The 57,248-nt window shown below is 68.7% G+C and carries 46 protein-coding genes (1 of these 46 running past the window's edge); 25 read left to right on the forward strand and 21 right to left on the reverse strand.

All coding sequences use genetic code 11. The annotated features are described in order from the left end of the window. Positions 1-189: 189 nt before the first annotated feature. Positions 190-1,206: a TIGR00266 family protein gene (locus AC5P5R_RS19270; RefSeq protein WP_005407480.1), complete on the reverse strand. Its 1,017-nt coding sequence runs from the start codon at positions 1,204-1,206 to the stop codon at positions 190-192. 157 nt (positions 1,207-1,363) lie between these two features. On the opposite strand from AC5P5R_RS19270, the gene AC5P5R_RS19275 reads away from it, so the two are divergent. Beyond that, positions 1,364-3,634 (forward strand): TonB-dependent receptor, encoded by a 2,271-nt coding sequence (locus tag AC5P5R_RS19275; protein ID WP_012478680.1) that lies wholly within the window; start codon positions 1,364-1,366, stop codon positions 3,632-3,634. 111 nt (positions 3,635-3,745) lie between these two features. Here the strand turns inward: AC5P5R_RS19275 and AC5P5R_RS19280 are convergent, their stop codons facing one another. Further along, a complete protein-coding gene (locus AC5P5R_RS19280; protein WP_005411807.1) occupies positions 3,746-4,585 on the reverse strand; it encodes an acid phosphatase in 840 nt (279 codons plus the stop codon). A gap of 263 nt (positions 4,586-4,848) precedes the next feature. Between AC5P5R_RS19280 and AC5P5R_RS19285 the strand changes: the two genes are divergently transcribed. Together AC5P5R_RS19285 and AC5P5R_RS19290 are read left to right on the forward strand one after the other, a co-directional pair. Further along, complete coding sequence (locus AC5P5R_RS19285) at positions 4,849-5,727, forward strand: lipase family protein (RefSeq protein ID WP_049459879.1); 879 nt, start codon at positions 4,849-4,851, stop codon at positions 5,725-5,727. A gap of 11 nt (positions 5,728-5,738) precedes the next feature. Continuing rightward, on the forward strand, positions 5,739-6,941 hold the full coding sequence (locus tag AC5P5R_RS19290) for a DUF4785 domain-containing protein (RefSeq protein ID WP_012478681.1): 1,203 nt from the start codon (positions 5,739-5,741) through the stop codon (positions 6,939-6,941). A 183-nt stretch (positions 6,942-7,124) separates the two neighbouring features. Here AC5P5R_RS19290 and AC5P5R_RS19295 read toward each other — a convergent pair whose 3' ends face one another. Next, complete coding sequence (locus tag AC5P5R_RS19295; RefSeq protein ID WP_012478682.1) at positions 7,125-7,946, reverse strand: ABC transporter ATP-binding protein; 822 nt, start codon at positions 7,944-7,946, stop codon at positions 7,125-7,127. Positions 7,947-8,097: 151 nt separating this feature from the next. On the opposite strand from AC5P5R_RS19295, the gene AC5P5R_RS19300 reads away from it, so the two are divergent. From AC5P5R_RS19300 to AC5P5R_RS19315, 4 genes are all read left to right on the forward strand, one after another. Then, positions 8,098-9,300, forward strand: a complete 1,203-nt coding sequence (locus AC5P5R_RS19300; RefSeq protein WP_044569304.1) for a DesA family fatty acid desaturase — start codon at positions 8,098-8,100, stop codon at positions 9,298-9,300. Further along, a complete protein-coding gene (locus AC5P5R_RS19305) occupies positions 9,297-9,629 on the forward strand; it encodes an EF-hand domain-containing protein (RefSeq protein WP_099485085.1) in 333 nt (110 codons plus the stop codon). Before AC5P5R_RS19300 ends, AC5P5R_RS19305 begins: the two co-directional genes overlap by 4 nt. A 19-nt stretch (positions 9,630-9,648) precedes the next feature. Next, positions 9,649-10,461 carry a bifunctional DNA-formamidopyrimidine glycosylase/DNA-(apurinic or apyrimidinic site) lyase gene (gene mutM, locus AC5P5R_RS19310; RefSeq protein ID WP_062606866.1) on the forward strand — a complete coding sequence of 271 codons (813 nt, stop codon included), beginning with the start codon at positions 9,649-9,651 and terminating at the stop codon, positions 10,459-10,461. Between the two features lie 106 nt (positions 10,462-10,567). Continuing rightward, positions 10,568-12,172, forward strand: a complete 1,605-nt coding sequence (locus AC5P5R_RS19315; protein WP_012478684.1) for an OpgD/OpgG family glucan biosynthesis protein — start codon at positions 10,568-10,570, stop codon at positions 12,170-12,172. 550 nt (positions 12,173-12,722) lie between these two features. Here the strand turns inward: AC5P5R_RS19315 and AC5P5R_RS19320 are convergent. From AC5P5R_RS19320 to AC5P5R_RS19330, 3 genes are read right to left on the reverse strand one after another with little or no spacing between them, the layout of a single operon-like run. Next, complete coding sequence (locus tag AC5P5R_RS19320; RefSeq protein WP_005407490.1) at positions 12,723-13,343, reverse strand: thymidine kinase; 621 nt, start codon at positions 13,341-13,343, stop codon at positions 12,723-12,725. 9 nt (positions 13,344-13,352) lie between these two features. Beyond that, positions 13,353-13,646 carry a hypothetical protein gene (locus tag AC5P5R_RS19325; protein WP_100438158.1) on the reverse strand — a complete coding sequence of 98 codons (294 nt, stop codon included), beginning with the start codon at positions 13,644-13,646 and terminating at the stop codon, positions 13,353-13,355. Positions 13,647-13,684: 38 nt separating this feature from the next. Beyond that, a complete protein-coding gene (locus AC5P5R_RS19330) occupies positions 13,685-14,413 on the reverse strand; it encodes an SEL1-like repeat protein (RefSeq protein ID WP_049395479.1) in 729 nt (242 codons plus the stop codon). A gap of 99 nt (positions 14,414-14,512) precedes the next feature. On the opposite strand from AC5P5R_RS19330, the gene AC5P5R_RS19335 reads away from it, so the two are divergent. Together AC5P5R_RS19335 and AC5P5R_RS19340 are read left to right on the forward strand one after the other, a co-directional pair. Beyond that, positions 14,513-16,489 (forward strand): UvrD-helicase domain-containing protein, encoded by a 1,977-nt coding sequence (locus AC5P5R_RS19335; RefSeq protein WP_100438157.1) that lies wholly within the window; start codon positions 14,513-14,515, stop codon positions 16,487-16,489. Between the two features lie 260 nt (positions 16,490-16,749). Continuing rightward, a complete protein-coding gene (locus AC5P5R_RS19340) occupies positions 16,750-17,274 on the forward strand; it encodes a GNAT family N-acetyltransferase (protein WP_005407495.1) in 525 nt (174 codons plus the stop codon). Positions 17,275-17,352: 78 nt separating this feature from the next. Here AC5P5R_RS19340 and AC5P5R_RS19345 read toward each other — a convergent pair whose 3' ends face one another. Continuing rightward, the gene (locus AC5P5R_RS19345) at positions 17,353-18,006 is read right to left on the reverse strand and encodes a YceH family protein (RefSeq protein ID WP_100438156.1); all 654 of its coding nucleotides are present in this window, start codon (positions 18,004-18,006) and stop codon (positions 17,353-17,355) included. Between the two features lie 101 nt (positions 18,007-18,107). Between AC5P5R_RS19345 and AC5P5R_RS19350 the strand changes: the two genes are divergently transcribed. The 4 genes from AC5P5R_RS19350 to plsB all read left to right on the forward strand — a co-directional run bounded on the left by AC5P5R_RS19350 (position 18,108) and on the right by plsB (position 23,767). Then, entirely contained in the window at positions 18,108-19,031 is a 924-nt protein-coding gene (locus tag AC5P5R_RS19350; RefSeq protein WP_005407497.1) for a 5'-nucleotidase, lipoprotein e(P4) family, read from the forward strand. Next, positions 19,028-19,753, forward strand: coding sequence for an orotidine-5'-phosphate decarboxylase (pyrF, locus tag AC5P5R_RS19355; RefSeq protein ID WP_100438155.1), 726 nt, complete (start codon positions 19,028-19,030; stop codon positions 19,751-19,753). The genes AC5P5R_RS19350 and pyrF overlap by 4 nt, the downstream gene beginning before the upstream one ends. 424 nt (positions 19,754-20,177) lie before the next feature. Next, positions 20,178-21,131, forward strand: a complete 954-nt coding sequence (locus tag AC5P5R_RS19360) for a hypothetical protein (RefSeq protein WP_100438154.1) — start codon at positions 20,178-20,180, stop codon at positions 21,129-21,131. Continuing rightward, positions 21,131-23,767: a glycerol-3-phosphate 1-O-acyltransferase PlsB gene (plsB, locus tag AC5P5R_RS19365; RefSeq protein WP_005407500.1), complete on the forward strand. Its 2,637-nt coding sequence runs from the start codon at positions 21,131-21,133 to the stop codon at positions 23,765-23,767. The genes AC5P5R_RS19360 and plsB overlap by 1 nt, the downstream gene beginning before the upstream one ends. An 88-nt stretch (positions 23,768-23,855) precedes the next feature. Here plsB and AC5P5R_RS19370 read toward each other — a convergent pair whose 3' ends face one another. Next, on the reverse strand, positions 23,856-24,059 hold the full coding sequence (locus tag AC5P5R_RS19370; protein ID WP_005411823.1) for a YdcH family protein: 204 nt from the start codon (positions 24,057-24,059) through the stop codon (positions 23,856-23,858). A gap of 90 nt (positions 24,060-24,149) precedes the next feature. Between AC5P5R_RS19370 and ttcA the strand changes: the two genes are divergently transcribed. Genes ttcA through AC5P5R_RS19385 form a run of 3 tightly spaced genes read left to right on the forward strand, consistent with a single transcriptional unit; the run spans position 24,150 to position 26,851 of the window. Next, complete coding sequence (ttcA, locus tag AC5P5R_RS19375) at positions 24,150-25,070, forward strand: tRNA 2-thiocytidine(32) synthetase TtcA (RefSeq protein WP_024958654.1); 921 nt, start codon at positions 24,150-24,152, stop codon at positions 25,068-25,070. Positions 25,071-25,106: 36 nt separating this feature from the next. Beyond that, positions 25,107-26,012 carry a recombination-associated protein RdgC gene (locus AC5P5R_RS19380; RefSeq protein WP_005411825.1) on the forward strand — a complete coding sequence of 302 codons (906 nt, stop codon included), beginning with the start codon at positions 25,107-25,109 and terminating at the stop codon, positions 26,010-26,012. Positions 26,013-26,071: 59 nt separating this feature from the next. Further along, positions 26,072-26,851, forward strand: a complete 780-nt coding sequence (locus AC5P5R_RS19385; protein ID WP_032128692.1) for a M48 family metallopeptidase — start codon at positions 26,072-26,074, stop codon at positions 26,849-26,851. A 411-nt stretch (positions 26,852-27,262) separates the two neighbouring features. Here AC5P5R_RS19385 and AC5P5R_RS19390 read toward each other — a convergent pair whose 3' ends face one another. After that, positions 27,263-28,129, reverse strand: coding sequence for a methylglyoxal synthase (locus tag AC5P5R_RS19390; protein WP_049449746.1), 867 nt, complete (start codon positions 28,127-28,129; stop codon positions 27,263-27,265). A gap of 167 nt (positions 28,130-28,296) precedes the next feature. Between AC5P5R_RS19390 and AC5P5R_RS19395 the strand changes: the two genes are divergently transcribed. Further along, positions 28,297-30,705 (forward strand): ATP-binding protein, encoded by a 2,409-nt coding sequence (locus AC5P5R_RS19395; RefSeq protein ID WP_164281704.1) that lies wholly within the window; start codon positions 28,297-28,299, stop codon positions 30,703-30,705. On the opposite strand, the gene AC5P5R_RS19400 is transcribed toward AC5P5R_RS19395, so the two are convergent. From AC5P5R_RS19400 to AC5P5R_RS19410, 3 genes are all read right to left on the reverse strand, one after another. After that, positions 30,691-32,136, reverse strand: coding sequence for an FAD-dependent oxidoreductase (locus AC5P5R_RS19400; RefSeq protein ID WP_012478696.1), 1,446 nt, complete (start codon positions 32,134-32,136; stop codon positions 30,691-30,693). The two genes, AC5P5R_RS19395 and AC5P5R_RS19400, sit on opposite strands and share 15 nt — an antisense overlap. Positions 32,137-32,220: 84 nt before the next feature. Then, positions 32,221-36,675: a glutamate synthase large subunit gene (gene gltB / locus AC5P5R_RS19405; protein WP_100438153.1), complete on the reverse strand. Its 4,455-nt coding sequence runs from the start codon at positions 36,673-36,675 to the stop codon at positions 32,221-32,223. Positions 36,676-36,849: 174 nt separating this feature from the next. Continuing rightward, positions 36,850-37,239, reverse strand: a complete 390-nt coding sequence (locus tag AC5P5R_RS19410; RefSeq protein ID WP_005407509.1) for an I78 family peptidase inhibitor — start codon at positions 37,237-37,239, stop codon at positions 36,850-36,852. Between the two features lie 111 nt (positions 37,240-37,350). On the opposite strand from AC5P5R_RS19410, the gene AC5P5R_RS19415 reads away from it, so the two are divergent. Continuing rightward, a complete protein-coding gene (locus AC5P5R_RS19415; protein ID WP_005407510.1) occupies positions 37,351-38,406 on the forward strand; it encodes a DNA topoisomerase IB in 1,056 nt (351 codons plus the stop codon). Here the strand turns inward: AC5P5R_RS19415 and AC5P5R_RS19420 are convergent. Next, entirely contained in the window at positions 38,384-38,692 is a 309-nt protein-coding gene (locus AC5P5R_RS19420; RefSeq protein ID WP_005407511.1) for a putative periplasmic lipoprotein, read from the reverse strand. The two genes, AC5P5R_RS19415 and AC5P5R_RS19420, sit on opposite strands and share 23 nt — an antisense overlap. 214 nt (positions 38,693-38,906) lie before the next feature. On the opposite strand from AC5P5R_RS19420, the gene AC5P5R_RS19425 reads away from it, so the two are divergent. The 3 genes from AC5P5R_RS19425 (at position 38,907) to AC5P5R_RS19435 (ending at position 42,368) form a co-directional block, all read left to right on the forward strand. After that, positions 38,907-40,013: an SDR family oxidoreductase gene (locus AC5P5R_RS19425; RefSeq protein ID WP_100438152.1), complete on the forward strand. Its 1,107-nt coding sequence runs from the start codon at positions 38,907-38,909 to the stop codon at positions 40,011-40,013. A gap of 123 nt (positions 40,014-40,136) precedes the next feature. Then, a complete protein-coding gene (locus AC5P5R_RS19430) occupies positions 40,137-41,552 on the forward strand; it encodes an XVIPCD domain-containing protein (RefSeq protein WP_100438151.1) in 1,416 nt (471 codons plus the stop codon). 174 nt (positions 41,553-41,726) lie between these two features. After that, entirely contained in the window at positions 41,727-42,368 is a 642-nt protein-coding gene (locus tag AC5P5R_RS19435; RefSeq protein WP_224119323.1) for a hypothetical protein, read from the forward strand. On the opposite strand, the gene AC5P5R_RS19440 is transcribed toward AC5P5R_RS19435, so the two are convergent. Further along, on the reverse strand, positions 42,303-43,424 hold the full coding sequence (locus AC5P5R_RS19440; protein WP_100438215.1) for a serine hydrolase domain-containing protein: 1,122 nt from the start codon (positions 43,422-43,424) through the stop codon (positions 42,303-42,305). The two genes, AC5P5R_RS19435 and AC5P5R_RS19440, sit on opposite strands and share 66 nt — an antisense overlap. Positions 43,425-43,615: 191 nt before the next feature. On the opposite strand from AC5P5R_RS19440, the gene AC5P5R_RS19445 reads away from it, so the two are divergent. Next, on the forward strand, positions 43,616-44,002 hold the full coding sequence (locus AC5P5R_RS19445; RefSeq protein ID WP_005407516.1) for a BlaI/MecI/CopY family transcriptional regulator: 387 nt from the start codon (positions 43,616-43,618) through the stop codon (positions 44,000-44,002). A 3-nt stretch (positions 44,003-44,005) separates the two neighbouring features. Then, positions 44,006-45,994, forward strand: coding sequence for a M56 family metallopeptidase (locus AC5P5R_RS19450; protein ID WP_111722848.1), 1,989 nt, complete (start codon positions 44,006-44,008; stop codon positions 45,992-45,994). Positions 45,995-46,061: 67 nt separating this feature from the next. Here the strand turns inward: AC5P5R_RS19450 and AC5P5R_RS19455 are convergent, their stop codons facing one another. The 3 genes from AC5P5R_RS19455 to AC5P5R_RS19465 all read right to left on the reverse strand — a co-directional run bounded on the left by AC5P5R_RS19455 (position 46,062) and on the right by AC5P5R_RS19465 (position 49,951). Beyond that, the gene (locus AC5P5R_RS19455; protein ID WP_062606883.1) at positions 46,062-46,376 is read right to left on the reverse strand and encodes an I78 family peptidase inhibitor; all 315 of its coding nucleotides are present in this window, start codon (positions 46,374-46,376) and stop codon (positions 46,062-46,064) included. Positions 46,377-46,442: 66 nt separating this feature from the next. Continuing rightward, positions 46,443-47,465 (reverse strand): ribonuclease H-like domain-containing protein, encoded by a 1,023-nt coding sequence (locus AC5P5R_RS19460; RefSeq protein WP_049460837.1) that lies wholly within the window; start codon positions 47,463-47,465, stop codon positions 46,443-46,445. Continuing rightward, positions 47,462-49,951: a DEAD/DEAH box helicase gene (locus AC5P5R_RS19465; protein WP_049449752.1), complete on the reverse strand. Its 2,490-nt coding sequence runs from the start codon at positions 49,949-49,951 to the stop codon at positions 47,462-47,464. Before AC5P5R_RS19465 ends, AC5P5R_RS19460 begins: the two co-directional genes overlap by 4 nt. Before the next feature lie 211 nt (positions 49,952-50,162). Here AC5P5R_RS19465 and AC5P5R_RS19470 point away from each other — a divergent pair, with 211 nt between their 5' ends. Both AC5P5R_RS19470 and AC5P5R_RS19475 read left to right on the forward strand, forming a co-directional pair. Next, positions 50,163-50,681: a hypothetical protein gene (locus AC5P5R_RS19470; RefSeq protein ID WP_088431894.1), complete on the forward strand. Its 519-nt coding sequence runs from the start codon at positions 50,163-50,165 to the stop codon at positions 50,679-50,681. Between the two features lie 40 nt (positions 50,682-50,721). Continuing rightward, on the forward strand, positions 50,722-51,396 hold the full coding sequence (locus AC5P5R_RS19475) for a hypothetical protein (protein ID WP_100438148.1): 675 nt from the start codon (positions 50,722-50,724) through the stop codon (positions 51,394-51,396). A gap of 60 nt (positions 51,397-51,456) precedes the next feature. Here the strand turns inward: AC5P5R_RS19475 and AC5P5R_RS19480 are convergent, their stop codons facing one another. The 4 genes in view from AC5P5R_RS19480 to AC5P5R_RS19495 are tightly spaced (each overlapping or abutting the next) and all read right to left on the reverse strand, a layout consistent with a single transcriptional unit that may run on beyond the window. After that, positions 51,457-53,265 carry a hypothetical protein gene (locus tag AC5P5R_RS19480; RefSeq protein WP_100438147.1) on the reverse strand — a complete coding sequence of 603 codons (1,809 nt, stop codon included), beginning with the start codon at positions 53,263-53,265 and terminating at the stop codon, positions 51,457-51,459. Then, complete coding sequence (locus tag AC5P5R_RS19485; RefSeq protein ID WP_100438146.1) at positions 53,262-55,430, reverse strand: hypothetical protein; 2,169 nt, start codon at positions 55,428-55,430, stop codon at positions 53,262-53,264. The genes AC5P5R_RS19480 and AC5P5R_RS19485 overlap by 4 nt, the downstream gene beginning before the upstream one ends. Then, positions 55,427-56,548, reverse strand: a complete 1,122-nt coding sequence (locus AC5P5R_RS19490; RefSeq protein WP_060380524.1) for a BatA domain-containing protein — start codon at positions 56,546-56,548, stop codon at positions 55,427-55,429. The genes AC5P5R_RS19485 and AC5P5R_RS19490 overlap by 4 nt, the downstream gene beginning before the upstream one ends. After that, positions 56,545-57,248: the 3' portion of a DUF58 domain-containing protein gene (locus AC5P5R_RS19495; RefSeq protein WP_100438145.1), read on the reverse strand. 193 nt of this gene lie beyond the right edge of the window; 704 of the gene's 897 nt are visible here — the last part of the coding sequence; the start codon falls outside the window, past its right edge; its stop codon occupies positions 56,545-56,547. Before AC5P5R_RS19495 ends, AC5P5R_RS19490 begins: the two co-directional genes overlap by 4 nt.

Below are 57,248 nucleotides of genomic sequence, written 5' to 3' on the forward strand. Positions count from 1 at the left end.
CATGGGGCTGCCGGCCAGCGGCCGGCACTACCGGGATGCGTGCCAAGGTCCATGGGGTTGCCGGCCAGCGGCCGGCACTACCGGGATGCGCGCCAAGGTCCATGGGGCTGCCGGCCAGCGGCCGGCACTACCGGGATGCGCGCCAAGGTCGATGGGGTTGCCGGCCAGCGCCGACACGACCGGAGGCGGTCAGAAGCGGTTGTCGCCGTCCAGCATCCGGCCCAGGCCGCCCAGTACCGAACCCTCGCCGCGGTTCTGGCCACCGCCCTGCGGCGCGGCCATCCACATGCGGCCGGCCAGGCGCGAGAACGGCAGCGACTGCAGCCAGACCTTGCCTGGGCCGGTCAGCGTGGCCAGGAACACGCCCTCGCCGCCGAACAGCATGCTCTTGATGCCCGCAACACGGCGCACGTCCATGTCCACGGTCGGGTGGTAGGCCACCACGCAGCCGGTATCCACGTCCAGGCGCTCGCCGGCAGCCAGCTCGCGTTCCACCACGCAGCCGCCGGCGTGGATGAACACCCAGCCGTCGCCTTCCAGCTTCTGCATGATGAAACCCTCACCACCGAACAGGCCGGTCATGATCTTGCGCTGGAACTGCACGCCGATCTGCACGCCGCGCGCACCGGCCAGGAAGCTGTCCTTCTGGCAGATCAGGCGGCCGCCGTGCTGGTCCAGTTTCATCGCCAGCACCGTGCCCGGGTAGGGCGCGGCGAAGGCGACCTTGCCCTTGCCGTGCCCGCTCTGCGTGTAGACGGTGGCGAACAGGCTCTCGCCGGTCAGCACGCGCTTGCCGGCGGCCATCACCTTGCCCATGAAGCCGCCGCCCTGGTCGCCGTTGGCGGCGCCGAACACCGTGTCCATCTGTACCGTGGCGTCCTTGAACATCAATGCACCGGCCTCGGCGATCGCGCTCTCGCCGGGGTCGAGCTCGATCTCCACGAACTGCATTTCATGGCCGACGATGCGGAACTCGATGTCGTCGGCGCGGCCGCTGGCGCCGACGGGGACCGGCGGTGGGGTGTTGGGCATGCCCGGGGCCACCGCCTGCAGCTCGGCCACCTCGGCGATCGGTGTCCACCCGCTCATGCCCTGGCACCAGGCCAGCGCGCGCGGATTGGCCTGCGCGTAGCGGCGCGCGGCCTCGTCATCAAGCGGGCCGATGCGCTCGGCCTGGGCGGAGGCATGGAAGTACCACTGGGTCATGGCGGCGGGTCCGTCGCGTTGGAAACCCCGAGTCTAGCGAGCGCCCGGGGCGCCGGCGACGGGGCCATGAACGGCGGGCATTTGCGGCGTAGGTGCTGTATTGCAACAATTATCTGGTAGCGCCGTTTTACCACCCCTCCAAACACAGCCTACCGCCATGTCCCCGACCCGTACTTCCCGTGGCCGCCTTCCGGTCGCGCGCCCCCTCGTTGCCGCTCTTTCCGCCCTGCTGCCGCTGGTAGCAGCCGCTCAGGAAACCCCCGCCGCCAAGGATCCGGTTGCCCTCGATGCCCTGCAGGTGACCGCGCAGCGCCGCGTCGAGAACGCCAAGGACGTACCGGTCGCACTGAGCGCGATCCAGGGCGAGAAGCTGGATGTGCTCGGCTCGGCCGGCGATGACATCCGCTTCCTGGCCGCGCGCGTGCCCAGCCTCAACATCGAGTCGTCCTACGGCCGTGCCTTCCCGCGCTTCTACATCCGCGGCCTGGGCAACACCGATTTCGACCTCAATGCTTCGCAGCCGGTGTCGCTGGTGTATGACGACGTGGTGCAGGAAAGCCCGCTGCTGAAGGGCTTCCCGCTGTTCGACCTGGCCAACGTGGAAGTGCTGCGTGGCCCGCAGGGCACGCTGTTCGGCCGCAACACCCCGGCCGGCGTGGTCAAGTTCGATTCGGCGCGACCGTCGCAGGATGCCGACGGCTACGTGCGCGTGGGCTACGGCAGCTACAACAGCTGGAACGTGCAGGGCGCCTACGGCGGCCCGCTGACCGACCGCTGGTCGGCACGTGTCTCGGCGATCTACCAGCGCCGCGATGACTGGGTCGACAACACCCGCGCCGGTGCCCCCAACAGTGGTTTCGAAGGCTATGACGAAGCCGCCGGCCGCGTGCAGTTCCTGTACGAAGGCGACGACTTCGAAGCGCTGTTCAACCTGCACAAGCGCAAGCTCAACGGCACCGCCCGCCTGTTCCGCGCCAACATCATCCAGAAGGGTGGCAATTCGCTGGTCGAGAACTTCGACCGCGACAAGGTGGCCAACGACGGCGTCAACTTCTCCGACCTGGAAACCTGGGGCGGCAGCGCGCGCCTGCAGTGGAACCTCGGCTCGGTGACGCTGCACTCGATCACCGGCTACGAAACCGCCGAATCGCTCAACCGTGGCGACATCGACGGTGGCTACGGCGCGGCCTTCCTCGGTGCCGGCAACTATGGGCCGGGCCTGATTCCATTCTCGTCGGAGTCGGCCGACGGCCTGCCGCACCACCGCCAGTGGACGCAGGAAGTGCGGATCGAGTCCAACGAGTGGGGCCGCTTCGACTGGCAGGCCGGCGTCTTCTACTTCGATGAAGACGTGACCATCAACAACTTCAACTACGACTCGCTGACCCCGGGCAATCCACAGACCGGCCACGTGGTGCAGAACCAGCGCAACAAGGCGTGGGCGGTGTTCGCTTCGGGCGACTTCGATGTCACCGATCGCTTCAAGCTGCGCGCCGGCGTGCGCTACACCCAGGACAAGAAGGACTTCAGCGCCAGCGTGCTGCAGGCCGTTCCGTTCGGCACCCCGGTCAGCGGCCCGTACCTGGCCAACACCGACGTCAACGACGTCAGCTGGGATGTCAGCGGCGTCTACAAGCTGACCGACGACATCAACGCCTACGCCCGCGTGGCCAAGGGTTTCCGCGCACCGTCGATCCAGGGCCGCCTGGCCTTCGCGCCGGGCCTGTCGCAGGCCGACTCGGAGAAGGTCCTCTCGTATGAAGCCGGCATCAAGGCCGACCTGTTCGAGCGCCGCGCGCGCCTGGGCCTGAGCGTGTTCCGCTACAACGTCGATGGCCAGCAGCTGATCGCGGTGGGTGGCAGCAACAACACCGCCACCCTGCTCAACGCCGACAAGACCATCGGCCAGGGCGTGGAACTGGACCTGGAAGCCTACCTGGCCGACAACGTCCTGCTGACCTTCGGCAGCAGCTACAACGACACCGAGATCAAGGACAAGGATCTGGCGGTGGCGATCTGCGGCGGTGGCTGCACCATCAACGACCCGACCACGGTGATCAACGGCCAGACCTATGCGCTGGTGAACGGCAACCCGCTGCCGCAGGCGCCGAAGTGGATCCACAACGCGACCCTGCGCGTGGGCTTCCCGCTCAGCGATGGCAGCGAGCTGTACGCCTACACCGATTGGGCCTACCGCAGTGCGGTGAACTTCTTCATCTACGAGTCGCCGGAATTCCGCGGCCGTAGTTCGCTGGAAGGCGGCCTGCGCCTGGGCTACAACTGGGATTACGGCCAGTACGACGTGGCCGTGTTCGGCCGCAACCTGACCAACCAGACCCGCGTGGTCGGCGCGATCGACTTCAACAACCTGACCGGCTTCCTCAACGAGCCGCGTACCTGGGGCGTGGAGTTCACCGCGAAGTTCTGATGCGGTGGCTGCGTTGATGCAATGAAAAAGGGCCGGCGCAATGCCGGCCCTTTTTCCTTACGCCCATTGTAGTGCCGGCCGCTGGCCGGCAACGAGTGATCCGGCGCGCGCTTACAGCGCGCTCTGCGGGCGCACCTTCAGCACCGCGTTCTCGGTAGTGCAATCGCGGCTGGAGTGCAGGCCGGCCTTGCGTGCGGCCGCGATTTCCTTGCGTGCGGCCAGCAGGTCCTTGTTGAATGCAGCGTTGTCGTGCAGGCGGGCCACCGCGGCGGCGCCCATGAAGCGGCCTTCGAGGATGTCGCTCTGCCAGTGCACGTTGCAGACCAGGCGGCTCTCGCCGTAGTTGCGGCCACGGGCCTGGATGGCATCGGCGCGGTCCGGCGCGATCTCGGACAGGATCAGTGCCCAGGCCCAACCGATCGAGGTGTGGCCGGACGGGTAGGAACCGTTCTTGCGCAGGCCTTCCTCGTCCTTCGGCGAGCAGGTCGGTTCACCATTGACCATGAACGGGCGCGGGCGCTGGTAGTGGTTCTTGGCCGCCTTGGTCGCCGCACTGGCGTCGATCCGGCTGCGCTCCAGCAGGCGATACAGCGCCGGGGTCTTCACCGCATCGACGTCGATGTCGGCGGCGCAGGAGAAGTGGTTGGCGCCTTCGGGGAAACCGAGTTCCGCATCGACACCGGCCTGGGCGAAGCGCGGGCTGCCACGCAGCGCGCGGGCTTCACGGCTGACCTGCTCGTCCAGGGCGAGCGCGGCCGAACCGGCCACCGGTGGTGCCGGTACCAGGTCGAGGCTGGCCGGAACCGCGCTCTTGTCCAGATAGCCCACCGCCTTGGTGGTGATGTTGGCTTCGACGGCGGTCGGCTTGGTGGCGGTGGCGGCACAACCGGCCAGGGCCGCGACGACGGCAAGGCCGAGCAGCGGGCGGGCAGGGTGGGAAATCAGCGACATGGACAGGCTCCGGGAGAGAAAACAACGCGCCATGATCGCAGCCCCCATACGACACTGCAGTGGCCATCGGTCATACGGCCAGACCCGGCATGGTCATTGTCGCGATATGAAAAGCGTCATCGTTTGACGTCAGTCTCCTGATTCCGGGCGCAGCGCACGGACTTTCACGCCGCTGCACCGCGAGCATCGGCACAACGGCAAGCGCCAGGGCCGTCCAGTTCCAGCCGGGTCGGGGGGGATCCGAAGACAGAGGGAGAGAAGCGATGCGCAGCACCGCAACAGGAAGTACCGTCCTGGCCCTGCTCCTCGGGCTTGCAACAGCGCCGGCGCAGGCCGCCGACGTGGTCGGCGTGGCCTTCGTGCATGGCACCGGCGCGCAGACCAACGCCACCCAGGACTACTGGCAGCCGGCGATCATCGACACCGTGCGCCAGGGCCTGCCGAACAGCAGCAACTACGTGGTCATCAACTGTGACTTCACCCAGTACATGTGGAAGCCCGAAGCTGCCGGTTGCCTGGCCAACCAGCTGACCAGCTTCATCGACAGCCGTGGCATCACCCAGCTGGTGGTGATCACCCATTCCAACGGCGGCAATGTGGTGCGCTGGATCCTGTCCAACCCGACCTACGACAGCCGCTATCCGAAGATCATCCGCACGGTGCGCAAGGTCACCGCGCTGGCACCTTCCTCGGCGGGTACGCCGTTGGCCGATGCGGTACTCAACGGCAACACCTTTGAAACCTCGCTGGGCTGGCTGCTGGGCTACAAGAACGACGCGGTGCGCCAGCAGCAGGTGGCGAGCATGGCCACCTACAACGCGCAGAACCTGTATGGCACGGCCGGTCGCCCAGCGCTGCCCAAGCCGTTCCGCGCGATGGTCGGTAGCGACGTGGAATCGGCGGTGTGGGACAGCAACAGTTACTGCGGCGGCTATGCCGCCAACGTCGGCCTGGAGTTCACCCAGAACTGGCTGTCGTCCTGCTCCGATGGCTTCCTGGAGTGCAGCAGCCAGAAGGCCGCCGGCACCACCTGGTTCACCGACAAGGCGCGTACCCAGGGCGCAGAACCGCTCAGCCACAACCAGAGCCGCCGCGAGTGCTTCGGCCTCGGCACCCTGCTGCGCAACGACCTGACCCAGTGAGGGAGACGACCATGACGATTCAATCCACCCTGCTGGCCGGCGCCGTGCTGGCAGCACTGTCCCTTTCCGCAGCGCAGGCCGCGCAGCCGCTGCAGGCCGCCCGCGCAGGCGACCAGGTGCCCGCGGCGCTGGTTGCCGCGCCGTTGCCGGCCGATGACAGCGAACGCGCACCGCTGTCCTTCGCCTGGGCCTTGGACCCGGCGCAATCGTTGCAGGCGGCGACTCCGTATGCCTCGGTCAGCCGCAGCTACTGGCAGCAGGTCGATGGCACGCAACTGCAGCGCGGCCTCGATCTACCGCTGACGGCCGCCGATGCGGTGATCCAGCTGAGCCCGGCAGAAGGCGCGCGTGCAGTGCCGGCCAACTCGCTGCAGGTGCGCGACCCGGCAGGCCGCAGCAGCGTGGCCCGCAGTGTCGACGCGCGCGCGCTGCAGGAGGCCGGTATGCCGGTGAGTGATGGCAGCAGCATGCTGCGTACCGGCGCGACCAGTGCGGCCGGTGCGTACACGCTGCAGAGCGCGCAGGCACAGGGCCGCTACGTGGTGCAGGTACTGGAGCCGAACAGTCCGCTGCGGCTGGAGGTGCAGGCCAACCAAGGGCAGGTGCTGGCCGGTGGCAACCTGCAGCTGCAGGCGCGCCTGCTGGAAGACGGCGCTACTCCCGCAACGCTGGCCTCACGCCGCAGCAGCCTGGGCGGTGAAGCGTTGCTGGTTGCGCCGGACGGCCGCAGCTGGCCGCAGCGCCTGCTGCGCACCACCGATGGTGCCCTGCGTGCGCAGGTGCGGATTCCGGCTGATGTCGGCAACGCGCAGGGGTTGTGGGAGCTGCAGGTGTTCGCCCAGGCCGATGGTGTGTTGCGCGATGGCAAGGTCGCCTTCGCGGTGGCGCGTCCGACCGCGCGCTTCAGTGGCCAGGCGGCGCCGGACCCGGCCAGTCGACAGGTCGCACTGCCATTGCAGGTAGCCGCCGCTGGCCGCTACGAGGCGCGTGGCACGCTGTATGCCACCGGCCGCGATGGCCAGCTGAAGCCGGTCGCGCAGGCGCATGCGGCCGCGTGGTTCGATGGTCCGGGGCGTGGCCAGCTGGTGCTGCCGTTCGACCAGGCCGCATTGCCGGCCGGTTTCGGTGCGCCGTATGAGCTGCGCGACCTGCAGCTGCAGGATCAGAGCCGGATGGCACCGATCGAGTCACGCGCGCTGGCGTTGAGGTTCTGAGCAAGGCGGTGGCGGGCCGGAACATCCGGCCCGCTGCACCGGCATGGCGACGGAATGGCATCGCGACGGGAATGGCGTGACGGCGGGAATGACATCACGACGGGAATGACACCACGACGGGGTAGAGTCGGTCTCCCAGGCCTGTCGGTTTCCAGGCTCCTTGTTTCCCCCGAGGGCTCCGCCTCACCCCGCGTACGCGGTCAGCCGGCCTTCCTGCTCGCACACGGTGATCGGGCCACCGAACACCGCCGACAGCGGCGCGCTGCGCAGCAGTTCGGCGCGGGTGCCATCAGCCAGCACACGGCCGTCGCGCAGCAGCACCACGCGTTCGATCTCGGGAATGATCTCTTCGATGTGGTGGGTCACCAGCACCAGGGTGATGCCCTGCTGCGCCAGCACCCGCATGGTCGCCACCAGCTGCTCGCGGGCGACCAGGTCCAGCCCGGTGGAGGGTTCGTCCAGCAGCAGTGCCTGCGGCCGATTGACCAGCGCGCGGGCGATCAGCACGCGGCGGGTCTCGCCGGCCGACAGCTCGGCATAGGCGCGTTCGCGCAGGGACAGGGCGCCGGTCATCGCCAGTGTCTCGCCGACGCGCGTGCGCATGTCGGCGGTCACTTCGCGGAAGGCCGGCACCACGTAGCTGGCGAAGAAGCCGGACAGCACCGCCTGTTCCACGGTCAGCCCGGGCATGTCGGCCAGATTGCTGCTGAGGTCGCCGGTGACGATGCCCAGCTGCGAACGCAGCCGGTCCACCTGCCAGCGGTTCTGGCCCAGCACCTTCACCGCCACCGAGCCGTCTCCCTGTGCAAGGGGATACAGTTCGCGGGTGATCAGCTTGATGAAGGTCGACTTGCCGCAGCCGTTGGGGCCGAGCAGGGCGGTGTGCTGGCCCTGCGCGATGCGCAGGCTGAGCCCGTGCAGCACCTTCACCTGGCCGCGCACCACGGTGGCGCGGTCCAGTTCGATCAAGGGGGGCAGCTCCGCAACGGACGGGGCGGCAGTCATGGTGCTGGCGCGTGGATCAAGGCTCGACAACTCAGGTCCCCAACTGTGAACGGTGCCACGGATGACGGTGGCAATCACCGCCGCAGGGATGCAGTTTGCAACGCAAGCGCCCATGATGTCTGCCATCCCCGCGTCGATACGGAGAGCCGCCATGCCCGATGCCCTGATGTCCCTGTTGACCGGTGGTGTGCTCGGCCTCGGCTGGTGGGCCATGCTGGGCGTGCTGCTGGTCTTCACCCAGATCACCATCTTCTCGGTGACCCTGTACCTGCACCGCAGCCAGGCCCATCGCGGCGTCGATTTCCACCCGGCGCTGGCCCACGTGTTCCGTTTCTGGCTCTGGCTGACCACCTCGATGATCACCCGCGAATGGGTGGCCATCCACCGCAAGCACCACGCCAAGGTGGAGACCGAGGACGACCCGCACAGCCCGGTCACCCGCGGCATCGGCACGGTGTTCTGGCATGGCGTGGAGCTGTACCGGGAGGCACGCGGCATGCGCGCGGACATCGAGCAGTACGGGCGCGGCACCCCGGATGATGCGATCGAGCGCCACCTGTATACCCCGCACGCCACGCTGGGCCCGGTGCTGCTGCTGGCGATCAACAGCGTGCTGTTCGGCCTGCCCGGCGTGGCCCTGTGGGCGATCCAGATGGCATGGATCCCGTTCTGGGCGGCCGGCGTGGTCAATGGCCTGGGCCACTGGTGGGGCTACCGCAACTACGAATCGGCCGATACCTCCACGAACCTGACGCCGTGGGGGTTCTGGATCGGTGGTGAGGAGCTGCACAACAACCATCATGCCTTCCCCAGCTCGGCGCGCTTCGCGATGCGGCGCTGGGAGTTCGACATCGGCTGGAGTGCGATCCGCCTGCTGCAGGCGCTGCGCCTGGCCAAGGTGCTTCGCGTTGCACCGGCCATGGACGTACGCCCGAACATCGCCGTGCCCGATGCCGAGACCCTGAAGGCGCTGCTCTCGCACCGCTTCCAGGCGATGACCGACTACCAGCGCAACGTGTTCATGCCGGCCCTGCGCGAGGAAGCCGCCCACGCTGGGGCCAAGCTGCGGCGCCTGCTGCCGCGCCGGCTGCGCCGTGGCCTGGTCAACGATGGCCGCTGGCTGAAGCCGGACAGTCGTGCCCAGCTCAGCGAATGGGTGGCACAGCGCCCGCGCATCCGCACCCTGGTCGAGTACCGCGCGCGGTTGGCGGCGCTGCTCGAGGCCCGCGGCCACGATGCCGCCGAGCGCCTGCACCAGCTGCAGGCCTGGTGCCGCGAGGCCGAGGAAAGCGGAATCGCGGCGCTGCAGGCCTACGCTGCGCGATTGAAGGGCTACAGCCTGGTGGGCGCGTGAGGGCAGGGTACGGCGTTCTGCTGGCGGTGCTGCTGCCGGGTGCGGCGCTGGCCCAGGTCACCGATACCACCAGCTACCTGCAGCGGATGGACAGCGATGGCGACGGCAAGGTCAGCGAGGCCGAGTACGTGCAGTGGATGCTGTATGCCTTCGACCGCATGGACCGCAATGGTGATGGCGTGCTGAGCGCCGAGGAGCTGCCCGGTGGCAAGGGCAGGGCGATCCGCCGCGAGCAGCAGCGGCAGGTGATCGTGCAGCGCTTCCACAAGCAGGATGCCAACGGCGATGGCGTCCTGGATGCCCGTGAACTGGGGGCGCCGCCACGCTGAGCGGGCGTAGAATCGGTTCATGCCTGAACTGCCCGAAGTCGAAACCACCCGCCGCGGCCTGGCGCCGCACCTGCAGGGCCGCCGCGTGCATGGCGTGATCCTGCGCCGCGCCGACCTGCGCTGGCCGATTCCGCCGGAAGTGGCCGAGCTGCTGCCGGGGCAGCGCATCGAGGACATCCGCCGTCGCGCCAAGTACCTGCTGCTGGACACCGCCATCGGCAGCGCCGTGCTGCACCTGGGCATGTCCGGCAGCCTGCGTGTGCTGCCCGGCGATACCCCGCTGCGCGCGCACGACCATGTGGATATCAGCCTGGACAACGGCCGCCTGTTGCGCTTCAACGACCCGCGCCGTTTCGGCAGCCTGCTCTGGCAGCCGGCCGGCGAAGTCCACCCGCTGCTGCAGGGGCTGGGCCCGGAGCCGCTGGACGATGCCTTCGACGGGGACTACCTGTTCTCCCGCAGCCGTGGCCGCAGCGCGCCGGTGAAGACCTTCCTGATGGACCAGGCGGTGGTGGTGGGCGTGGGCAACATCTACGCCGCCGAGAGCCTGTTCAAGGCCGGCATCAGTCCGCTGCGCGAGGCCGGGAAAATCTCGCGCGAGCGCTACCAGCGGCTGGCCGATGCGGTGAAGGAGATCCTCGGCTACGCCATCACCCGTGGTGGCACCACCCTGCGTGACTTCATCAGCCCCGATGGCGCGCCGGGTTACTTCGAGCAGGAACTGCTGGTGTACGGCCGTGACGGGCTGCCCTGCCCGAACTGTGGCCGCGCGCTGAAGCACGCCACCATCGGCCAGCGCGCCAGCGTCTGGTGCAGCCACTGCCAGCGCTGAGGCGGGCGGCCAGCGGCAGCTGAACGGGCAGGGCACGTCTCCGCTGCCCGTTAACGTTTGTCTGCCTATGATGGCCGACCTTCCCCTCTGTGCCTGACGCGCCTGCATGCAACGACGCGACTTCATCCGCAATGCCTCCCTCGCCCTGGCTGCATTCGGCCTGCCGTCCCTGCCCGCGTGCGCGGCCAGCAGGAGCGGCCAGATGGGCCTGCGCCGCCTCGGCCAACCGCAGCCGTTCGACTTCGCCACCCTGAAGGGCCAGGCGCGCGCGCTGGCACAGGCGCCCTACAAGAGCCACAAGCGGGTGCTGCCGGGCCGCCTGGAAGGGCTGGACTGGGACCAGTACCAGTCGATCGGTTACCGCCAGGACCATGCGCTGTGGGCCGACCAGCCGGGCAAGTTCCAGGCCAAGTTCTTCCACCTGGGCCTGTACTTCCATTCGCCGGTGCGCATGTTCGACGTGGTCGACGGCAAGGCGCAGGAGCTGGCCTATGACGGCGCGGCCTTCAACTACGGCAAGAGCGGCATCAAGGACGGCGAGCTGCCGGCCGATCTCGGCTTCGCCGGTTTCCGCCTGAACACCCGCAAGGACACCGATCGCGATTTCGCCGCCTTCCTCGGCGCCAGCTACTTCCGCGCGGTCGGCAAGGAAGGCCAGTACGGCCAGTCCGCGCGTGGCCTGGCAATCGATACCGGCATGGGCAAGCCGGAGGAATTCCCGGACTTCATCGCCTATTACCTGGAGCAACCCTCGGCTGATTCGGACACGATCGTGGTCTACGGCCTGCTGGATTCGCCCAGCGTGGCCGGCGCCTATCGCTTCGCGATCACCAATGGCGACGTGCTGCTGATGGACATCGACAGCGCGCTGTACCCGCGCAAGGCGATCGAGCGGTTGGGCATCGCCCCGTGCACCAGCATGTACCAGGTGGGTGAGAACGACCGCCGCATGGCCTGGGACTGGCGCCCGGAGATCCACGACACCGACGGCCTGTCGCTGTGGACCGGTGCCGGCGAGTGGATCTGGCGGCCGCTGCTGAACCCGCGCAACCTGCGCTTCAACATGTTCGTCGACCGCAACCCGCGTGGTTTCGGCCTGCTGCAGCGCGACCGCAACTTCGACCACTACCAGGACGACGGCGTGTTCTACGAGAAGCGCCCGTGCCTGTGGGTGGAGCCGAAGGGCGAATGGGGCGAGGGCTCGGTGCAGCTGGTGGAGATCCCCACCGTGGACGAGACCTTCGACAACATCGTGGCGTTCTGGAACCCGAAGGAAAAACCACAGCCGGGCCAGGAACTGCTGGTCGGCTACCGCCTGTACTGGGGTGCCGAACCGCCGGCACGGCCGCCGCTGGCGCACTGCGTGGCCAGCCGCACCGGCCTGGGTGGCGTGGTCGGCAAGAAGCGCGAGTACTTCAGCTGGCGCTTCGCGGTGGACTTCGAAGGTGGCGAACTGGCCAGGCTGATCGACAAGGGCGAGGTCGAGGCGGTGGTGGAAGCCAGCCGCGGCCGGGTCGAGATCGTGTCGGCGCGTCCGCTGCGCGAGATCAACGGCTACCGCGCGATGTTCGACCTGGTGCCGCCGGAGGGCAGTACCGAGCAGATCGACATCCGCCTGTTCCTGCGCAGTGGCGGCAAGACCCTGACCGAGACCTGGCTGTACCAGTACACCCCGCCGCCGGCGGGTGCGCCGGAGCGCACGCTGTACTGAGTGGTTTGGGATTGCAGGGCTTGCAGCCCTGCACCTGCAGAGGCCAGAGCCGAAGCAACGGCAGAAGCTGGTTTCCTGTGGGGAGGCGGGGTGGGTCCGGTGGCGGGAGACGCCGTAAACCCGTCCATGGGGGCTTGGCCGCGGCATCCATGCCGCGGACACTCCCGCCACCGGACCCACCCCGCCTTCGACAGACCTCCGCGATCTGTCGGAGCACGGGGTCGGAACCCGTTGCTGCGCAACGGGCTCTGATCCCAGATGAATTTCGATAGATGAATTTCGATATCTGACAGATGTGCCGACCAACGGTCGGCACCCACCAACAGCCGCGGGGATCTGTCAGAGGTGGGGCGGTGTGGGTGGGCAGGACCGTTGGCGCCATGGATGGCGCCATCGAGCCCCCAGGGACGGGTTTACGGCGTGTCCTGCCCACCCACACCGGCCCGCCATCCCACGGAATGCCGCTTTGGCTTTGGCTTTGGCTTTCGCTTTCGCCGTTGCCGTTGCGTTGAGCAGGTGCAGGGCTGCAAGCCCTGCACAAGACCCCCCCTTACAGCGGCAGGGGTGCCTGCGCCGGATCGATCCGCCCTTCCCCGCGGGTGATCTTCTTGAACTCGGCACGGCTGACCGACACGTAGCGGTCGTTGCCACCGATCTCCACCTGCGGGCCATCCTTCACCGCATGGCCATGTTCGTCTACGCGCACGGTCATCGTCGCCTTCTTCCCGCTGTGGCAGATGGTCTTGATCTCCTGCATCTCGTCGGCCCAGGCCAGCAGGTACTGGCTGCCCTCGAACAGCTCGCCGCGGAAATCGGTGCGCAGGCCGTAGCACAGCACCGGAATGCGCAGCTGGTCGACCACCTCGCTGAGCTGCCAGACCTGGGCGCGCGTGAGGAACTGCGCTTCATCCACCAGCACGCAGCCCATCGGGCCGTTGGCGGCCAGGTCCTGTTCGACCCAGTGCTGCAGGTCGGTGTCACGATCGAAGGCCATGCCGTCCGCACGCAGGCCGATACGCGAGGCCACCACGCCGGCGCCGGCACGATCATCCAGGCGCGGGGTCAGGATCGCCACCCGCATGCCGCGTTCGCGGTAGTTGTGCGCGCTCTGCAGCAGGGTCGTGGTCTTGCCGGCGTTCATCGCCGAATAGTAGAAATAGAGCTTGGCCATCGGCCAATTCTAGTCGTCCACCGCCTTGTCGTCGCGGACCGTGTCCGGCCGTCCTATCTCGACGCTGGGGGTCAGCGCGGGGCGCCAGTAGTTGTCCAGCGCCCTGGCGGGCTGTCTGTCCCGTTCGGCCCGCTGGGCCATGCTGCGCCAGAACAGGTCCGGATGGGCATCGAAGAAGCCTCCGGTCAGGACGGTTGGCGGGATCTGCCGCGGGCCCTCCACCGGGCATTCCCTGGCGGTCACGGCAGCGGCCATCGACAGGCCCAGCAGCAGGCAGAAGCGTGGAGCTTGCTTCGCTTTCATATGATCGCCCTCCTGGCAATGACCATGGAATACGAACGTCAGCGCCCCGCGCCTTCCACGGGGCTGAGTGGGCCGACCTCGACGCTGCGGCCGCGGAACTCCTGTTCCCAGATGCGGTCCTGCATGCACCAGTACGCTGCAGGGTCCCAGTAGGCATCGCGATAGTAGTCATCGCCACGGGTGGGCCAGCCGGCTTCCGGGCCGTCGGACAGTTCCACCTGCAGCATCGAGCTGACCCAGCCGGTACGGCTGCCGGTCATGCCGCTGCGGTCCACGCGCATGGCAGCCTCCATGCGCGGCTTGGCCGTGGCATCGCCGTAGGCCGCATACAGCGCCGGCCCTTCGGCGAGCACCCGTTGCCGCTGCGCGGCATCCAGGCGGTTCCAGTAGCGCTCGCGCTCCAGCAGCAGGTCGCGGTAGCCGCGTTCGGCGGCCAGGTCCATCCAGATGTAGGCCAGCACCGGATCAGGGGCGGTACCCGTGCCTTCCTGGTACATGCGCGCGACCAGCGACTGCGACAGCTTGTCGGCGTGCGCGGCCGCCCGCTTGAAATGCACCAGCGCATGATCGGGCCGGCCCTGGCGCCACGACTGCAGGCCCAGCTCGCGCCAGTGCAGGTCAGGATGAGCCTGCAGGAAGCCCGGGGTCATCAGCGCCGACCGCAACGACGCGCCAGCATCGGGCGCGCAGTCCGCACTGCGGGCAGCCAACGGCGCCAGCAGCAACAGCAGGGTGCCCAGCAGGGCGGCAGAGGCGGTCGGGCGCATGCACCTGGCTCCAGTGCTCCGGTGGCGAATCAATAGCTTAGGAACGGCGTGCATGCAAGTCAGGTCCGCCCGCTGCGGCCCCGCTACAATCCCATTCCCATGCACGGTCTCAATCCCCCCCAAGCCGCCGCCGTCCTGCACATCGAAGGTCCGTTGCTGGTGCTCGCCGGCGCGGGCAGCGGGAAGACGCGCGTGATCGTGGAAAAGATCGCCCACCTGATCGGCAGCGGCCGCTACCCGGCACGCCGCATCGCAGCGATCACCTTCACCAACAAGTCGGCCAAGGAAATGCGCGAGCGTGTGGCCAAGCGCCTGCGCGAGCAGGACGCCGACGAGGTGACCATCTGCACCTTCCATGCGCTGGGCCTGAAGTTCCTGCAGATCGAACACGCGGCCGTGGGCCTGAAGCGTGGCTTCTCGATCTTCGATGCCGATGATGCCGCTGCGCAGATCAAGGACCTGATGTACGGGGCCAAGCCCGACGACATCGAGGACATGAAGAACCTGGTGTCGCGCGCCAAGAACGCCGGCCTGTCGCCCGAGCAGGCGATGGCCGCCGCGCGCAGCAACCGCGAGAAGGAAGCGGCCAGCGTCTACGAGCGCTACCAGCTGCGCCTGACGGCGTTCAACGCGGTCGACTTCGATGACCTGATCCGTTTGCCGGTGCAGATCCTGGAGGAAAATCCGGAGATCGCGCTGGCCTGGCGCGAGCGCATCGGCTACCTGCTGGTGGACGAATGCCAGGATACCAACGACGCGCAGTACCGCCTGCTCAAGCAGCTGGCCGGTGACAAGGGCAACTTCACCTGCGTGGGTGACGATGACCAGTCGATCTACGCCTGGCGCGGTGCCAACCCGGAAAACCTGCAGCAGATGGGGCGCGACTACCCTGCGCTGGAAATCATCAAGCTGGAGCAGAACTACCGCTGCTCCAACCGCGTGCTGCGCGCCGCCAATGCGCTGATCGCCAACAACCCGCATGAGCACCTGAAGAAGCTGTGGAGCGACCAGGCCGACGGTGAACGCATCCGCGTATGGGAATGCCGCAACAGCGAGCACGAAGCGGAAAAGGTCGCGGCCGAGATCGCCTTCGTGGCCCAGTCGCGCAACGTGCCATGGAGTGATTTCTGCATCCTGTTCCGCGGCAACTTCCAGTCACGGCCGCTGGAAAAGGCGATGCAGCTGCTGCGCATCCCTTACCACCTGACCGGCGGCACCGTGTTCCTGGAGCGCCAGGAAGTGAAGGACACGCTGGCCTGGTTGCGGCTGCTGGTCAATCCAGACGACGACACCGCGTTCATGCGTGCGGTGCAGTCGCCCAAGCGCGACGTCGGTGCCGGCACGCTGGCCAGGCTGGCCGAGCTGGCGCAGGAAAAGGACATGCCGATGGCGCAGGCTGCCGAGGCGATCGGCGCCCTGCAGCAGCTGCCGCCTCGCGCCGCCAACAGCCTGGCCCGCTTCACCGACATCCTGCGCGACCTCCGCGCGCAGATGCGCCAGGTCACCTCGGGCGACATGATCCGCAAGGTCGCCAAGGAATCGGGCCTGCTCAGCGAACTGCGCCAGCAGGCCAAGGAAGAGGCCAGCTACCAGCGCCGCGCCAACAACATCGAGGAACTGGCGCAGTGGTTCGAGGGCGGCCCGCGCGGCGCCACTGCCGCTGACCTGGCCGGCCAGCTGGCGCTGCTGTCACGCAGCGACAAGGACGAGGGTGGCAACCAGGTGCGCATGATGACCATGCACGCCTCCAAGGGCCTGGAATTCCCGTACGTGTTCATCGTTGGCTGCGAGGATGGCGTGCTGCCCCACCAGGTCAGCCTGGACGAGGGCAACCTGCAGGAAGAGCGGCGGCTGCTGTACGTGGGCATCACCCGCGCCAAGATCCAGCTGTGGATGAGTTACAGCAAGCTGACGCGCAAGTTCGGTGAGCATGTGCGGCTGAAGCCGAGCCGGTTCTTCGATGAGATCCCGGCCGAGGAGATCCAGCGTGATGGCGCTGATCCGGTGGCCGATGCGGCGCGCAAGAAGGAACGGGCGAGTGCGGGGTTGGCGGCGATCGAGGCGTTGTTCGACTGATCGGCGAACGGCGCAGCCCCTCGTGGTTGGCGCCGTTCGCAATGCACTCGTGGGGGGCCGGGCGGGTGGGCCGGTCGGGACACGCCGTAAACCCATCCATGGGGGCTCGGCCGCGGCATCCATGCCGCGGACGGTCCCGCCCAGCCCACCCGCCCGGCCTCTGACAGTTCCCGTGCGCGCCAGCCACGGAAAAGAAAAAGAAAATCAAAAGCAGCAGCTGGGGTTGAGGCAGAATCGGGGTTTCGGCTGGAGGTCCACCTGTGCAACCGATCGAGAGTGAACGCCTGCGCCTGCGTGCTATCGAGCCTGATCGCGATGCGGCTCCGATGCTGGCGCTGTTGAATGATCCGGGCTTCGTGCGCTTCATTGGCGACCGCAATGTGCGCAGTGAGGAGCAGGCGCGGGACTACATCGCGCTGCGTGTGCTGCACAGCTATGCGTTGAATGGCTTTGGCATGTATGCCATCGAGCGGTTGTCCGACGGTGCCTGGCTGGGCAATGCCGGGCTGGTACGGCGTGATGGGCTGCCGGGTCCGGACATCGGCTATGCGGTGCTGTCGGAATTCGCCGGGCAGGGCTATGCCGGTGAGGCGGCGCGGGCAGTGTTCGCGCATGCGCGCGCTGGGCTGGGCCTGCAGGATCTGTATGGCATCACCGATCTGGACAACGTGGTGTCCGGGAAGATCCTGCTGGGGTTGGGCATGCAGGAGCGGGGGGTGATCCAGCTGCCGGGCGTGGACAGCCCGAGCCGGTTGTATGCCACGCCGGGTGCGGCGCAGGTCTGACCCCTGATGTTGGTAGGTGCCGACCGTTGGTCGGCACGATTCAGATGCAGTGCCGACCAACGGTCGGCACCCACCCCCTCAGCCGCGCAGTTCGGCCAGCTGCGCCTGCAGTTCGGCCACGGCCGCTTCCAGCTGGGCCACGCGCTCGGCCAGGCCCGGGTCGGCTGCATCGCTGTTGCCACCGCCGCTGCTGGCGTACCTGGCCGCCAGCGCCGCACCGTCCACTTCACCGCACAGCAGGTGCATGTAGCGGTCTTCGCGCTGCCCACTGGCGCGCGGCAGCACCACCAGCAGCGCGCGCTGCTGCAGGCGTTCGATGGCGTGGCGGGCTTCATCGGCGTCGGCGAAGCGGTGCAGGCGCTCGCTGCGCGTGATCAGTTCGCCCAGCGTCTGCGGCCCACGCAGCAGCAGCAGCGCCAGCAGCACGGTCTGCTGCCGGGTCAGGTCCAGCGCGGCCTGCAGGCGGTGCTCGTAGCGGTCCGCGCGCGAGGAGAAGTGCTGGCGGGCCAGGCCCAACGCCTCCAGCTGGCGCAGCGCGTGCTGCACGCTGCCGGCGTCGACGTTCATCACCGGCTCGCGGGCAGTCTTCTGGTTGGCAGCCGACTGGGCGGCATTGACCGTCAGTGGATAGGTGTCCGGCGTGGTCGCCTCCTTTTCCACCAGGCAGCCCAGCAGGCGGGCCTGCACGGCGTCGAGCAGGGGGACGTCGGGGGTCTGGACGGAATCGGTCATGGCGGCCTCCGGAAGGGCAACGGGTCAACCGCCAAGCATAGCCGTCCCGGGGCCGCCTTTGCCGGTAAAATGCGCCGGTATATCTGATTGCCGGTGAATCCATGCGTCGTCCCGTTTCCCTGTCCCTGACCCTGCTCGCCACTGCGGCGCTGGGCCTGTCCGCCTGCAAGCGCGTGGATGCGCCTGCTGCCGAAGCCGCTGCCCCGGAGGCCCCGGCCGCCGCTGCCAAGGCTGATGGCGCGCTTGATGCGACCGCCAACGACAATCTCAACGCCGTGCTGTGGATGCAGCGCGCGCAGGAGTACAAGGCAATCACCGAGCAGACCTACCGCGCCGCCGCCGACCACCTGGACGCCGCGCTGAAGGAAGCGCACTGGGATGCGCTGGTGCCGGAGGAACGCGGCAACGAGGCCAAGGGCCTGAAGCCGGCCGTGGTGCTGGACGTGGATGAGACCGTGCTGGACAACTCCCCCTACCAGGCGCGCCTGGTGCGCGACGGCAAGGAATACGACGAGCTGAGCTGGGACCAGTGGGTGGCCGAAAAGAAGGCCAAGGCCATTCCGGGCGTGGTCGATTTCGCCAAGGCCGCCAACGCCAAGGGCGTGACCCTGCTGTACATCTCCAACCGCGCCGTGCACCTGAAGGACGCGACCCTGGCCAACCTGCGCGAGCAGGGGCTGCCGGTGGCCGATGACAGCGTGTTCCTGGGCCTGGGCACCGTGGTCGAAGGCTGCGAGCAGGCCGGCAGCGAGAAGAACTGCCGCCGCCGCCTGGCCGGGCAGAAGTACCGCGTGCTGATGCAGTTCGGCGACCAGCTGGGCGACTTCGTGGAAGTGACCGCCAACACCAACGACGGCCGTGACGCCCTGCTGCAGCAGTACCACGACTGGTTCGGCGAGCGCTGGTGGATGCTGCCGAACCCGACCTACGGCGGTTTCGAGCCGGCGCAGTTCAACAATGACTACAGCCAGTCGCGCCAGGCCCGCCACGACGCCAAGCGCGCTGCCCTGGACTACGCGCCGTGAGCCGCGCGCCGCTGCCGCTGCGCGATGACGAGCGCCTGATCTTCGCGCTGGACGTGCCTGACCGCGCGCAGGCGCTGGAGTGGGTCGACCGCCTCGGCGACAGCGTGGCGTTCTACAAGATCGGCATGGAACTGCTGGCGTCGGGCGAGTACTTCCAGGTGCTGGACGAGCTGGCCCGCCGCGACAAGCGCGTGTTCGTCGACCTGAAGTTCTTCGATATCCCGGCCACTGCCGCGGCGGTGATCAAGCGCCTGTCGCAGTGGCCGGTCAGCTACGCCACCATCCACGGCTGGCACCCGGCGATGATGGAAGCCTGCGCCGCCGCCAACAGCAGCGACATGCGCCTGCTGGCGGTGACCGTGCTGACCTCGATGGGCCGCCCGGACCTGGCGCAGATGGGCATCGACCGTGAACCGGTGGACGTAGTGGTCGAACGCGCGCTGGCCGCGCAGGCGGCCGGTATCGATGGCGTGATCGCCTCGGGCCAGGAAGCCGACCCGATCCGCGCCGCTACCGGCGCCGGGTTCTCGATCGTCTGCCCGGGCATCCGCCCCGGTGGCCCGGTCGGCGATGACCAGAAGCGCACCGTTGGCGTGGCCCAGGCCTTTGCCGATGGCGCCGATGCCATCGTGGTTGGTCGCCCGATCCGCCTGGCCACCGATCCGCAGGCCGCGGCCCGGGCCATCCAGCAGGAAATCGCGTCGGCGCTGGCTGCGCGCTGAGATTCCGTTGCGCAGGCTGCAGGCCCGAACGCCATCCCGGCCCGCGCGGGATGGCGTTTCTGCATCCGTCCACCGAGCGGTTGTGCCCGAATCGCCACAAAACCTGCCGTAGATTTCATGGCCTCCATGCCAGGCATCAGGACAATCAATAAAATCAATAGTTTAGGCCGAACTACGTGAAGTGTTGCCTTAACTTGAGCGGCAGCGTAGGATCGCCGCCATCCGGTCCTCGGACCGGACATGTGCCACAACACTGTCCACCGGCCCTGCGCCGGTTTGAAGAGCCTGTGATCCCCGTGATCCCGGCTCTTTTTTTATTCCCATCAGTGACTTGCACAAGCAACAGCGGAAACCGTGACGTCCCGGCTTGCCGCTGTCACGTCACAGGCCGCAAGATGCGGACCGGTCCGGGGAGTCCGAGTGCATGAGCGTGGCAGTGCGAGCAAGGTCTGCGCGTGGATGGGGGCTGGCAGCCATGCTGCTGCTGGCCGTGGCGGCGTGTCGTGAATCGGCCCAGGACCCGGCCAAGCCGGCGGCCGAGCCGGTCGCGGCGGTGCAGGCCATGGCGCTGCGCCTGGCCGAGGACGATCTGGTCGGCTATGCAAAGCTGTCGGTACCGCCCAGCCAGTACCAGCGCCTGCAACAGGCCTGGACCGAAGGCCACAGCCAGTGGCCGCTGACCGAACTGCCGCTGGGTGACCAGCTGCTGCCGATGCTGGCCGCACTGCGCAAGCCCAATGCCAGCGCCGAACTGCAGCGCAGCTTCGATCGCCAGCTGGCCGGACAGGCCGGCGCGGTTCGCCAGGCCGCGCAATCGATGGGCAACTTCGGTGTGCAGTACCTGCGCCACCAGAAGGGCTATACGCCTGGCCAACAGGCGCATTACATCGCCCTGGTCGAAACCCTGGCCAGCTGGGCGCAGGGTGCCCCGATCAGTGACCGGGCCCGCGCACGCAGCACCATCGCCGCGCTGGTCGGCGCCGCCAACAAGGTCGGTTTCGAGGACGAAGCCGGCCTGCAGGCCGCGGGCATGGAAGGCAGCCTGGCGCAGCTGGCGCCGTTCATCCACACCCTCAAGGCGGTGCTGGGCAGCTACGGGCTGGGCGTGGACGACGCGTTGCGCAGCGTGCGCGGCGAACTGCTGTCAGTGGAGGGTGACAACGCCCTGGTACGCCTGCACTACGACCTCGCCGGTCGCGAGATGAGCCTGCAGCTGCCGCTGAGCCGCCGCGAAGGCCATTGGTACCTGACCCGCACCCTGGCCGATACCGACGCCCTGCTGCGCAAGGCCGATGCGGCCCGCGCCGCTGCGTCGCCGTCACCGGCTGAAGCCCCCGCCGAGGGTGGGGAAGCGGCAACGCCGCCGCCTAAGCCATAATGGCGCCGATGTCGAAACAGAACCCGCTGCCGTTCCCCGGCGAAGAATCCCAGTCGACGCCCGCCGATACGGTGCCGGCGTCCCCCTCGACCGGTACCGGCCCGAACCCGGTACCGCCGCCCGCGCACGCGCGTCCGGCCGGCCGACGCCCGCTGTGGGCACGGTTGCTGGGCCGCCTGGTCGAGCCGTGGCTGTCGCTGAAGATCGAGCCGGAAGACCCGGGCCAGTACAACGATGGCCGCCCGGTCATGTACGTGCTGGAAGACTACGGCCTGTCCAACGCGCTGATCCTGGACAAGGCCTGCCGCCAGGCCGGCCTGCCGTCGCCGCTGGTGCCGCTGGCCGGTGACCCGACCGGCCGCAAGCGCGCCTACCTGGCGCTGTCGCGGCGCAGCTCCAGCAATTCGCTGATCCCCGAGCAGCGCGGTGCCAAGACCCATTCCGATTCGCTGGCCAAGGTCCTGCAGGCACATCGCGTGCGCGATGACCTGGACGTGCACCTGGTGCCGGTGTCGATCTTCGTCGGCCGCGCGCCGGACAAGCAGAGCGGCTGGTTCGCGGTGCTGTTCTCGGAAAACTGGGCGCTGGTCGGCCGCTTCCGCCGCCTGCTGGCGGTGCTGCTCAATGGCCGCAGCACCATCGTCCGCTTCGCGCCGCCGATCTCGCTGCGTTCCATCATCGACGAAGGCCTGGAGCCGGAACGCACGGTACGCAAGCTGCAGCGCGTGCTGCGCACCCATTTCCGCCGCATCCGTGAATCGGTGATCGGCCCCGACCTGTCGACCCGTCGCCTGCTGGTGGACCAGGTGCTGGCCGCCGAACCGGTGCGCGAAGCGATCGCCGCGCAGGCCAAGCGCGACAATTCGAAGACGGCCGATGCCTGGAAGAAGGCACACGCCTACGCCTGGGAAATCGCCGCGGACTATTCCAGCCCGGTGGTGCGCTCGGCCAGCTTCATGCTCAGCCACGTGTGGAACCGCATCTATGCGGGCGTGCTGGTGCACCACCTGGACAAGTTCAAGGCCGCCGCGCCGGGTCACGAAGTGGTCTACGTGCCCAGCCACCGCAGCCACATGGACTACCTGCTGCTGTCCTACCTGCTGTACGACCGTGGCATCGTGCCGCCGCACATCGTGGCCGGCATCAACCTGAACCTGCCGGTGGTCGGCACCCTGCTGCGCAAGGGCGGTGCGTTCTTCATCCGCCGCTCGATCCGTGGCAACGCGCTGTACTCGGCCGTGCTCAGTGAGTACGTCGCGCAGCTGGTGGCCGGCGGCTACTCGCTGGAGTACTTCGTCGAAGGCGGCCGCTCGCGTACCGGCCGACTGCTGCAGCCCAAGGGCGGCATGATCTCGATGACGCTGCGTGCGTTCCTGCGCCAGCCGCGCAAGCCGGTGCTGTTCCAGCCCATCTACATCGGCTACGAAAAGCTGATGGAGGGCGGCAGCTACCTGGACGAACTGTCCGGCCGGCCGAAGGAAAAGGAATCGATCTGGTCGCTGCTGTGGGGCATCCCGAAGGTGCTCAAGCAGAACTACGGCCAGGTGGTGGTGAACTTCGGCGAACCGATAGCACTGAACGACGTACTGGCCGAGAAGGCGCCGGAGTGGAAGGGCGAGGCGGTGTCCGAGGACGAGAAGCCAGCCTGGCTGTCGACCACGGTGGACACGCTGGCCGAACGCATCCAGGTGCGCATCAACGGCGCCGCCGACGTCAACCCGATCAACCTGCTGGCGCTGGCGCTGCTGTCCACGCCGAAGCACGCGATGGGCGAGGCCGACCTGATCGCGCAGATCGAGCTGTGCAAGACGCTGCTGGTCGAGATGCCGTATTCGGACCGGGTGACGGTGACCCCGCACTCGCCGGAGCGGATCATCGCCCACGCCGAGGAAATCAACGTCCTCACCCGCATCAAGCACCCGCTGGGCGACGTGCTCAGCGTCAGCGGCGATACCGCGGTGCTGCTGAGCTACTTCCGCAACAACGTGCTGCACCTGTTCACCGCCTCGTCGTGGGTGGCCTGCTGCTTCCAGAACAACCGCCGCATGAGCCGTACCGGCCTGGTCCAGCTGGGCCGCACGGTGTACCCGTTCCTGCAGGCCGAGCTGTTCCTGCCGTGGAGCGAGGACGAATTCGCACAGCGCATCGACCAGACCATCAACGTGTTCGTGCGTGAGGGCCTGCTGCAGAACGTCAATGACGACGACGGCGGCATCCTGGCGCGCAACACCGGGCAGACCGACGAGGTGTTCCGCCTGCGTGCGATCGGCCACTCGCTGCAGCAGGCCTTCGAGCGCTACTACATCGCCATTTCGGTGCTGGTGAAGAACGGCCCGGGCGTGCTGGGCGCGGCCGAGCTGGAAAGCCTGTGCCAGCAGGCGGCGCAGCGTCTGAGCCTGCTCTATGCACCGGCCGCGCCGGAGTTCTTCGACCGCACCCTGTTCCGCGGCTTCATCCAGAAGCTGCGCGAACTGCGCCTGGTGTGGCCGGACGAGAACAGCAAGCTGCTGTTCGACGAGCGCCTGGATGCCTGGGCCAAGGACGCCAAGTTCATCCTTGGCCGCGAACTGCGCCACACCATCGAACGGGTCAGCCCGGAAGCGGCACGCCCGGACGAGCCGGCGCCGCAGGATTGAAGGCAGCGCCGGGCCATGCGGTGGGTGTGGACCTTGGTCCACACCTCCCAGCCGTGCCAACCAGGGTTGGCACCCACCAGGACGGTCCTTAGGCCGGTTCGTCGGGAATCTGCAGGCTTTCCAGCCTGGCAATGCAGTCCTTCAACTGCAGCTTGCGCCGCTTCAGGCGCTTGGATTCCAGCTCGTCCTCGCCGTTGGCGGCCATGCGGGTGATCTGTTCATCCAGCAGGCGGTGCTCGGCGCGCAGGGCGGCGAGGCGTTCGACAATCTCGGCGGGGTCGTAGGTATCCACGGCTTCGAGGATACACAGCGATGATGACCGCCGGGAGAGGGGAATCCCGACCCCCGGCCGTGGCCGCTCCGAGCCGTTAGAATGGAGCCCATGAGTGCCGTGATTTCCCTCCCCGATCCCCAGCCGCGCGCCGCCCGCGATCCGCGCGTGGCCGAGCGCGAGCAGCACAAGCTGGCCAAGCGCCTGCGCCGCCAGGTCGGCGAGGCGATTGCCGACTTCGGCATGATCGAGGCCGGCGACAAGGTGATGGTCTGCCTGTCCGGCGGCAAGGACAGCTACACCCTGCTGGACGTGCTGCTGCAGCTGCAGAAGAAGGCGCCGGTGCCGTTCGAGCTGGTGGCAGTGAACCTGGACCAGAAGCAGCCGGACTTCCCCGAGCACGTGCTGCCGGAATACCTGGCAGGCCTGGGCGTGCCGTACCACATCATCGAGCAGGACACCTATTCGGTGGTCAGCCGGGTCATCCCGGAAGGCAAGACCATGTGTTCGCTGTGCTCGCGCCTGCGTCGTGGTGCGCTGTACAACTACGCCGAGACCCACGGCTTCACCAAGATCGCGCTGGGCCACCACCGCGACGACATGGTGGCCACGTTCTTCATGAACCTGTTCCACCACGCCAAGCTGTCGGGCATGCCGCCGAAGCTGCGCAGCGATGACGGCAGGCACGTGGTGATCCGGCCGCTGGCCTACGTGCGCGAGAGCGACATCGTTGACTACGCGCAGGCACGCCAGTTCCCGATCATTCCCTGCAACCTGTGCGGCAGCCAGGAGAACCTGCAGCGCCGCCAGGTCGGCCTGATGCTGAGGCAGTGGGAGAAGGACCACCCGGGCCGCATCGAGCAGATCGCGCGCGCCATGGGCGAAGTCCGGCCCTCGCAGCTGGCCGACACCACCCTGTTCGACTTCATGGCGCTGGGCCGTCGCGACGACGCGCCGCTGCCTGACGCGCATGCCTGGCTGGCCGGTTCCCCGGCCGACGCCGACGCAGATCCCGAGACGCCCACCGTTTAAGGTCGGTCGCCCTTCCTCTTTGCCATCCGGAATTCCATGTTCTTTCGCAACCTGACGTTCTTCCGTTTCCCGACCACCACCGATTTTTCCGAAGTCGACACGCTGCTGCCGCACGCCCTGCTGAAGCCGGTCGGCGCACTGGAAATGAATTCGCGCGGCTTCATCTCGCCGTTCGGCCGCGAGGAGAAGGAACTGCTCTCCCACCGCATCGCCGAACACCTGTGGCTGACCGTGGGCGGCGAGGACAAGATCCTGCCGGCGGCGGTGGTCAACGACCTGCTCGAGCGCAAGCTGGAGGAGATCGAGGAGAAGGAAGGCCGCCGCCCGGGTGGCCGCGAACGCAAGCGGATGAAGGACGACCTGCTGCATGAACTGCTGCCGCGCGCCTTCGTGAAGTCCTCGCGCAACGACGCCTTCATCGACCTGCAGCACGGTTACGTGGCGGTGGATACCTCCAGCCGCAAGACCGGCGAGTACTTCATGTCCGACATCCGCGGCCTGCTCGGCAGCTTCCCGGCGATGCCGCTGAACGCCGAAGTCGCGCCGCGTTCGATCCTGACCGGCTGGATCGCCGGCGAGCCGCTGCCGACCGGGCTGAGCCTGGGCGAAGAGTGCGAGATGAAGGACCCGGTGGAAGGCGGCGCGGTGGTCAAGTGCCAGCACCAGGAACTGCGCTGCGACGAGATCGACAAGCACCTGGATGCCGGCAAGCAGGTGACCAAGCTGGCGCTGATCTTCGAGGACAACCTGTCCTTCGTCATCGGCGACGACCTGATCGTGCGCAAGCTGAAGTTCCTCGACGGTGCCCTGGACCAGCTGGAGCATGCCGACGAAGACGGCCGCCGCGCCGAGTTCGACGCCCGCTTCGCCCTGCAGAGCGCCGAGATCCGCCGTCTGTTCCTGTTGCTGGAAGAAGCCTTCAAGCTCAGCAAGGCTGACTGAACAGGCAGCCCGACGGCCGCCGGTCATCCGGCGGCCCGAAGCGGCGCTATGCTGGGCGCATGAGCCGTCTGCTGCGCCGCCTGATCAGCCCGACCCCGCCCGCCACCGTACAGCGCGACACCGTTCGCCTGCGCCTGGAGGATGCCGAGATCGAGGTACTGCGCGTGCGCGATCCGCGTGCGCGCCGCATCAAGCTGAGCGTGGACGAACGCGGCGCGCGCCTGACCCTGCCGCCGCGCGCAAGCCTGGTGATGGGCGAACGCTTCCTGGAACAGCACCGCGACTGGCTGGCACTGCAGCTGCGCCAGTACCAGGGCCAGGGCCTGCCGGCACCGCTGCAGCCGGGCGAAGACGGCGTGCTGCCCCTGCGCGGCGAACTGTTGCCGCTGCGCTGGCAGGAAGGCCGCTACGCGCGCCTGGAGATCGACGCGCATGGTGCCTGCGTGCAGTGGCCGACACGTGGTGGTGACGCCACCCTGCGTCGCCTGCTGCGCGAGTTCTACGAAGCACAGACCCGCGCCGACGTCGGCCGCTGGCTGCCGAAGTACCTGCCCACACTGCCGCGCGCACCCAGCCGCCTGCGATTGAAGGTGATGTCCTCGCAATGGGGCTCGCTCGCCCCCGATGGCAGCATGGCACTGGACCTGGCCCTCGTGCTCGGTCGTTCGGAAGCGTTCGAGTACGTGCTGGTGCACGAGCTCTGCCACCTGATTCAGCCCAACCACTCGCCCGCGTTCTGGCACGAAGTGGAACAACGCTTCCCCGCCTGGCGCGAACAGCGCGACTACTTCCAGCTGGAAGGCCGCCGACTGAAGGCGATGCTGCGGCAACTGCTGTAGCGCCAGCGCTACAGCAGTTGCCCACGTATTCTTCCTCTACCCCCGCCTTCGGCGCGCCCCTTCAACAGAAGGGGCTTTCCTCCAGAGAGTGGGCCGGTCAGTCGGGCAGGCTCGACGCTGCACAGGGTCTGCGCAGAGGATGAGCATTCCCCGCCCTGGCAACGCGCCATGAGCGCGCGCAGCGCGCGACCCGCGCCTGCTCTTCTTTCTTTCTTCCGTGGTGGGCACACCGGAATCTGTCCGTGGCCGGGCGGGGTGGGTTGCGCAGGGGCGTGAGCCGCATGGATGCGGCGACCGAGCTTACAAGGACGTACTTGCAGCGACCCCTGCGCAATCCACCCCGCCCGGCCAAGCACGGCTTTGCCCTCGGATACCACCCACCACGAGGGGCTCAGCCGTTGGCCGAAATCCTCACCTCGCCCGCAACGCCGCCGCCGCCGCCCAGCGCGCCGCCACCCGCGGCGCCGTAATGCACACCGCCTGGTCGGTCACCGTCGTCACCGCGCGCTCCAGCAGCTGGATATCCGCCTCATGCTGGCGCGCCACGTGCGGATCCTCGAAGAAGATCGCGCGCTGGCAGCGCCCTTCCAGTACCCGGTCGGCAATCTGCGCATCGCCGCCCATCGGGCCGCTCTGGTAGCGCGTCACCCAGGGCGTATCGCTGGGCCAGCCACGGCTCCACGCCAGCTCGTTCAAGCGCTGGCCGGTGGTGCCGGTTGCCACCCGCTCACCGAACCGCGCCAGCACATCGAAGTGCTCATCGGCGAAGGCCAGCATCGCCGGCTTCATCGCGTCGTGCGCGATCAGCGCCAGCGTCTGTCCTTCGAACGCATGCAGGTCGTCGGCGCCAGCATCGGCAGCCAGTCCGGCATGGATGCGTTCCACCTCGATCCAGTCGCGCGCGGTGGCCACGGTGGAAATGAAAGGCTTGCCGTGGATCACGCACTGCCGCTTCAGCGCCGTGGCTTCCGGAAACACCGAGGATGGATCGACCGGATCGATCAGGTAGACCGCGCCATCCAGTGTCCGATCCGGCCCCATGCCAACCACCTCGGCCACCAGCTTCATCAAGCCACCCTCGCGACCATAGGGGTAGCGATGCAGGCCCGCGTATCCGGTCAGGAAGCCCTGACGCTGTATCGCGTCATGGGTGCGGCCGACCGCGTGCAGCGACACGCCCAGCTCGCGCAGGCCGGGTTCGCTGACGCGCAGCCAGCGGAACAGGGCGGCGCGCGCGTCGTGGTGATGGAGACGGTTGGCAGCCAGGCCGATGCGCATCGAATGCTCCGCAGATACGGGTGAAAGCGGCAGTGTATGTCGCCATTCACCTATCTTGGTGTTTTTACAACTTTCTTCATTGCGCTTCGTCCACGCGCCGCTAGCGTAAGAGGCAGCGGTACCGCTGCGCGGCCGTTCATTCCGCCCGCCAGAAGAGGATGCCCATCGTGAACGCCGCTGGCCTGCGTGCCGCCACCGCGGTCGTGGCCGGCCTGCTGTTGCCTGCCCTGGCCGCCGCTGCGGATTGCAGGACGCCGCTGCGCATTGCCTGGCCCGCCGACCGCGCGCCGTTGTCCTCCAGCGAGCAGGGCCAGCCGCGCGGGCTCAGCGCGCAGTACCTGAAGCTGCTGGGCGCGCAGCGACCACTGCAGATGCAGCCATTGCCAACCGCCGCCATCGCCGAGGGAACGGTGCCGCCCGACGTCCAGGCGCTGCTGGGCTGGTCGCGCTCGCAGTTGCCGACGGGGTGGGTGGCCAGTGCGCCCTACGTGCAGCTGCCACAGGTCATTGTGCGGCGCCGGGATGCATCGCCGGTGCTGGGCCTGGAGGCGTTGCGCGGAGGCACCGTGGCCAGTCCCGACCCGCTGTCGCTGGTCGGGGCGCTGACGGAACAGGCGTCTGGCGTGCAGCTGTTGCCCCCCGCCCCCATCGACGACGCCCTGTCACTGCTGGGCACGGGCCTGGTCGATGCCGTGGTCGCCAATCTTGGAGAGGTCGAGGCCGCGTTGCGCCACTATCACGGCGAGCCGCTGGTAATCGCTGCGCCCGCCGGAATCGACGACGCGCCGGTGCTGGCCACCGTGCCCGCCTGCGCCGACGTCATCCCGGTGTTCGAGCGGGCCGTGTCGCAGCTGACCGCGAACGAACGCGAGGCGATCCGCACGGCCTGGCTGCCGAACCAGCCGCGACACCCGCCCTCTGCGTCCCCCCTACGCTGGCTGGTGCCGGCCTCGCTGACCCTGCTGGCGCTCATGCTGGTGTACGCCTTCGGCTACTGGCGCGTGCATCGCGAGAGCGAGCGTCGCCGCGTGGCTGCGCAACGCCTGCAGGAGGTGACCTCGAACCTGCCAGCGGTGGTCTATCAGGTGCGTCGCTCTGCCACCGGCCACTACAGCTTTCCCCAGATCGCAGGCGACGTGCAGGCGTTGTTCGGAATCAGCGTGGAAACCGCCCTGATCGATCATCAGCGCCTGCTGGCAGCGGTTCATCCCGACGATCGCTCGCGGCTGATGGACACCGTCGACGCCGCTGCCCTGGCGCGGGGCCCGATCGATGTCACCTTCCGCACGCGCTCGCCACAAGGCTGGCGCTGGGTCCACTCGCATGGACGGCCGCTGTCCCTGGACAGCGGCGACGTCGAGTGGAGTGGCTACTGGATCGACGTAAGCGGAGTGCAGGCGCGCACCCATGCGCTGGCCGAGGCGCGCCGTGCGGCCGAGCAGGCAGCGCTGGCCAAGGCCCACTTCCTGGCGACCATGAGCCACGAGATCCGCACGCCGATGAGCACCCTGCTGGGCATGCTCGAGCGGTTGGAGGGCAGCGATCTGGATCATCGCCAGCAACAGGTGCTGGTGACCGTGGGTGATGCTGCCCAGATGCTGCGGCAGATCCTGGACGACGTGCTGCACAGCCAACGGCTGCAGGCACTGCCGCCGCAGCTGCGACCCACGAGCGTGGCGGCACTGGTGCGCGCGGTGCAGCAGTTGCTGATGCCGGTGGCGGCCAGCCGGGGCCTGCATCTGCGTATCCAACTTGATCCGGAATTGCAGGCCGGATCGCTGGCCGACGGCCTGCGCCTGCGCCAGATCCTGTTCAACCTTGCCGGCAACGCGCTCAAGTTCACCGAGCATGGCGGCGTGGATCTGCAGGTGCAGGTGCTGCAGCAGCACGATCGCGGCCAACGTCTTCGCCTGCAGGTCAGTGACAGCGGGGTGGGCATCAGCCCGGAACGGCAACAGGCGGTGTTCGCTGCCTACACCCAGGCCGAGGCATCGACAACGCGCCGTTTCGGCGGCAGCGGCCTGGGCCTGGCGATCTGCCGTGAACTGGCTGCATCGATGGAAGCAGAACTGTGCCTGCGCAGCGCGCCAGGCAAGGGCACCACCGTGTGGCTGGAACTGGATCTGGACGCCTGTGAGTTGCCTGCCGAGGCATTGCCGCTTCCGGCAGAGGCGGCGCGGCCACTGTCGTCGGCCCGGGTGCTAGTAGCTGAAGATCACCCCACCAACCTGCACCTGCTGGAGCAGCGCCTGCATGATCTGGGTCTGCAGGTGCACGCCTGCACCGATGGTCGCCAGGCCTTCGAGGCCTGGCAGGCGCGGGCGTTCGACCTGGTCATCACCGACTGCCACATGCCGCACATGGATGGCTTTGCCTTGGCACGGGCCATCCGCGCCGACGCCTGCGCGGTTCGCGCGCAGGTCCCGATCATCGCGCTCACGGCCAGCGCGCTGGGTCGCACCCGCGAGGCCTGCCGCGAAGCGGGCATCGATCATTTCCTGGCCAAGCCGGTGGCGGCGCAGGAACTGCGGGGCTTGCTGGCCGTGCTGCTGGCGCCGGAATCAATGCGCCAGTAGGCGGATGATGCTGGCGGCGGCGTCGCGGCCTTCGGCCACGGCGGTCACCACCAGGTCGGCGCCACGCACTGCGTCACCGCCGGCGAACAGGCGCGGGTGCGCGGTCTGGAATGGCAGGCGGTCCTTGCCGCCAGCCACGATGCGGCCGTTGGACCGGCCTTCCACGCCGTGCTCGGCCAGCCACGCCGGCACGGTTGGCGAGAAGCCGAAGGCGATGATCACCACGTCGGCCTCCAGCAGCGATTCGCTGCCTTCGATCGGCACCGCATTCTGGCGGCCATTGGCATCGGGCTCACCCAGCCGGGTTTCGACCACGGTCACGCCGATCACCTCATCGTCGGCGCCGGCTTCGATCGACAGCGGCTGGCGGTTGAACAGGAAGCGCACGCCTTCCTCGCGCGCATTGGCCACTTCGCGCGCGCTGCCGGGCATGTTGGCTTCGTCGCGGCGGTAGGCACAGGTGACCTTGGCCGCGCCCAGCCGCACCGCGCTGCGCACGCAGTCCATGCCGGTATCACCGCCGCCCAGCACCACCACGCGCTTGCCGTTGAGGTCGGGCAGGGCGATGCTGTCTTCCCAGCCGGCAATCGGCCGGCCCTTCGGATCATCGCCGCCGACGATGCGGCTGTTCTGCACCAGGAACGGCAGTGCCGGCAGCACGCCCTTCAGGTCCTGGCCGTCGAGGCCACCGTCGGTATAGCGGTAGGCGCCGGTACCGACGAACACCGCATCGTGGCTGTCCAGCAGCTGCTGCACGCTGAGGTCACGGCCGATCTCCACACCGAGGCGGAACTGCACGCCCATGCCCTCGAGCACTTCGCGGCGGCGGTGGATCACATCCTTGTCCAGCTTGAAGCTGGGAATGCCGAACTGCAGCAGGCCGCCGATCTGCTCATAGCGGTCGTAGACCACGGCGGCAATGCCGGCGCGCGCCAGACGGTCGGCACAGGCCAGCCCGGCCGGGCCGGCGCCGATCACAGCCACGCTGCGGCCGGTCGGCTGCACCGCGCCCAGGTCCGGGCGCCAGCCCGTGGCCAGCGCGGTATCAACGATGTACTTCTCGACCGCGCCGATGGTGACCGCACCGAACTCTTCCAGCGTGCAGCTGCCCTCGCACAGCCGGTCCTGCGGGCAGACCCGGCCGCACACTTCCGGCAGCGGGTTGGTGCTGTGGCACAGCGTGGCCGCTTCGTGGATGCGGTTTTCCTGCACCAGCTGCAGCCACTGTGGAATGGCGTTGTGCACCGGGCACTTCCAGCTGCAGTAGGGGTTGCCGCAGTCCAGGCAGCGACCGGCCTGGTACTGGGCATCTTCCTTACCGAACTTGCCGTACAACTCACCCCAGTCGCCGGACGTGCGCAGTTCCACCGGAATGCGCTGCGGCATGGTGCGGGGCAGGTCGAGGAACTGGAAGGCGTGCTTGCGGCTCATGGCGGGCTCTGTGGTGTTTTGCGGTCGCCGGCCAGCGGCCGGCACTACGTGGTCCTGGGTTGCCGGCAGCGGCCGGCACTACCGTTACGCGGCGCGTCGCAGGGTTTCGGTCAGCGACTCGATGCTGGCGGCCTTCGGTTTGACCAGCCAGAACTTGCCGATGTAATCGCGGAACTCGTCCAGGATCTGCTGCGCCCAGATGCTGCCGGTCAGCTCGCGGTGGCGGCCGATCAGGCGGTGCAGGTGCTGGCGGTAGTTCTCGAAGCCCTCGGCGGAGACGCGATGGATGTCGATCAGCTCGTGGTTGTAGCGGTCGACGAAATCGCGGTCGACGTCCAGCACGTAGGCCAGGCCACCGGTGAAGCCGGCACCGAAGTTCAGGCCGACCTTGCCCAGTACCAGCACCACGCCATCGGTCATGTACTCGCAGCAGTGGTCACCGGCACCTTCCACCACCGCCAGCGCGCCGGAATTGCGTACCGCGAAACGCTCGCCGGCGCGGCCAGCGGCGAACAGCTCGCCACCGGTGGCGCCGTACAGGCAGGTGTTGCCGATGATCGCGGTGCTGCGCGCTTCGAAGCGCGCGCCACGCGGCGGGCGCACCACCAGACGGCCGCCGGCCATGCCCTTGCCGACGTAGTCGTTGGCTTCGCCTTCCACTTCCAGATGCAGGCCGCCCACGTTGAACGCGCCGAAGCTCTGCCCGGCGCTGCCACGGAAGCGCAGTTCCAGCGGCGCCTCGGCCATGCCCTGGTTGCCGTGCGCGCGCGCCACCGCACCGGCCAGTCGGGTGCCGATGCTGCGGTCGGTGTTGTGGATCAGGAAGCGATGCTCGCCACCACGCTTGTGCTCGATGGCCGGCGCCAGCAGGCCGTCCATCTGCGTGGCCAGGCTGTCCGGCGATTCGTACAGGCGCTGCGCGGCGCAGTGGCTGCCCTCGTAACGGGCATCGGCCAGCAGGCGCGACAGGTCCACGCGCACGCCGTCACGCGGCGCGGCCTCGATCTGCCGCAGCAGGTCGGTACGGCCGACGATCTCTTCCAGCGAACGTGCACCCAGGTACGCCAGCCAGCCGCGCACTTCCTCGGCCAGCAGGCGGAAGAAGTTCTCCACGCGTTCGGGCTGGCCGGTGAAGTGGTTCTCGCGCAGGCGCTCGTCCTGGGTGGCCACGCCGGTGGCGCAGTTGTTGAGGTGGCAGATACGCAGGTACTTGCAGCCCAGCACGATCATCGGCGCGGTGCCGAAGCCGAAGCTGTCCGCGCCCAGCAGCGCGGCCTTGACCACGTCCAGTCCGGTCTTCAGGCCACCATCGGTCTGCAGCAGGGTGCGCCCGCGCAGGTCGTTCGCCAGTAGCGCCTGGTGCGCTTCGGCCACGCCCAGCTCCCACGGTACGCCGGCATAGCGGATCGAGCTGACCGGCGAGGCTCCGGTGCCACCGTCATGGCCGGAGATGGTGATCAGGTCGGCACCGGCCTTGACCACGCCGGCGGCGATCGTACCCACGCCGGCATGGCTGACAAGCTTCACCGACACCAGCGCGGTCGGGTTGACCTGCTTGAGGTCGTAGATCAGCTGCGCCAGGTCTTCGATCGAATAGATGTCGTGGTGCGGCGGCGGCGAGATCAGGCCGATCCCGGGCCGGGCATAGCGCAGGCGCGCGATCAGTTCGTTCACCTTGTGGCCCGGCAGCTGGCCGCCCTCGCCGGGCTTGGCGCCCTGCGCGACCTTGATCTGCAGCACTTCGGCGTTGACCAGGTATTCGGCGGTGACGCCGAAGCGGCCCGAGGCCACCTGCTTGATCTTGCTGCGCTTTGCGGTGCCATAGCGGGCGGGATCCTCACCGCCTTCGCCGGAATTGCTGCGGCCGCCGAGGCGGTTCATGGCAATCGCCAGTGCCTCGTGCGCTTCAGGTGACAAGGCGCCCAGGCTGATCGCCGCGGTATCGAAGCGCGGGAACAGGGTACTGGCCGGAGCCACCTCGTCCAGCGCTACCGGCGTGGCCGCCGGCACCAGTTCCAGCAGGTCGCGCAGCGCCGACGGTGGACGTGCATGCACGGCATCGCAGTACTGCTGCCACGCACGCGGGTCACCGCTGCGGGCCGCGCGCTGCAGGGTGGTGACCACGTCCGGGTTGTACATGTGGTACTCGCCGCCGTGCACGTACTTCAGCAGGCCGCCCACGTCCACGTCCTGCTGCGCGTCCCAGGCCTGTGCGCACAGCTCGCGTGCGTCGGCATCCAGGCGCGCGAAGCCAGCGCCACCGATGCGCGAGGCGGTATCCGGGAAGCACAGGTCCACCACTTCCGGTTCCAGGCCGATGATCTCGAACAGCTGCGCGCCGCGGTAGCTGGCCACGGTACAGATGCCCATCTTCGAGATGATCTTCGACAGGCCCTTGTAGACACCCTTGCGGTAGCGGCGGCCGATCTGCGACTGCTCACCGCCCTTGCTCAGCTTGAGGATGCCACGGCGGCCCAGGTCGAACAGGGTCTGGTAGGCCAGGTACGGGTATACCGCGGTGGCACCGAAGCCGAGCAGGCAGGCCATGTGGTGCGGGTCGCGCGCAGTGCCGGTCTCGACGATGAGATTCACGTCGCAGCGCAGGCCCAGCCGCGACAGGTGGTGGTGGATGGCGCTGGTGGCGAGCAGGGCATGCACCATCGGGCGTCCGGCCACCGGGTAGCGGTCGGACAGCAGCAGCATCACCATGCCATCGCGCGCGGCCTGTTCGGCCTCGGCACAGATGCGCTCGATGCCGGCGCGCAGGCCCTCGTCTTCGCTGTAGGACAGATCGAGCAGGCGGTTGGCCTGCACGTACTGCTCCATCTTCAGCAGCTGGCGCAGCTTGCGCTGGCTCAGCACCGGCGAATTGAGGATGACGTGGTTCACCGTCTCCGGGCCAGCATGGAAGATGTTGGTCTCCTTGCCGAGCTGGGTGGACAGGGACATCGCGCAGTCTTCGCGCAGCGGATCGATCGGCGGGTTGGTGACCTGCGCGAAGGCCTGGCGGAAATAGTCGTACAGCGGGCGGCTGCGCTGGCTCAGCACCGCCATCGGCGTGTCATCGCCCATCGAGCCAGTGGCTTCCTGCTCGGTCTCGGCCAGCGGACGCAGCACCTGCTCCACTTCCTCGCTGCTGAGCTGGTAGAGCTTGTGGTAGCTGCGCAGGGTGGCTTCGTCGAACGGCTCTTCCACCAGCGACGGGTCGATCAGTTCGGTCTGCAGGTAGGTCACGCCCTGCTGCAGCCACTGCTTGTACGGCGCGCGGCCACGGTTGATGCGGTCCACCGCGTCGGAGTCGAGCAGGTCGCCGCGCTTGAGGTCGATGGCGATCATCTCGCCGGGGCCGAGCTTGCCCTTGCGCACCACGCGCTCGGTTGGCACTTCCCACACGCCGGCCTCGGAGGCGACCAGGAAGTGGCGGTCGGCGGTCAGCATCCAGCGCGCCGGGCGCAGGCCGTTGCGGTCGAGGGTGCAGACGGCGTAGCGGCTGTCGCAGGCAACGATGCCGGCCGGGCCATCCCACGGCTCGCTGTTCAGGCCGTGGAACTCGTAGAACGCGGCCAGGTCCGGGTCCTTGAACTCCAGCGACTGGGTGGCCGGCGGCACCAGGATGCGCAGCGCCTGGATCAGCTCCATGCCACCGGCGACCATCAGCTCCAGCATGTTGTCCAGACTCTGCGAATCCGAACCGTGCATGGAGATGACCGGGTCGAATTCACCAATATCGAAGCGCGGCGTCTTCCACACCTTGCTGCGCGCCTGCGCCCAGCGACGATTGCCTTCGATGGTGTTGATCTCGCCGTTGTGGGCGAGCATGCGGAACGGGTGGGCGAGCGGCCAGCGCGGCAGCGTGTTGGTCGAGAAGCGCTGGTGGAACACGATCGCGCTGGAGGCCAGCTCGCGGCGCTGCAGGTCCGGGAAGAAGCGGCTGAGCTTGTCCGGCAGCACCATGCCCTTGTAGCTGATCGCATCCGGGGTGAGGGTGGCGACGTAGAAGTCGGCGTGTTCGCGCAGCTGCTGTTCGCTGCGGCGACGGGCCAGGAACAGCGCCAGTGCGAAGCCGGCATCATCCTGGCCAACCCCGGCATCGACGAACACCTGCTCGATGCGCGGCAGCGTGTCGCGCGCCAGTTGGCCGCAGACGCTGTCGTCGGTCGGTACCTCGCGCCAGCCAGCGACCTTGCAGCCCACCGCTTCCACCTGCGCCTGCAGCTGCGCGCGGCAGGCCTGCGCCGCATCGGCGTCGTGCGGCAGGAATACCAGGCCGGCCGCGAAGCGTGCGGCGACGGCAATGCCGGCCTCACTCGCCAGCAGTTTCAGGAACGCATCGGGGCGGCGCAGCAGCAGGCCGCAGCCATCACCGGTCAGGCCATCGGCGGCGACACCGCCACGGTGGGTCATGCGCGAAAGCGCGGCGATGGCGGTATCAACCAACAGGCGCGATGGTTGATCGTCGAGCTGGGCGACCATGCCAAATCCACAGGCATCGCGCTCGGAGCGCGGGTCGTAAAGCCCTTGGCGGTTGCGGGGGGCCATCTCTACCTCGATGCGTATAGGGTTGGCGGCGACACTCGTCCCCGCTCATTCCCTGGAGCGCATCGTGAGGCCACCGGATGCCTCGACTAGATCACAGGTTGCTGCAACGCCGCAATACACGGTTGCAGGTGCAACGGAACGCGCCGGCAACCCAGTGCCGGCGCGGGGCGGGACTCAGCCGCAACGCACGCCGCTGACGGCGCCCTTGTCGTCCACTTCGATGTTCAGGCGGTCGCCGAGGAACTCCATCGTGGCCACATCATTGGGCTTGAGCACGCGCACCTGGCTGGCACCTGCATCTTCCTGTGCCTGCTTGCCGAGGGCATCGGTGTAGGCCTGGCCGACCAGGCTCTGTACCTGGCTGGCATCGCAGGTGCCGACCGGCGGAGCCTCGGTGGCCTTGCCGGCGTCGTCGGCCGGCGCCTTGGCTGCTTCGGCGGCCTGCTGGGCGTGGGCGGTGGCCGAATCCTGTTCATCCAGCGCCGGTGCCTGGCAGGCGGTCAGGGCCAGCACGGCCGGCAGCAACAGGGCGGAGAGCGAACGGGCGCGAATCGGGAACGACATCATGACTCCGGAAGGGGTTGTGAAGACCCGAGCATAGCGGCGAACCGGCCCTCACGTGTTTGTCTTGTGTTATCGACAGGATCGCGGCATGGCGACGGCGACACTGGAGCCATGCCAACTCCCTCCACCCCCGAACGACAGGCAGCGCGCGCGGCCGGCCTGCGCTATGTCGACGACACCCAGCCGGGCATCAGCCGGCGCCGCGCCGGCAAGGGCTTCAGCTACCGCGATGCTGATGGCCACGCGATACGCGACGCCACCACCCTGCAACGCATCCGCGCACTGGCGATCCCACCGGCCTACACCGCGGTGTGGATCTGCGCCCATGCCAACGGCCACCTGCAGGCCACCGGTCGTGATGCGCGCGGTCGCAAGCAGTACCGTTACCACCCCGATTGGGCCAGGGAGCGCGATGCCGGCAAGTTCGACCGCATCATCGCCTTTGGCGAGGCGTTGCCTACGCTGCGGCGGCGGCTGTCGCGGGATCTCAAGCGCCCCGGTTTCCCGAAGGAGAAGGTGCTGGCCATGGTGGTCGCACTGTTGGCGGACACGCTGGTGCGGGTCGGCAATGAGACCTATGCGCAGCAGAACCGTTCGTTCGGACTGACCACACTGCGAAACCGGCATCTGGAGCTGCTGCGCGGTGGCCGCGTGCGCATGCGCTTCCGCGGCAAGTCCGGGCAGCTGCAGGAGGTCACCGTGGGCGACCGCAGGCTGGGGCTGCTGGTGCGGCGCCTGCAGCAGCTGCCGGGGCAGGCCCTGTTCCAGTACCGCGATGACGACGGTGCGCTGCAGCCGGTCGACTCCGGCGCGGTGAACGACTACCTGCGCGAGGTGATGGGCGAGGACTTCACTGCCAAGGATTTCCGCACCTGGGGCGGGACGGTTGCGGCGGTGCAGGCGTTTGCCGCCACCGAACTGCCGGAACCGGCCAGCCAGCGCGCGCTGGCGCAGGCACAGCGCGCGGTCGTGTGCGAAGTGGCGTCGCTGTTGGGCAATACCCCGGCGGTGTGCCGCAAGGCCTATATCGACCCCTGCGTGTTCGCCGGCTGGGAGCGCGGCGAACTGGCCACGCTGGCCGGCCTGCGTGGGCCGCGCCAGTGGGAACAGGCGACCCTGCGCGTGCTGCGCAGGGCGCGCCGGCTCAGCCGCAGTAGATCGCGGTGATGTTGTTGGTGCGGCCCTTTTCGATGGTCAGGCGGTCGCCGCCTTCGCTGGCCGGCGGCACCCGCGGGCCGTCGTGGCGCAGCACCCGTACGTGCAGGCTGTCGCTGTCCACCCGTGCGCGTGCGACGGTGGCGTCCGACGCGGCCAGGCCAAGCGCGCCGCGCACCCTGTCGCTGTGGCACTGGCCGGAAATCACACCGTCGATCGGCTGTACCTGGGCCACCGGTGTGCTGCTGCAGGCGGCGAGGGCAAAGCAGACGGCGGCGGTGGCGATGGCGTGTTTCATGAAGGCGTTCCTTGTGTGATTGCGTGCAGGGTGCGACGGCGCACGTGGTGGCGGAATGAATGCCGTGCACATCATGGACACGGCGCGCTCACTGCCGCCAACAGCAGGGGTGGAGACACTGCAGGAGCGGCGGATGCCGCCCCCGGTACTGCGGCGCATGCGCCCGGTAGTGCCGGCCGCTGGCCGGCAATCCCATTCCCCCGAGGAGACCTGCATGGCCACCACCAGGAAAACCCCCGCCCGCCGCAAAGCCTCACCCAAGGTGCGCAAAGGCAGCACTGCAACCAGGACCATCGCCGACCCCGGTCGCCCGCGCGTGGTGAAGACCGCAACCCGCAAGGCCGCCGCCAGCGATCCCCGCGCCGCCCGCGTTGCGGCACGGCAGCGGCGCCTGCAGGACCAGGAGAAGGCCAAGGACGCCCGCGCGGCCAAGAAGGCAACAAAGAAGACCGCGACCCAGGCCGGAGCACGACGCCAGCCGGAGGCGATGCCGGCGCAGCAGCTGGCCAAGCCCGGGCACGAACACGAACTGGAGCTGGCGCCGCGTTTCCTTGCACCCGACTACACCGGCAGCGGCAAACTGCAGGGCATGCGTGCGATCGTCACCGGTGGCGATTCCGGCATCGGCCGCGCGGTGGCGGTGCTGTTCGCACGCGAAGGTGCCGACGTGGCCGTGCTGCACCTGGACGAAGCCGAGGACGCGGACATCACCCGCCAGCACGTGGAGCGCGAAGGCGGTCGCTGCGTGGTGATCGCCGGTGACGTGCGCGATCCGCGCTTCTGCGACAAAGCGGTGAAGCAGGTGGCCAAGGCGTTCGGCGGCATCGATATCCTGGTCAACAACGCCGCGTTCCAGCTGCACTGCGAGCGGCTGGAAGACCTGGAAGACGCGCACCTGCAGGAGACCCTGCAGACCAACATCGGCGGGTACATCCAGATGGCGCGCGCGGTGCTGCCGCATCTGGGCGAGGGCGCCAGCATCATCAACACCGGTTCGGAAACGGGAATCTTCGGCAGCAAGGCGCTGATCGATTACTCGGCGACCAAGGGCGCGATCCACGCGTTCACCAAATCGCTGGCCAGCCAGCTGCTGCCGCGCGGCATCCGGGTCAACTGCGTGGCGCCGGGGCCGGTATGGACGCCGCTGAACCCGGCCGACAAGCCGGCGCGGGACGTGGCGGAATTTGGCAAGGACAGCGACATGGGCCGGCCTGCACAGCCCGAGGAACTGTCGCCGGCCTACGTGTTCCTGGCCTCGCCGGCCTGTGCCAGTTACATCAGCGGGGTGATCCTGCCGGTGATGGGCGGGCCACGCGGGTGAACAGCACTACGGCGTGGCGTCTGCTGAACGGGGCTTCGCGCAGGTGTGTGGCGTGTGTCAACGGCTGCGCCGGTGCGGTGGGGTAGGCTGGACTCCCATACCGATCACGTTCAGGGAAAGATCATGCCGGAGATGGATATCAGCGCAGCGGCCGATGAAGTCGTCGCCCTGTTGCGGCAGAACGATGCCCGTGGCGCGGCCGCCCGCCTGGAGGCCCTGCACAACGGCCAGCGTGCGGTGGTGCAGGAATCGCTGGATCGCTACATCGCGGCGCGGGGCGCCACCGAGCTTGAGGCGCTGCGACGGAGCGGTGGCGTATCCGCCACCGACGCGGCCACGGTCAAGCCGATGCTGGATCGCCTGAGCGACGCGACGCGCCCACCGCGCATGCCCGACGCCGCGGAGACTGCGGGCCTGAGCCAGGCCCAGCAGTACGACGTTTATGGCAGTATCGTGGCTCAGCGCGGCAACGCCGCAGCGAACGATGCGATGGCCACGCAGGATCGCGTGGTGCTGGGGCTGCGCGACGAGAACCGCACCACCGAGGCGCGAGGACGTGGTGTCTACGACGACCGCATCGTGGTGCTGTGGAAGGATGCGCAGGGCCACGGCCATGTGCGCGAGTTCAACCAGGCCACGACAGAACCGACCGCCCAGTACGACGGACACGCCAAGACCACGCCACGCAGCCCTGGCTTCGGCAACGTGGCGCCGCGTACCAAGACCGAGGGCGAGGACGTCAACGGCGACCGGGTCAAGGATCTTGGACGGTTGGGCGAAGGCACCACCGAGATGCGCGCGACCACGCATCCGCGCAACGGCCATCCCGATGAGTTCGCGTTGCGCCCTTCGCAGGCGGCCATCACCGCCGGCGCTGGACGGGTGGAGCGCGACAGCAATGGCGATGGCTGGTTCGATGCGCGCGATACCCAGGGCGTGCAGGACCTCAACGACACCTTCAAGATCCATCGTGGCAGCCGGTCCAATACCGATTCGGCGGGCTGCCAGACCATTGGCGGCGGTGAGTACGACGACTTCGTGGCGACGGTACGCGGCACCCCCGGGCAGAACCGCTGGCAGTATGTGCTGACCTCGGTTGCGCCGGGCCAGGCGCGCGGGCTGGGACAGGACACGCCGCTCGCGGCCAATGACGATCCCCGGCAGCCGCAGCATCGCGACCACGCCCTGCAGCAGCAGATCAGCACGCACCTGCAGGCCTTGGGCGGGCGCTACGCCGAGCACACCGATGACTACAGCCTGGTGATGCTGCGCGAAGCGAAGGCCGCAGGCATCACCCGGGTCGACCAGATCGTGGCCAGCAATCCCAGTGGCGGCCGCGCTGCGGGTGAGACACTGTTCCTGGTGCAGGGCAGTCCGGGCGACCCGGCGGCCGTGCGCGCAGGCGTCAACGCAGCCGAGGTGCGCGAGACTGCGGTGGAAACCAGCCTGCGCCAGCTGCAGCAGCAAGCGCGCGAACAGGGTGCACCCGTGCCCGCGCCGGCACAGCAGCACGAAGCACCCGCGATGGGAGGACGTTGAAGGATGGTCCGTCTACCCTTGATGTCCGGTTTGCCGTGGGTGTTGCTGCTGGCGTGCAGCGCATGCGCACCCGTCGGGGAGCACGCCGTGCCGGTCGAACCCGCTGCGAAACCTGAGGCGAAACCGGAGACCTTGCCTGCGCAGGCAGGAACCACTGAACGCGGATTGCCTGCATTGCCGGAAGCTTCCGGCAGCGCCCATCCCGGCGGCCGCTACGCTGCGCTGCCCGAACCGGCCAGGCGGGTGCTGGTGCAGTTGAAGTGCAACGTGGAGAGTGCCGGCAATGCGCAGGTGCTTTCCATTCCCGCGCAGGGCGGCCAGCAGGATTTCATGGTCACCGATCGCAGCGGACCGCGTTTCCGCTACTGGATGCGCTCGTTCTCCAGCAATGGCGGTACCACCGGGTATCTCGTGCAGCTGCAGGACTGCCCAGCAACCACCACGGGCATGCGCGCCTACATCGCACAGGGAGCCGCACCGCTGCAGGATGTCACCGCGTCGTTGCTGGCGCAGGCCGAGCTGCCTGATACGGCGACGATGACGGCTTACCAGGCCAGGGGCGCGGGCGATCTGTTCGCCTTCATCGGGCAGCTGGACAAGGTGCCGGTGGTGCGCTGGGTGGCCGAAGCCGACCCCGAGCAGCCATTGGCCGACGATGCGCGCAGCTTCGACCATGGCAATGCCATCCACGGCGGTTTCCTGCGCTGGAACCAGGATCACTTCGAAGTGGCCAGGACCGTGCCGGCCGGGCTATGGCCCTGCGATGACAGCCCGTTGTTGCCGTGCAGGGGCGACCCGTTCGTGACTGGGCGTTGAGGCATCGCGCGCATAGAAATCGGCAATGCGTGGAATGAACTGCTGCGGATTGGCACCGACAAGATTGGTCAGCACCACCACCGCCACGCCGCGCTCGGGATAGACCACGAACGCCGAGCGCGCACCGCCGATACCGGCCACCTGAAGGTCGGGCGATGCGCGCAGTACCGGCCAGCCCCCCGCCCACGGGCCGGCACGGCCATCCGCCAGGCGCTCTGCGCTCCACATCCGCCGCAGGGCGGTCTCCGGCAGCAGGCGGCCTTCGGTCAGCGCGACCAGCCAGCGCGCGGTGTCGTCGGCGGTGGTGAGGATGCCGCCACCGGCCCACAGCGAAGGCGGTATGTCGTAGAACCAGTGCGACAGGCGGGACGGTGCATCCGCAGCGTCGGTGGCACGCGGGGCCAGGCTGTACATCGTCGCCGCATCGGGAATCAGGTCGTAGCTGTCGCCGAAGGTGGTGCGGGCCATGCGCGCGCTGCTGAACTGGCCGGTGGCGAGGAAGCGTTCGTAGGGCATGCCGGATTGCTTTGCGATGATTCGTGCCAGCAGTACGTAGTTGGTCTGGTTGTAGGCGAAGCGCTGCCCGGGTTCGGCTTCGAGCGGCTGCGCCGTGACGGCCGCCCACGCCTGCGCTTCTGAGCCACCGCCCAGCAGTCCCTTCGCATCAAGGATGTCGGGAAGGCCGGAGGTATGCGCCAGCAGCTGGTGTACGCGTACGTCTCTCCACGCTGGCGGAAGGTCATCCAGGTAGCGCGAGGCCGGCGCGTCCAGATCCAGCTGCCCCTGCTGGGCCAGCTGCGCGGCGGCCACGCCGGTGAACGCCTTGGTGGCCGAATTGAGCGGGAAGCGGGTGTCGCGCGAGGCAAGCACACCGTTCTCCACGTTGGCCAGCCCGTAGGCCTCGGACAACAAGGTCTGCCCGTCCTTGACCACCGCGATCTGCAATCCCGGGATGCGCTGCTCCAGCATGATCTGGCGGATCAGGCGGCGGGTCTGGTCGTTGGCCTGGTCCTGGCTGGCAGAGATGGCGGCGAAGGGCAGTGCACTGATGAGCATGAGCAGGACTCGGAGCATTGGGCGGGACATGCGGAATTCCAGCGGGGCGTTGCGGATCGGATGCAGTGGGCGGGTCAAAGGTTTAAGCGCTCGGTGGTGCCTACCGTTCGTCGGCTCATGACTTCCGGGGGATTGACTACAGTTGTCGTCAAGCTGACAGTGACGACACGTGTAGTCAAGGGAGTGGTGTCATGCGTGGCAAGACCATCGGGGACCAGGAACTGGCCCTGCTGCAGTACATCGATGAACATGCGCCGGCCACGGTCGGCGAGGTCGCCAGTGGCTACGGCGAGGCCCGCGGCCTGGCCCGTTCCACCGTGCTGACGATGATGGAGCGGCTGCGGGCGAAGGGGTATCTTCAGCGCCGGCAGCAGGACGGCGTCTACCGCTACCAGGCCACCCGTGGCCCGCAGAGCGTGCTGCAGGGTGCCGTGGCCCAGTTCGTCGACAACACCCTGCAGGGCTCGGTGTCGCCGTTCGTGGCCTACCTGTCGCAGCGCCAGCAGGTCAGCGACAACGAACTGGCCGAGCTGGAAGCGCTGGTCGCCCAACTCCAATCGCGTCGCCACGAGGGCTGAGCCATGGACACCACGATGCTGATCCCGATGCTGGAACGGTTGGGCTGGACCAGCCTGCAGACCGTGCTGCTGGTGGCGCTGGTGTACGGCCTGTGCCGCGCGCTGCCGTCGCTGTCGGCGGCGACCCGCTGCCGCCTGTGGTGGCTGGTCTCGCTGCAGGCCGTGCTCGGCCTGTTCTGGAGCCAGCCGTTGCAGTTGGCCTGGCTGCCGGCGCCGCAGGCGGTGGCGATGACCGCGACCGACGTGGCCGCTGACATCGTCTACCCGCTGGCCCCGGAGGCCTCTGCACAGTTGCTGGCCGCGATGCCGCTGCCCGCGGCCGAAGTACCGGCAGTTGCGTGGTGGGCGGTCGCACTGTCCGCGCTGTGGCTGTCCGGCGTGCTGGTGATGGCGCTGCGCACCTTCGGTGAGTGGCGCCGCTGCCGCGCACTGCTGGCTGCGGCGTATCCCTGCGAGGACGAAGCGCTGGTGCAGGCCCTGCAGCTGGCCTCCGATGCCCACGGCGTGCGCGGTGCGCCGCGGCTGTGGATGAGCACGCAGGTGGAGGCACCGCAGCTGGTCGGGCCGTTCCGCCCGGTGCTGCTGCTGCCGGCCGGCGACAACGTCCTGCAGGGCGATGCGCTGGACCTGGCACTGACCCACGAACTGCAGCACCTGCAGCGCCGTGACCTGCAATGGGGCCTGCTGCCCGCGCTGGCCCAGCACCTGTTCTTCTTCCACCCGCTGCTGCGCCTGTCGGTGCGCGAATACGCGCAGGCCCGCGAGGAAGCCGTGGATGCGGCGGTGGTCGGCCAGCATGGCGCCAGCCGCCAGGCCTATGGCCGCCTGTTGCTGCAGCTGGGCGTGGCCCCGCAGCCGCATCTGGGCGTGGCCAGCGCCGCACCGAGCACCACCAGCCTCAAGCGTCGCCTGCTTTCGCTGCAGTCGCACCGGTCCTGCCCGCGTCTGCTGGCGGTGGCGCTGACCGCTGTGGTGGTGGTGGTGGGCGTGGCACCGATGCGGCTGGTCGCAGCGCCGGTGCCGCCGGCCCCGCCCGCACCTCCGGCCGCCCCGAAGGCCGTGGTGCCGCCCCCGCCGAAGGCTCCGGAAGCCCCGCCCGCACCAGCCTCGGCCGCGCGCGTTCCGGCCGAGCCGGTGGCTCCCGCACCGCCCGCAGAACCGGCCGATATGGAAGAACCCTCCGGTCCTGACGATGCCGATGCGGCCTATGTCGACGATGCCGCTGGCATGGATGAGGACCATGACGGCACGACCACCACCTCCTCCATCACGACCTACGGTCGCCTCGATCTGGGCAAGTCGCCCCGGGAGGCCTTCGTGCTGGTCGATGGTGATTCGACCTTCGCCAACGGCGGCATGGACGACGTGATGGTGGCCCGCAGGCAGCTCGGCAAGGGTCCGGCGCTGTGGTTCCGCCAGGGCGACAAGCGCTATGTGGTGCGCGACCCGATGTTGATCCAGTCGCTGCAGCGCGCCTATGCCGGTGCGGCGGACCTTGGTCGCCAGCAGAGCGAACTGGGCCGCCAGCAGAGTGCGCTGGGCCGCCAGCAGGGCGACCTGGGCAAGCAGATGGGTGAGATGGGGCGTCTGCAGGGTGAAGAGGCGCGCCGCCTGGCACTGGCCGCAGCGGAGGCCGCGCGCAGTGCGATGGCCGCGCATGACATCAACCGCGAAGCGGCGGCCGAAGCGGCGAAGGCGGCGCGGGGCGCGACCAACGACGCGGCGGTTGCACGTGAGGCCGCACGTGAGGCTGCCGCCGAGGCGCGTCGTGCGATGCAGGAAGTGGACAACGAAACCGCGCGTGCCAGCCGCACCCGCGCCATGCAGCGCCTGGCCAGCCAGCAGTCTGAACTGGCCAGCCGCCAGGCGGCGCTGGGCAGCCAACAGGCCGCGTTGGGCGAGCGCCAGGCACGCGTGCATGCGCAGGCATCGCAGCAGGCGCAGCAGGTGATCGCGCGCGCACTGGCCAGTGGCAAGGCCGAGCGACTCTGATCGGTAGTGCCGGCCGCTGGCCGGCAATGGGGGGTGCCGGCAAGCGGCCGGCACTACCCTGGGAACATCAACCGCAGCTGGCGCGCTCGATGCGGTTCTGCGCATCCACCTGCACGGTCACGCGGTCCTGGCGGAAGTCCATGGTCACCGCCATGCCCGGCTTGACCACCCGTGCACCGCGCGCGCCGCTGTCAGCCACCAGTTTCTTGATCGTGGCTTCGTCGGCGGTCCTGCCGGTGAAGGCGTCCAGCGCCTCCGGTTTGCATTCGTGCGCGGCATCGGCCACGGGCGCTGGCGCGGGATCGTGGGAGGTGCTGCTGCCGGCATGACTGCAGGCGGCCAAGGGCAGGATGGCGAGCAGGACCAGGGGATTGAGGCGCATCGTCGGGCTCCAGGCGTGGATGGTGGCGGCAGTGTCGCCGCTGCCACCGTCAGGCCGCGTCAAGGCCTATTGCCCGACCAGCGCCAGCGTCTCGCGCTCGCGCTGCTCCTCGTGCACCAATCGTTGCAGCAGCAGGGCCAGCGTCACCACATCCTGATGGTTGTGGTCGGCCACCCGGCGCAGGTTCACCGCGTCGCCGCCGCGCAGGAAGCGCAGCCATGCGCCGGGCGCTTCCGAGCCGGGCAGGTCGTCCTCGCGCACTACGCGCAGCAGCTGGCGCTCGATGGTGGACAGCCTGCAGTTCTCCCAGGTGCCGCGATAGCGGCGACGGGTGGGGTAGAGCAGGTCCACATGGTCCAGCGCGGTGATCGGATCGCGTTGGCGCGCCAGCCGGTAGCGCGCCTTCAGCAGCGGCGCATCGTAGCTGCGGCCGTTGTAGCTGCAGAACACGGTGGAGGGCTGCAGCCAACTGGCGAAGGTGGCCAGCATCGCTTCTTCCGCAGCCATGGTGGACATCAGCAGCTGGCGGATGCGCAGGCCTTCGCCACGTTGCGGGCACACGTGCCAGTCGGCCGCGCCGATCATGAAGGCACGCGTGCCGGTGCCACCGGCCAGGCCGGTGGTCTCGGTATCAAAGAACAGCAGGTCGCGCGCAGCTACGTGCTGGTCCTCGCGCTTGGCGAAGGCCAATGACAGCGGGGCAGTCGGGATTGGTTGCGGCTGCAGCGATTCGATCAGGAACAGGCCCGGCGCGATCTCCTCGCCGGGCAGCTGACGATCCTGCGCGCTGGCGCGCGCCGGCGCGGCTCCACCGCGCGAACGCAGGCCGAGCAGGCGATGCAGACCGCCCACTTCCGGCCGACGCAGCGGTGCGGGTGCCGGTGTGGAGACCGCAGCGCCGGTCGGCTTGTGGCGGATCTCCTGTTCGACCCAGGCGAACACCGAACGTTCGGCCGGTGGTTGCCGCGCATCGTTCGCGGCCACGGGTGCCGGTGGCGCAGGGGGCACGTCCGGCGCGGCCGGTGTGCTCGCCTTCGGGTCGCCGGCCTGCCGGCGCAGCAGGCGCAGCTTGTCCAGGCTCAGGCTCACGGTGCCAGCAGCTCCATCGGGTCGCGCGTGGTCACCACCACGTCGGGCACGTGCTGGCAGGCGTCGGCATCGAACAGGTCGAGCACGCGCAGCGCCAGCGCGCGCGGCGAAGTCTCATCGTCTTCCTGCGCGGCCAGCACCGGGCCCACGCAGGCCGGGCAGCCGGCCCTGCAGTCGCAGCGCTGCACCAGTTCGCGCGCGCGCTGCACCAGTTCGGCCTGGCGCTGCCACAGCGGTTCGCTGAGGCCGACGCCGCCGGGGAAGTTGTCGTACAGGTACACGGTGGGCACGAACTCCTGCAGCAGCTCCACCCCACCGGGATCGCCCTCGCTGCCGCGCAGCTGGCCGCGGCCGCTCTGGTCGGCGATCGCGAACCAGGAACCATCGCCGTTGCCCACCGACTTCTGCAGGTCGCGCGCATCGGCCATCACCGCCACGGTGGCGACGATGTGCAGTGCATATGCGGCGCCGAGGAAGCCATCCAGCGCATCCTGCTTGCTGGCGAACGCGCGCAGCAGCAGCGCCTGCGGCAGCTGCCACCACACCGCAGTGGTGTGCAGTTCCTGGTCGGGCAGGTTGACCGGTCCGTAGCCGATGTTCTCGTGGGTGTAATAGCGGATCTTCTTGTAGCCGGCCACGCGGCGCACCACGTGCACTTCGCCATGATGCGAATCGCCACGGCCGGCCACGCCGCCATCGAAACGGTCCAGCACCTTGAGCTTGGTGAAGTCGATGCTGTCGGTGTAGTAGTCCACATGCGTGCGGGTGACGTAGGCCTTGCGGCCGTCCCAGTCCAGCGTCTCCACCTGGTACGGCGTGGACTGCACCATGTGGATGGCGCCCTCGTACAGGGTGAGCGCGGCGGCGGAATAATCGACCTCGGCGATGATCTGCTGGCGGCCATCGCTGCGGTCGACCACCACGAAGTTGCCGTCGGCCACCGCACGCAGGCTGACCGCGTTGGCCGGATAGCTGTCGGCGATCCATTCCCAACGCTCGCCTTCGCGGTGGATCACTTCTGTCTCTGCCAGCGCTTCCAGGAACACCTCCGGATCGATCGGGCCGAAGCCATCACCGACCCGGAACGGCAGCTCGAAGGCCGCGCAGCGGATATGGTCGAACAGGATCAGCGGCTGGTCCGGCGCGATGCGCGCGTGCTCGGGCGAGGCCTCGGCGAAGAAGTCCGGGTGGCGAACCACATACTGGTCCAGCGGCTGCGAGCTGGCCACCATCACTCCCAGTGCGGGTTGCTGGCGGCGGCCGGCGCGGCCGAAGCGCTGCCAGGTGGCGGCCACGCTGCCGGGGTAGCCGTTGAGGATGACCACGTCCAGGCTGCCGATATCCACGCCCAGTTCCAGTGCCGACGTGCTGACGATGCCGTCGATGTTGCCGGCACGCATCGCGCGCTCGGTCTCGCGCCGCTCGGTGGGCAGGTAGCCACCGCGGTAGGCGCGGATGCGCGGCGGTTTGCGCGGGTCGTGGTCGAAGATGTCCTTCAGGTACTTGGTCAGCACTTCCACCATCAAACGTGTCTGCGCGAACACCAGGGTCTTCAGCCCGGACTTGATCGCGATGCGCGCGATGCGGTTGCTCTGTGAGCGCGCCGAGGCGCGCAGGCCCAGGTCCGGATTGATCACCGGCGGGTTCCACAGCAGCACCTGTTTCGGCCCGCTGGGCGCACCGGATTCAGTGATGGCAGTCACCGGGGCCTCGATCAGCGCCTCGGCATGCGCCTGTGGGTTGCCGATGGTGGCCGAGCACAGGATGAACTGCGGTTGCACGCCGTAGAACGCGCAGATGCGCTTGAGCCGGCGCAGCACGTTGGTGACGTGGCTGCCGAACACGCCGCGGTAGGTGTGTACCTCGTCGATGACGATGTAGCGCAGGTTCTCGAAGAACTGCGCCCACTTGGTGTGATGCGGCAGGATGGCCTGGTGCAGCATGTCCGGGTTGGACACCACGATGTCGCCATGCAGGCGGATGGCCTGTCGTGCATCGCCGGGCGTGTCGCCATCGAAGGTGAAGGCCTTTACGCCCAGGTCGCCGGCGCGGTTGAGTTCCAGCAGCTCGGCCACCTGGTCCTGGGCCAGTGCCTTGGTCGGGAACAGGTACAGCGCCTTGGCCTTGTCCTGCATCGCGGCGCTGACCACCGGCAGGGTGTAGCACAGCGACTTGCCGCTGGCGGTGGGGGTGACGATGGCCACGTGCTCGCCGCGTTGGCTGGCCTCCCAGGCTTCGGCCTGATGGCTGTAGAGCTGTTCGATGCCACGCGCCTTCAGGGCGGCGGCCAGGGCCGGCGGTACCGACCCGGGAATGGGCGCATAGCGGCCTTCGCGGCCGGGAATGGCAAAGCTGCCGGTGATGCGGTCCTGGTAGCGGCGCTGCAGGCGCGCGCTGAGCAGGGCGCCGTCGCGGGCGGGCAGGCCGTCGCGCGTGGCGAGCTTCTGCTCAGCATCGGCGGTGCGCTTGGCGAGTTCGTAGGCCATGGAAGATGGAGCCGGGACGGATTGCGAGGGGTCACATGGCACCACACTCACGTCTCAGGATGTGAGACACCGCACACGGAGGGCGTGAACCGTTCAGTGCCCGCGTCCCGTGGCGTCGCCGCATCTCCCCTGGCTGAACAGCTGCCAGTGCAGCAACGAAATCTGAAGCCGGCATCCGTATCCTTGGGCGCTGGACGCAACCAACAGGTGGATGGCTGTGGCACGACGTGGAACGCAGGGAGCCCTCCTGGCCGGCATGCTGCTGGCCGGCATCGCGCAGGCGCAGCAGGCCGCGCCGGTGGCGGTGCCCGATCCTGCGCCCGTTCCCCCGGTCGATGCTTCGGCGGCAACCACCGCACCGATCTCCACCGCTCTGCCGCAGGACAACGTCACCACCCTCGGCGAAGTGCGTGCGCTCAAGCCGGAAGACGAGCCGCTGGATCTCTACCGCTTCAAGAACCCGGTGAAGTTCGGCGACAACCGCTTCAGCCGTGACTGGAGCGAACCGCCATCGCCGGAGCAGGTGAGCATGGGCGGCGGCTACATCATGATGGGCGTGGTCAAGGGTGTGATGGCGGCCGCCAAGGGCGTGAACAAGCTCACGGGTGGACCTTCGCAGATCCAGGCCGCCGTGGCGCGGCCGCCGCCGGAACTCAGTGCGGAACAGCAGCGGCGCGCGCTGCTGTTCTCCCAGGAACAGAATGCTGGCGACGCGCCGCCGGTGAAGTAGCCCGGTATATCCTGCCGGCTTCCCCACCAATAGTGCTGCCATGTTCCTGCGTTCGATCTGCCTGCTGGCCGCGTTGCTGCCGGCCTCCGCCTTCGCTTCCGGCATCGCCGATGACGGCGCCTGCCGCAATGGCGCGTTCCCGTCCGAACAGAGCCGGTTCGCACTGGCGCGGGTGGTCGATGCACCGCGCCTGTACCTGCTTGGCGACATGGACGGCTGCCCGGCCAGGGGCGAACCGGCCTGCCGACAGCGCAGCTATGTGGTCAACGGCGATACGGTGGTGACCGGGCGCGACCTGGGCGCTTATCGCTGCGCGTTCTTCCCGAACAGGGTGGGTGGCAGTGCCGGCTGGGTGGACCGCAGCAAGCTGCAGCCATTGCCGGTGGCCGTGCCGTCGCTGCAGGACTGGGCGGGCAACTGGAAGGACGGCGACAACGGCCTGCGCATCACCGTGCAGGGTGGGCAACTGCATGTGGAGGGGGACGCCTACTGGCCCTCCGCCAACCCCACGCCGGAGCAGCGTCCCTACGGACCGAACATGGGCCAGGTGGAAGCGCGCGCCGCGCCGCGCGGTGCCGACGTCGAGTTCGTCGAGGACACCTGCAAGGTACGCGTGCATTCGCTGGGCGAGGTGCTGATCGTGGCCGACAACAGCGAATGCGGTGGCATGAACGTGCGCTTCAACGGCGTGTACCGGCGCGCGGGCAAGCGTTGAAGGACGCCTGACGGAGGGGGGCAGAGCCCTTCCGCGGGCGAAAGGGATCCGACCCCGGGGTCAGCGCCGCCGTTCCAGCCACCACAGCAGCGATGCGCACAACACGAACGCCAGCCACCACGGCCAGCGTGAGCCCGGCACGGGCTGCATCACCGACGCGTTCGCCGACGTGCTGGAGGCCAACGCCTGCGTGGTCGCATCGATCATCGCCTGCCGATGCAGTGCAGCGGCGTCCTTTGGGTCGAACACATAGCGCCAGACGATACTGTCGCCATGCTGCAGGCGCTGCCAGCCTGCCTCACGGGGCCACCAGCCGGCGCAGCGCAGTGCCGACGTTGCACCATCGGCGATCAGCGGCACGCTGTCGCCACGCAGGTTGAAGGCCTGCAGCGGCGCCTGCACGCCGCACAGCGCCTGCCGTTCGCCTGCCCAGCTGATGGGCTGTGGTGACCACAGCGCATCACCGCTGCCCTGCGCGCGTGCCAGCGTGGCAACCACGTCGCTCCACAGTTCGCCGTGGCGGTCATCGCGGCCTGCCAGCACCCAGCGCCAGCTGTCGGTCAGCGGCAGCAGGCCGATGCGGCCCCTGCCGACCGCGCGCCAGCCGCCGACGGCCTGGCCGCCCCGATCGTGCAGCAGCGCGTTGCTGCCCGGCGCCTGCAACGCCAGTGCTTCCAGCGAAGGCAGCGCGGCACTGTGCGAGCTGTGGTCGGCCTCTTCGCCGTAGCCGGTCGGCAATGTGCCAGCGGCGAGCGGGCCACGGCGTGCGGCGAGGACCGCGCTTTCGCCATCGCCGGGAAGTTCGAGGGGGTGGCTGCTGCCATCACCCTGCAATGGCAGGCCCAGATCGCGAAGGCGTTGCCGCGCGCTGGCCGAAGGTGCGCCCGCACTGCGCACCAGCACGCCCAGTCCATCGCGCAGCGCCTGGCGCACGGCGGCCAGCTGGCCCGCACTCAATGCCGCCAAGCTGCGCTCGTCCAGCAGCAACAGATCGCTGCGCGTGAGCGATGCTGCATCGATCGACACCGCGCCATCGCCGATGCTGAGTCCGGCCCCGGTATCCGCCTGCACCTGCACACGGATGCCTGCATCGGCTGCCCAGCGCCGCAGGTACTTCAGCTCTGGACCCGGCGCGCCGGCGCGCACCAGCAGGCGCAGCGGTGCGGACGGCAGGGTCTGCTGCGGCACCGGTACGCTGTCCACCACATGGCTGTCGGCATCGAGCAGGCGCAGCTGGAACACGCTGCGGCCTTCGGCGCGGGCGATACCACTCAGCTGCACGCGGCCGTCGTCGGCAACCTCCGTGCGATCGACCACGCTGTCGGCCGGGTCGAGCAGTTCGGCCTTCGCCTTGGCCGCGCCACGCGCCTGCGCCAGCACGTCGAAGCGGGCACCGGGTGCGACATCGGCCGGCGGCTGCAGCGCGATCCAGCCGCGCGGCTCCGGTGCAGCCTGCCAACGCACATCCGGCGGCAGCACCGCGTCGCGGTCACGTGCGACCAGGCCCGCACCGACCAGCGTCAGCGTGGCGGCCGGATGCTGGCGCAGCGCGGTGGCCAGGTCGGGTACGCGCTGTGCGCCGGGCACATCGGCAGCTTCCGGCAACAGCAACAGCGGGCCTTCGCTGGCCGGGAGTGCGCCGGCCTTGCCCGCATCGACGCCAAGCACGACCAGCCCGCCTGCGGGTTGCTGGCGGGTGGGGGGCGCCAGGCAGAAATACAGCAGCGTGGCGACGATGATCTGCAGTGCGATCACGACCCACCGGCGGCCAGGGTGCGCAGTGTCCGCACGCAGCTGGCGCACGCTGGCGATGACCACGATCAGAGCGAGTGCCGGTGCAATCCACAGGTTCACAGCGGAGGCGTTCATGGCTGCGCCTCCAGCGCGTCGAGGTAGCGCTGGCCCATCGCATCGGCGGCACTGCGCCGCATCGCCTGTGGCAGCGGACGCTGCAGCGCCCGCCACAACTGTGCGCGCAGGCGCTGGCGACAGTCGCCGCAGTCGGGCTCGATGCGCAGCTGCTCGATGGCCGCAGCCAGATCGAGTGCATCGGGCAGGTAGGCGGCGTTGCGCTGCTGCCAGGCCGCCAGCGCATCGAGATCCGGTGCGCCGTTATCATCACCGAAGCGTTGCCAGGCTTCGATGATGGCCGGGTCGGGCGGCGTGCGTGCGGCCAGCGGCAGTTCGCGACTGGCCAGCCCGGCGCGATCGCCACCCAGCCGGCGCCCTTCATCGATCGGCGGCAGCTCCGGCCCCACCCGGGCCAGATAGATGCGTTCGGCCTGCTGCACCTGCTTGATGAACCCCAGTGCCTTGTAGGCGAACGGCAGTGCCTGCTCCGGACGGCCCTGGCGCAGCTCGCCTTCGGCCGACCACATCTGGTCCAGCGCGGCCTTCAGCGTGGCACGGGTCTGCGGGTCGAGCAGGGTCGCGGCCTCGGCATGGTCGTGGGTGTGGCCGTACTCCGACAGCACATCGGTGGCGCTGCCGAACACCGGTGGCGCATCGGCATTGGACGCCTTGCCGCCGTGATCGTGGCCATGCTCATCGTGCGCTCCGGCCTCGCCGCCATGGCCGTGATCGTGATCGTCGTCGTGGCTGTCTGCAGCCGGCGCATCGCTGGTGGGCAGGTCGCTGGTCGGCGGTGGCCTGGGTGCGCCCTCGCTCTCCTCGCCCAGGAACTGGCCGTAGCGCAGGCGCAGGATGCGCTGGTCGACACCGATCGCATCGCTGCGTTTCACGAAGTCCTCGGCGGCAAGGCTGCGTCGCTGCCGGATCAGCGCTTCGGCATCGATGATGATCTGCCGCTGGCTGCGGAAATAGGCCGGCAGGGTCTTCTTGATGCGGCCTTCCAGTTCGGCACCGAGTGCAACCTCGGCGCTGGGCAGGCGCAGGATCACGCTGCTGCTGCGCCCGGTCTGCGGTGTTGGCGCGTGGTTGTCGCGCACTTCCAGCTGGGCGATGACATCGTTGCCCGGCTGCGCGCCCAGCGCAGCCAGATCAAGGGTGTGGGCGAAACGCCGCGCGGTGGCTTCACCGCTGCCGGCAAGCGTGACGTTGCGCTTTACGAAGGTGATGTTCTCACCGCTGCCCTGGGTAGTGGTGATCGACAGCGTTGCCTGCGCCGCGACACCGTAATCGTCGCTGGCCTCGAAGCGCAGTGCCCACTGCCGTTGCCCCGGCGTGCCCAGCACCAGGCTGGCCGTGGGTTCCAGTACGCGCACGCTGGGTGCACGGTCGGCCACCACATCCAGCCGATGCAGGCGGGTCTCTGCCAGTGCCGGTTCGCTCACCACGCGGTACAGCAGCGGCATACGTGCCACATCCTGCGCCTGCCACTGTCCTTCGCGCTCGCTCAGTGGCAACCGGCGACCATCGTGGAACTGCAGCCATGCCTTGTCCGGGGCGCGGTCGAAGCGCAGGGACCAGGACAGCCGGCTGTCGGCGGCAACCTTCGCATCCAGCGCATTCTGGGTGAGCGTGGCCTGGCCGGTATAGGCCGGCGCGTCGATGCGCAGGCGGGTGGACTGCAGCCGCAGCGGGCCCGCAGCAGCAGCGCTGCCAGGCGTCGGCGTGCGGACAGGCACGGAGCCGGGGCTGGAACGTGGCCAGCCGAATGCCAGCACAACAATGGCCAGGCCTGCGATCCAGTACAGCGCCAGTGCCCCACGCGGCCAGCGCGGACGCAGCTCCGGCATCGCGCGTTCCAGCATGGCCAGCACATGCACACGCTGGCGCTGCTGCAGCGGATTGAGCGTGGCGGCATCGGCGAACAGCAGATCGGCACTGTCCTCGCTGGCACCACTGCCATCGAGCTGGCGCTGCAGCCACTGCCGGTCCAGTTGGCGGGCACGTGCAGTGGCGAAGGCCGCACACGCGAGCAGGCTGATCGTGCCGACGACGCAGGCGATATCGAAGCCTGCCAGACGCAGGGCCAGTATCGTTGCGGCCAGCGCCCACGGCAGGCACAGCAGCAGGGTGATGAGCGCACGGCGGCGGCGCGCGCGTTGCCAGGCGTGTTGCAGGGCATTCATGCGCCCACCCTGCGCCGGGCGCTGCTGGCCATCCAGCGTTCCAGCGCGAACAGCAGCACGACGGCCAGCAACAGCCAAGGCGTGGGCTCACGCAGCGGTGGTGTTGCAGCAGGCAATGCGGTCCGCTGCGGTGCCTGGTCACGTGCATCGCCCAGGCGCGGGGCCGTAGGCGGCTGCAGCGCCAGCAGCAGGGCACGTGGCAGGCGCGGATCGCGCAGCGCAGGGTTGCTGGCGGCATTCCAGCCACCCGGCAGCGCCAGCAGATAGCCGTGGCCGATGCGTTGCTGCCACAGCAGCGGTGCGCCCTCGGCATCGCGCAGCAGGATGCGGGCGCTGGCAGCAGGCTTGCCGGCAGTCATGACACGACCGCCGCCGCGCAGCCACGCCTGCCAGTTCGCCGGCAGTGCATCGCTGCGGCTCCACACGCCGATCTCACCGCGCTCCGGCAGGGCATCCGCCGGCAGCGGAGCAAGCGGTGCCTGCACGCCCCACGCGCGCTGCAGTGCGTTCAACCAGCGCTGGGCAGTGGCGGAAGCATCGCTGTGCACGCGCAGGCGCGGCGACGTCGCGGCACTCGGTTGCGCAGTGACCGGCATCGGCTGCGTGTGCCACTGCACGTCGCGCGACAGCTGCAGGCGGGCACCATCCAGGCCGGGCAGGGGATCGGGAACGTGCACGGTCAATGCGGTGCCGACGGGCAGCTGCGCGTCCAGTTCGCGCAGCAGGCTGGGCAGGGAGTCGGTGGCTGCAGGGGGTGCCTGATCAATGGCGGGGAAGCCGGGTGCCAGCCAGTGCCAGTTGCCATCCTCGGCCGTTCCACGCAGGGTCGTAGCATCCAGTCCCGGCGCTACCACGGTCCATGCAGCGGGAGGCGCCGTCGGGCCAGTCAACACAGGTCGTGCCAGCAGCAGGGCCAGTGCGGCCAGCAACAGCAGGCGCACCAGCAGCAACGGCCAGTCATCGAAGCGGATGCGCTGGCGTGGCCGTATCTGCGCGCGCAGCCAGCGCAGCGCGGCGAAATCCAGTGGCGTGTACGGATGGCGGCGGGCCAGGTGGATCAGCAGCGGCAGCAACCCTGCGGCGAGCGCGGCCAGGCCGAGCGGGAACAGCAGGGTCATGCATCGCCCCCACGGCCAAACAGCGCCTGCAGCGCCTGGTCCAGCGGCTGGTCGAGCCAGCCGGTGGCACTGGCAATCCCGTTGGCCTGCAGGCGCGCATGCAATGCGCTGCGTGCGTCGGCGAAGCGCTGCAGGTAGTCAGCGCGGATCGCCGCGCCATCGCCCAGCAGTTCCTCGCCGGTCTCCGGGTCGCGGAAGCGGTGGCCGGCGTCGAACGGGAAGTCGCGCTCGTCGGCGGTGAGGATCTGCAGCAGTGCCACTTCGCGGCGCGCGCTGGCCAGTTGTTCCAGCAGCACGATGCCGGCATCGTCGAAGCCATCGCCGATTGCCAGCAGCAGGTCGCCCGGGCGCACGCGCTCCCACAGCGGCCGAAGGCGATCGGCCGCAGGCCAGGCGCCGCGCGCCTGCAGGGCGTGCAGTTGCAGATGCACGCGATCACGCTGGCGCGCGCCGTTCGCCGCGGGGACCAGCTGCAGGCCATCGCCATTGATCGCCAGCAGGCCGAAACGGTCACCCTGCTGCAAGGCCAGCTCAATCACGCACGCGGCCACGCCGCGCATATGGTCCAGACGCGAGTGCTGCGGTGCCGCGCGATCCGCCTGGCCGGCCGAGGCGGTGGCATCGAGCAGCAGCCAGACCGTGATCGGGCTTTCCCGTTCGGACTCGCGCACGAAGAAGCGGTCCGAGCGTGCATACAGCT

The organism is Stenotrophomonas sp. YJH_SMC_19, assembly GCF_059367915.1.

Coding starts and splice junctions, on each gene's coding strand:
- AC5P5R_RS19270 (WP_005407480.1), bottom strand. CDS start 1,206: ATGACCCAGTGGTACTTCCATGCCTCCGCCCAGGCCGAGCGCATCGGC.
- AC5P5R_RS19275 (WP_012478680.1), top strand. CDS start 1,364: ATGTCCCCGACCCGTACTTCCCGTGGCCGCCTTCCGGTCGCGCGCCCC.
- AC5P5R_RS19280 (WP_005411807.1), bottom strand. CDS start 4,585: ATGTCGCTGATTTCCCACCCTGCCCGCCCGCTGCTCGGCCTTGCCGTC.
- AC5P5R_RS19285 (WP_049459879.1), top strand. CDS start 4,849: ATGCGCAGCACCGCAACAGGAAGTACCGTCCTGGCCCTGCTCCTCGGG.
- AC5P5R_RS19290 (WP_012478681.1), top strand. CDS start 5,739: ATGACGATTCAATCCACCCTGCTGGCCGGCGCCGTGCTGGCAGCACTG.
- AC5P5R_RS19295 (WP_012478682.1), bottom strand. CDS start 7,946: ATGACTGCCGCCCCGTCCGTTGCGGAGCTGCCCCCCTTGATCGAACTG.
- AC5P5R_RS19300 (WP_044569304.1), top strand. CDS start 8,098: ATGCCCGATGCCCTGATGTCCCTGTTGACCGGTGGTGTGCTCGGCCTC.
- mutM (WP_062606866.1), top strand. CDS start 9,649: ATGCCTGAACTGCCCGAAGTCGAAACCACCCGCCGCGGCCTGGCGCCG.
- AC5P5R_RS19315 (WP_012478684.1), top strand. CDS start 10,568: ATGCAACGACGCGACTTCATCCGCAATGCCTCCCTCGCCCTGGCTGCA.
- AC5P5R_RS19320 (WP_005407490.1), bottom strand. CDS start 13,343: ATGGCCAAGCTCTATTTCTACTATTCGGCGATGAACGCCGGCAAGACC.
- AC5P5R_RS19325 (WP_100438158.1), bottom strand. CDS start 13,646: ATGAAAGCGAAGCAAGCTCCACGCTTCTGCCTGCTGCTGGGCCTGTCG.
- AC5P5R_RS19330 (WP_049395479.1), bottom strand. CDS start 14,413: ATGCGCCCGACCGCCTCTGCCGCCCTGCTGGGCACCCTGCTGTTGCTG.
- AC5P5R_RS19335 (WP_100438157.1), top strand. CDS start 14,513: ATGCACGGTCTCAATCCCCCCCAAGCCGCCGCCGTCCTGCACATCGAA.
- AC5P5R_RS19345 (WP_100438156.1), bottom strand. CDS start 18,006: ATGACCGATTCCGTCCAGACCCCCGACGTCCCCCTGCTCGACGCCGTG.
- AC5P5R_RS19350 (WP_005407497.1), top strand. CDS start 18,108: ATGCGTCGTCCCGTTTCCCTGTCCCTGACCCTGCTCGCCACTGCGGCG.
- AC5P5R_RS19360 (WP_100438154.1), top strand. CDS start 20,178: ATGAGCGTGGCAGTGCGAGCAAGGTCTGCGCGTGGATGGGGGCTGGCA.
- plsB (WP_005407500.1), top strand. CDS start 21,131: ATGGCGCCGATGTCGAAACAGAACCCGCTGCCGTTCCCCGGCGAAGAA.
- ttcA (WP_024958654.1), top strand. CDS start 24,150: ATGAGTGCCGTGATTTCCCTCCCCGATCCCCAGCCGCGCGCCGCCCGC.
- AC5P5R_RS19380 (WP_005411825.1), top strand. CDS start 25,107: ATGTTCTTTCGCAACCTGACGTTCTTCCGTTTCCCGACCACCACCGAT.
- AC5P5R_RS19385 (WP_032128692.1), top strand. CDS start 26,072: ATGAGCCGTCTGCTGCGCCGCCTGATCAGCCCGACCCCGCCCGCCACC.
- AC5P5R_RS19390 (WP_049449746.1), bottom strand. CDS start 28,129: ATGCGCATCGGCCTGGCTGCCAACCGTCTCCATCACCACGACGCGCGC.
- AC5P5R_RS19400 (WP_012478696.1), bottom strand. CDS start 32,136: ATGAGCCGCAAGCACGCCTTCCAGTTCCTCGACCTGCCCCGCACCATG.
- gltB (WP_100438153.1), bottom strand. CDS start 36,675: ATGGCCCCCCGCAACCGCCAAGGGCTTTACGACCCGCGCTCCGAGCGC.
- AC5P5R_RS19410 (WP_005407509.1), bottom strand. CDS start 37,239: ATGTCGTTCCCGATTCGCGCCCGTTCGCTCTCCGCCCTGTTGCTGCCG.
- AC5P5R_RS19415 (WP_005407510.1), top strand. CDS start 37,351: ATGCCAACTCCCTCCACCCCCGAACGACAGGCAGCGCGCGCGGCCGGC.
- AC5P5R_RS19420 (WP_005407511.1), bottom strand. CDS start 38,692: ATGAAACACGCCATCGCCACCGCCGCCGTCTGCTTTGCCCTCGCCGCC.
- AC5P5R_RS19425 (WP_100438152.1), top strand. CDS start 38,907: ATGGCCACCACCAGGAAAACCCCCGCCCGCCGCAAAGCCTCACCCAAG.
- AC5P5R_RS19430 (WP_100438151.1), top strand. CDS start 40,137: ATGCCGGAGATGGATATCAGCGCAGCGGCCGATGAAGTCGTCGCCCTG.
- AC5P5R_RS19440 (WP_100438215.1), bottom strand. CDS start 43,424: ATGCTCATCAGTGCACTGCCCTTCGCCGCCATCTCTGCCAGCCAGGAC.
- AC5P5R_RS19445 (WP_005407516.1), top strand. CDS start 43,616: ATGCGTGGCAAGACCATCGGGGACCAGGAACTGGCCCTGCTGCAGTAC.
- AC5P5R_RS19450 (WP_111722848.1), top strand. CDS start 44,006: ATGGACACCACGATGCTGATCCCGATGCTGGAACGGTTGGGCTGGACC.
- AC5P5R_RS19455 (WP_062606883.1), bottom strand. CDS start 46,376: ATGCGCCTCAATCCCCTGGTCCTGCTCGCCATCCTGCCCTTGGCCGCC.
- AC5P5R_RS19465 (WP_049449752.1), bottom strand. CDS start 49,951: ATGGCCTACGAACTCGCCAAGCGCACCGCCGATGCTGAGCAGAAGCTC.
- AC5P5R_RS19470 (WP_088431894.1), top strand. CDS start 50,163: ATGGCTGTGGCACGACGTGGAACGCAGGGAGCCCTCCTGGCCGGCATG.
- AC5P5R_RS19475 (WP_100438148.1), top strand. CDS start 50,722: ATGTTCCTGCGTTCGATCTGCCTGCTGGCCGCGTTGCTGCCGGCCTCC.
- AC5P5R_RS19480 (WP_100438147.1), bottom strand. CDS start 53,265: ATGAACGCCTCCGCTGTGAACCTGTGGATTGCACCGGCACTCGCTCTG.
- AC5P5R_RS19485 (WP_100438146.1), bottom strand. CDS start 55,430: ATGAATGCCCTGCAACACGCCTGGCAACGCGCGCGCCGCCGCCGTGCG.
- AC5P5R_RS19490 (WP_060380524.1), bottom strand. CDS start 56,548: ATGACCCTGCTGTTCCCGCTCGGCCTGGCCGCGCTCGCCGCAGGGTTG.